This is a genomic window from Blautia sp. HCP3S3_D9, from assembly GCF_052063845.1.
Classification (GTDB): Bacteria; Bacillota; Clostridia; order Lachnospirales; family Lachnospiraceae; genus Blautia_A.
On record NZ_JBQHWS010000001.1, the window covers coordinates 115,344 to 169,921 of the forward strand.

Sequence of the window (54,578 nt, forward strand, 5' to 3'; positions counted from 1 at the left end):
TATCCCGACATACCTTTGCGACCCGGTTGTTGTAACAATTGACAACTACAAAGAAATGCTGATTGATTCCGGATATTACACAGAGGATCAGATTCAGTAATAAGAATGAACAAACTGTACAGGCGGGCGCAGTTCCCGCCTGTATTAATCAGTAATAAGTATTTATTTAACAGGAAAAATGATCTTAGAGAAAATCTATCTTGGAGGAAATTTCCGTTTCTTTCCAAGACGTACTTAAATGCTTTGTTATGGAAAAGGAGGGAAATAGAAATTGGCTAAGATACTTTTGGAAATGAAGAATATCACCAAAACTTTCCCGGGTGTTAAGGCACTGGACAACGTAAATCTTCAGGTAGAAGAAGGCGAGATCCACGCATTGGTAGGTGAGAACGGTGCCGGAAAATCTACCCTGATGAATGTATTAAGTGGTATTTATCCGTATGGAAGTTATGACGGCAACATTATTTATAATGGAGAAATCTGTAAATTCAATACAATCAAAGACAGTGAAGAAAAAGGAATTGTAATCATTCACCAGGAACTCGCGCTGATCCCATATATGACTATTGGCGAGAATATGTACCTGGGTAATGAAAGAGGTAAATCCTTCTCCATCAACTGGAATGAAACTTATGGAGAAGCAGATAAATATTTGAAAATAGTAGGACTGGAGGAATCCTCCAGAACTTTGATCAAGGATATTGGTGTAGGTAAGCAGCAGCTGGTAGAAATTGCGAAAGCACTGGCAAAACATGCGAAACTTCTGATCCTGGATGAGCCGACCGCATCTCTGAATGAAGATGACTCTCAGGCATTGCTGGATCTGCTGCTGAAATTTAAAGAACAGGGAATGACATCTATCATCATTTCCCACAAATTAAATGAAATTTCTTATGTTGCGGATAAGATCACAGTTATCCGTGATGGTTCTACCATCGAGACTCTGGACAAGAAAGTAGATGACTTCTCAGAGCAGCGTATCATTCAGGGTATGGTTGGCCGTGAGATGACAGACCGATTCCCGAAACGTCCGAATGTAAAAGTCGGAGATGTTTCCATGGAAGTTAAGAACTGGACTGTTTATCATCCACTGTACTCAGAACGTAAAGTAGTAGACAATGTATCATTTAAGATTCATAAAGGCGAAGTAGTTGGTATTTCCGGACTGATGGGTGCAGGACGTACAGAGCTTGCCATGAGTATCTTCGGAAAGAGCTATGGAACCAAGATTTCCGGTCAGATCTTTATGAATGGAAAAGAAGTGAAGCTGAATACTGTACAGGAAGCAATTGATAATAAACTTGCTTATGTTACAGAGGACAGAAAAGGAAACGGACTGATCCTTTCCAAATCCATCAAAATGAATACTTCTCTGGCAAACATGAAGGGTATCAGTAATGGACAGGTGATCGATGCAGATAAAGAATATGCGATAGCCGAAGAGTACAGAAAGAAACTGAAAACAAAATGTCCATCTGTTGAACAGAATGTAGGTAACTTAAGTGGTGGTAACCAGCAGAAAGTCCTTCTTGCGAAATGGATGTTCGCAGAACCGGATATTCTGATCCTGGATGAGCCTACCCGTGGTATCGACGTAGGTGCAAAGTACGAAATTTACTGTATTATCAACGATCTGGTTGCGGCAGGTAAATCCGTCATCATGATTTCTTCTGAACTTCCGGAAGTACTGGGAATGTCAGACAGAATCTATATCATGAATGAAGGTAAGTTCGTAGGTGAAGTCAGCAAAGAAGAGGCAACATCCGAACTGATCATGTCCAAGATCGTAAAATCAGGAAAAGGAGCGTAAAGAAGATGGAGAAAAAGCTTAGTTTTTCAGAAGTATTAAAGAAATATACCATGGTGATCGTTTTGGTTCTGGTAGTCATCATGTTTACAGCAAACACCAAAGGTGTTATGCTTCTGCCACAGAACGTAAATAACCTTGTAGCTCAGAACGCATATGTATTTATCCTTGCAACTGGTATGTTGTTCTGTATCTTAACCGGTGGTAACATCGACCTTTCTGTTGGTTCTGTTGTATGTTTCGTTGCAGCAGTCGGCGGTAAGATGATGGTTCTCAATAGCATGAATCCATATCTTACAATGCTTGTTATGCTGATCACAGGTATTGCGATCGGTGCATGGCAGGGATTCTGGATCGCTTATGTACGAATCCCACCGTTTATCGTAACTCTGGCAGGTATGCTTGCATTCCGTGGTTTATCAAACGTAGTTCTTCAGGGACAGACACTGGCTCCAATGCCTGATTCTTACCTGGCACTGTTTAACAACTACATTCCTGATTTCTTTGGCAAAGAAGGATTTAATGTTACATGTTTCGCAGTTGGTATCATCGTTTGTGTAGTTTATGTTTTACTTTTACTCAAAAACCGTGCAGACCGTGCGAAAAAAGGCTACAGTGTAGAAGCTTTCGGCGGTGCAGCAATTAAGATGGTTCTGATCTGTGCAGTTATTCTTGCATTTATGTTCCGTCTTGCACAGTACAAAGGTATTCCGAACTCTCTGGTTTGGGTAGCAGTTATTATCGCAATCTATACATACATTGCTTCTAAGACAACTACTGGACGTTATTTCTATGCAGTTGGTGGTAATGAGAAAGCAACTAAACTTTCCGGTATCAATACAAACAGAGTTTATTTCCTGGCTTACTTAAATATGGGTCTTCTGGCAGCTATCGCCGGTATGGTTACTATGGCTCGTCTGAATTCCGCTAACCCACAGGCTGGTACAAACTTCGAGATGGATGCGATCGGTTCCTGTTTCATTGGTGGTGCTTCTGCTTATGGTGGAACTGGTACTGTTCCTGGAGTTATTATTGGTGCTCTTTTGATGGGTGTTCTGAACTTAGGTATGAGTATTATGGGTATTGACCAGAATATTCAGAAGGTTGTTAAGGGTCTTGTTCTTCTGGCAGCGGTTATCTTCGATGTTGTAAGTAAGAGAAAATCCTTTATCGTAAAATAAAAATTTTGTATTCCTCCTTGAAATGGAAAATTTTGACAGGGCTTGCAGAAAAAGTGCAGGCTCTGTTTTTTTGAATTAAGGGACGCATATAAAAATATTCTCTTTCTCGTGCGGTTTCGGACACTAAGATATTCTAAGCTGCCAAAAATCTGCTAAAAGCATGAGTAAAATGACACAAACTCGCCTACGGCTCAGACAGTGTGTCATTTTACTCATAACGCAGATTTTTGCCGACTAAGAATATCTAAGTATCCTGCAAATGCAAGAGAAAGAGAATATTTTTATATGCTGTTTATTAAACAGTGTAAATTCTTTTTTATTTGTGTAAATTTACTTGGAAATGTTGGGGGATGGAAGTATAATGTGAGGGAAAGATTTTACGATATGAGGAGAATTTAATTATGAAGTATAATTCAGTATTAGATTTACATACACATACAATAGCCAGCGGTCATGCATATTGCTCATTGAGAGAGATGGCGAAGGCTGCTTCAGATAAAGGACTGGAACTTCTTGGGATTACGGAGCATGCGCCGAGTATGCCGGGGACCTGTCATAAGTTTTATTTTCATAATCTTAAGGTTGTGCCGAGAAAGATGTACGGGATTCAGTTGCTGCTTGGATCGGAGGTAAATATTCTGGATGCGCAGGGAACAGTGGACTTGGGACAGCATACGCTTTCAACTATGGATGTGGTAATTGCAAGTCTGCATACTCCGTGTATGAAGCCGGCGTCTAAGCTGGAGAATACGGAAGCCTATCTGAATACGATGAAGAATCCATATGTGAATATCATTGGCCATCCGGATGACGGCAGATATGAGATTGATTATGAGGCGTTGGTTCAGGGAGCGAAGGAGCATGGCAAGGTTCTGGAACTGAACAATCATTCCATGGATCCTGACTGTACCCGTGAGAATGCAGTAGAGAATGATACAGTGATGCTGAAGCTCTGCATGAAATATCAGGTTCCGGTTGTGATGGACAGTGATGCACATTTTGACTTGCTGATCGGGGAATTTGATATGGCGAGAGAGCTTCTTACGAAGCTGGATTTTCCGGAGGAACTGGTACTGAACCGTTCAGTGGATGCGATCAGGAAATATGTGAACCGTAAGTTCTAGTGAGGATTTTTGATGCGTAAAAGAGAAAAAACAAATCCGAAAAGCATAAAACGCGGGACAGTAGTCGTATTTCTTATTACGCTTGTTATTGTTATGGGAGTTACCTGGCTGCTCAATGAGAACCAGGTGAAGCGTGAGAAGCTTAAAGCGACTTATACAGCAGAGTCAACAGTAAGCCGTGTAGAGTCCCAGCTGAGCAAATATCTGGCAGAGTCAGATCTGGTGAAACGTGTCCTTGAGAAAGGGTACGATATAGATAGTGAGCAGTTCGATACGCTTGCAGGTCTGATGCAGGAGAATGAAGAGGTGATAGAGGCCAGGGAACTGGCGAAGGATGGTGTTGTAAGTCAGATTTATCCGATGGAAGGCAATGAAGCTGCCATGGGACTGGATATGCTGCGGCATCCGGACCGAAAGAAAGAAGCAAATCTGGCAAAGGAGAGCGGTAAATATACCATAGCCGGACCGTATGAGCTGATGCAGGGCGGAACGGGGGCACTGCTTTTTGACCCGGTTTATGTGACAGATGATGATGGAGAAAAGAAGTTCTGGGGATTTTCCATTCTGGTTATGAACTGGGATAATTTTATCCAACAGGTAGAACTGGATAAGCTGGAAGACGCAGGATATGCTTATCAGATTTGGAAGAAAGACCTGTATACAGGTGAGAAAATCGTGATCGATGAGAGCAAAAGTCAGAGATTTGGAAGTTCGCTGGAAGTGGCGTGCTCAGTACCAAATGATACCTGGTATTTCGAAATCGTACCGGTAAATGGCTGGATTTCGGCTGCTCAGAGTATATTTGCGGTTATTATTGCTTTTGCAGTGGCGATACTGATGTTTGTCGGCTACTGGCAGTACAGTATGAGACAGTATAAAGATGTGCTTCATGAAGAAGAACTGGAGAAGTCAGTAAGGGAAGCACAGATGGCAAATGAGGCGAAAACACGTTTCCTTTTCAACATGAGCCACGATATCCGTACACCGATGAATGCGATCATAGGATTTGCGGATCTGCTGGAGAAACATCTGGATGACAGAGATAAGGCTGAGAATTATATAGGCAAGATCAAACATTCCAGTTCATTTTTGCTATCTCTGATCAATTATGTTCTGGAGATGGCAAGGATTGAGAGTGGAAAGGCGACGCTGAGGACAGAGGTAGGAAATATTGAGGAACTGACGACTGCCCTGAGTGATGTCTTTGAGCCGTCCATCGAGGAGAAGAATCTGGATTACGTATGTGAAACAGACATTGAGCACACGTATGTGCATTGTGACAGAACGAAACTCAGGGAAATCCTGCTGAATGTGATCAGTAATTCCATCAAGTATACGCCGGAGGGTGGAAAGGTTACTGTCAGAATTACGGAAGAGGGGATTTCCGAGAGGGCAGCAGAGAAACTTGCAGAGGATCACAGGGCTTATGCAAATGAAGGTGTTGCTCATTTTAAATTTGTAATAGAAGATACAGGTATCGGTATGAGTGAGGAATATCTGCCGCATATTTTTGAGGAATTTACCCGTGAGCATACCAGTACAGAGAGTAAGGTAGTCGGAACTGGTCTGGGACTTCCAATCGTGAAAGCTCTGGTTGATCTGATGGGTGGCACCATTGAGGTTACCAGCAAGACAGGAGTAGGGACAAAGACCGTGATCCTTCTGCCATTTGCTATTGCCGGAGAAGAACAGCAGGGGACAGAAGAGAAACAGGAGAACATCAGTGAACTACATCATTTGAAAGGACGACGGGTTCTGCTGGCAGAGGATAATGAACTGAATGCAGAGATCACAGTTACTTTGCTGGAAGAGGAAGGCATGAAAGTGGAATGGGCACAGGATGGTGTCAAATGTCTGGAACTTTTGCAGAAGATGCCTAAGGATTACTATGATCTGATCCTGATGGATATTCAGATGCCGAATATGAACGGCTATGAGGCTACGAGAAGAATCCGTGCTCTGTCCGGTACACGCAGTGCGATCCCAATCGTAGCAATGACTGCCAATGCTTTTGAGGAAGACAAAAAGAATGCATATCAGGCAGGAATGAATGGATATCTGTCGAAACCGATTGATCCGCAGAAGGTATTTGCGACTCTTGGAGAGGTTCTTTTGGCAAAATCCGAAAATCTCTGATTTCTTTACAGTTAAACGCTTGCTTCTTATGTTTTAACGTGGTAAAATATCACTGTTGGAAACAAAATACGGACATTATAAAGACATATGTCCGTCCAGTGAAGAATTGAAGAACAGAGTTCTAAAGGAGCAGGAAAATGAGTAAAAAGATCAGAACAGAGGCTGTGGATCAGCTTTTTGAAGCGATCCTTTGCCTGAAGGATAAAGAAGAATGCTATACTTTCTTTGAGGATGTATGCACAATCAATGAACTTCTTTCCTTATCACAGCGTTTTGAGGTTGCCAAGATGCTGATGGACAAGAGAACCTATCTGGACATTTCTGAGAAGACCGGAGCTTCCACTGCAACGATCAGTCGTGTGAATCGTTCATTAAATTATGGAAACGATGGTTATGAGATGGTATTCTCCAGGATGGAAGAGAAGGAAGCTAAGAGCGAATAAGATACAGATGATGAAAGGACAGGTGAGATTCACCTGTCCTTTTTTAATAACCTTACGTAACATCATAATATATGACAGAAAATCAATTGTAAGAAAGAATAGGGAATGATATAATCTGCCATGACAGAAAAATTGTTTTTATTTGTGCCATGCAGGCGCGAAAACAGAAAGTATATGACTGAATTCGTAAACTATACAGGTATATACAGTGTTACACTAAAAGAACAGTATAAGATAAAACAGGAGGAACAATATGCAGGCATTTGATTATTCGAAGGTAAAAGATCCGCAGTATTTCTGCGAGAACCGAATGGAAGCTCATTCAGATCACGTAAATTATAGAGATGTAAAAGAAATGCGGACTGCTATGCAGGAAGGAGCAGATACTTCTTTCCGACAGAGTCTGAATGGTTTATGGAAATTCCATTATGCCCGTAATTACAGAAGTACAATCCAGGGATTTGAGAAAGAGGATTACTGTTGTTATGACTGGGATGACATTCATGTACCGGCACATATTCAGATGGAAGGATATGATGCACCTCAGTATGCAAATGTCCAGTATCCGTGGGAAGGACATGAGGAAATTAACCCAGGTGAGATTCCGGATCGTTTTAATCCGGTGGCAAGTTATGTGAAATATTTTACAGTGTCGGAACAGATGAAAGGAAAACGACTGTTTATCTCTTTCCAGGGAGCAGAGAGCGGACTTGCGTTGTGGCTGAACGGAACATTCATTGGTTACAGCGAAGACTCTTTTACACCATCAGAGTTCGAATTAACTGATTATGTAAAAGAAGGTCAGAACAAGCTTGCAGCACAGGTATTCAAATGGACTTCCAGCAGCTGGTGTGAAGATCAGGACTTCTTCCGTTTCTCCGGAATTTACAGAGACGTATATCTCTACACAGTACCGGATACTCATGCCTATGATCTTCAGATCCGGGCCATTCCGGAAGAGAATCTGGATGTGGCAGATCTGGAAGTGAAAGTGAAAACATGGGGAAAGGGAAGTATCGTTTTCAGACTTGAAAAAGATGGAGAATGTGTACTGGAAGAAAGAAAAGTACTCATGGAAACTGGCTCTGAAACAGAAAATACGTCAGAGAATGTTCAGGAAGTTTATGTGCAGAAAACAAGATGCAGTAAAACGGTAGAACATAATTTTGCATGGAAAATTAATGATCCGAAATTATGGAGTGCAGAGGATCCGCAGCTCTATGATTTTACAATTGAACTTTATGACGAAGCAGGAACTCTTCAGGAAGTGATTCCGCAGAAAGTAGGTTTCCGCCGTTTCGAGATGAAGAACGGAATTATGACTTTGAATGGAAAACGTATCGTGTTCAAGGGAGTAAACCGTCATGAATTCAGCTCTGTCAGCGGCAGACATGTTTCAGAAGAGGAACTTCGTAAAGACCTCCGCACGATGAAACAGAACAACATCAATGCAATCCGTACCTGTCATTATCCGGATGCTTCGCTGATCTATCAGCTCTGCGATGAATATGGCATTTATATGATTGATGAGACAAATCTGGAATCTCATGGTTCCTGGGATGTGGCAGAGATCACAAAGGATTATACATACATTGTCCCGCACAACAAACCAGAGTGGCTTGATATGATGCTTGACCGTGCAAACTCCATGTATCAGAGAGACAAGAATCATCCGGCAATCCTGATCTGGTCCTGTGGAAACGAATCTTTTGGAGGCAAAGACATTTATGAAATGTCTCAGCTTTTCCGTAAGAACGACCCGACTCGTCTGGTACATTATGAGGGACTTTTCCATGATCGCAGCTATAATGATACCAGCGATATGGAAAGCCAGATGTATCCGTCAGTAGAAGCGATTAAGGAATTCCTTGCAAAAGATGACAGCAAGCCGTTTATCTGCTGTGAATATACTCACGCGATGGGAAATTCCTGCGGTGCCATGCACAAATATACAGATCTGACAGACATGGAACCGAAATATCAGGGCGGATTTATCTGGGATTATATTGACCAGTCTATTTACAAAAAAGACCGCTATGGAAAAGAATTCCAGGCATATGGCGGCGATTTTGGAGAACGCCCGACAGACTATAACTTCAGTGGTAATGGAATTGCATATGGCGGTGACCGCGAAGCTTCTCCGAAGATGCAGGAAGTGAAATTTAACTATCAGAATATCACAGCAGAGGTAACTGCTGATACTGTAAAAGTTATTAACAAGAACCTTTTTGTGAACACAGATACTTTCGATTGTAAAGTAACACTTGCAAAGAACGGAAAAGTAATCCGCACAGAGACTCTGGAAACAGCAGTAGAGCCGTTAAGTGAAAAAGAATACAAACTTCCATTTGGAAAAGCAGAAGTAGCGGGGGAATATGCAGTCACCGTTTCTTTTCATTTGAAAGAGGAAAAAGTATGGGCACCTGCAGGTCATGAGATTGCATTTGGACAGTATGTATATCAGGTTGAAGAAACTGTTGCAGCAAAACTTCCTCAGAAGCCACAGATCATCCGAAGCACACACAATATCGGTGTCCGCGGAGAGCATTTTGAGGTGATGTTTTCCGTTCTCAATGGCGGTCTTGTTTCCTACAAATACGCAGGCAAAGAGATGCTCGAAACTATCCCGAAACCAAACTTCTGGCGTGCACCTACAGACAATGACTGTGGAAATCTCATGCAGATGCGCTACGCACAGTGGAAAATTGCCAGTATGTATTTAAGCCACAAAGAATACAGAAAAGGTGCATATGGTCCATCCAATTTACCACAGGCAGAAGAAACAGAAACTTCTGTAAAAATAACATTCACCTATCTGATGCCAACCACACCAGCCAGTGAATGCCAGCTCACCTACGAAGTATTCGGAGATGGAAAAGTAAAAACAACGTTAACTTATGATCCTGTAAAAGAACTCGGTGATATGCCGGAATTTGGCGTAATCTTCAAATTCAACGCAGACTATGACCATGTACAGTGGTACGGACGGGGCGAAGCCGAAACCTATGCAGACCGCAAAAAAGGTGCAAAACTCGGCATTTACCAGAACCTTGTTGAGGATAACGTGGCAAAATACATGGTTCCGCAGGAATGCGGTGCAAAAGAAGAAGTACGCTGGGCGTCCATCACAGACCGTAAAGGCAGAGGAATCCTCTTTGAGATGGACAAAGAACCAATGATGTTCTCTGCACTTCCATATACTCCGCACGAGATGGAAAACGCCATGCACCCATACGAACTCCCGCAGATCCACTACACTGTGATCCGTGTAGCCAAAGGCCAGATGGGAATCGGCGGCGACGACAGCTGGGGCGCATACACCCATCCGGAATATCTGCTGAATGCAGAAGGAAAGATGGAATTTTCCTTTAGTTTTAAAGGAATATAATAAAATGTGATTAATGAAAAGTCGTTTTCAGTTAAAAAACTGGGAATGGCTTTTTCTTTTTTTATAAAAAGATTATAAACTTATAGGAAATACTGGAAAAACAGACCATATTGTGCTAATATCAACTTAAGCATTTTATTTCTATTATCTGTTCAGGTATAAAAGCCTGTCTATATGCATTTCTGCCATTCAGGCAATCAGCAGGAAATCTCAATGCTTACTATCACAATTAAAAAGCAGGGAGATTTCAGAGAGCAGATTTGCATAGTGATTTCTCCCGGTTCGCAGGAGGAATCATCATATGGGAAAAAAGGATACTCTTACGAAAGATTACATGAAGAATGCACAGGTATTCGCAGATGCATTCAATCATTTGATTTACCAGGGAAAAAAGAAAATAAATCCCGAGATGCTACATACAGTAGATACGACAGCATTATCTGTGCTGTATGGGAAAGATGAAAAAAGAAAGATTCCGTATCCAGTCCAGAAATACAGAGATGAATTAAAACTTCTTCACACAATGGAAGACGGTCAGGCGGTTTATGTTTTGCTGGGAGTGGAGAATCAGTCAGAGGTGCATTATGCAATGCCTGTAAAAGACATGGTATACGATGCACTGGAATATGCTTCACAGATAGATGAGACTGCCAGAAAACATCGAAGAGAAGGCACGAAAGGGACAGTAGGGGAATATCTGTCAGGATTCTATAAAGATGATATATTGATTCCGGTTGTCACATTGGTGATTTATTTTGGTGCTGATGAGTGGGACGGTCCAAGAAGGTTGCATGAGATGTTTGAAGTTACAGATGAGAAGTTATTGTCTATGGTACCGGATTATAAGATTAATCTAATCGTACCAGCAGAGATGAACGATGAAGATTTTGAACATTTTACGACAGATTTAAGAGAAGTTTTATTATTTTTAAAATATTTGAGAGATAAAAAGAAACTTCAGGAGATTATAGAAAATAATCCAGGATTTCATGAGATGGAAACCAAGACAGTGATGATGTTAAAAGAGGTTACAAATGTGAATTTAAATGTGGATGAAAGAAAGGAGAAGCAGAATATGCGAACAGCTATTGATGACATAAGAGAAGAGGCGGAATTGCTGGGGGAGGCAAGAGGAGAAACAAAAGGACAGAAAAGTTTAATTGACAGAGCGTTAAGAAATGGAAAAAGTGAACAGGAAATAGCCGCTTTTTTCAATATGCCGCTAGAAGAGATGCAGAAGCTTCAGGAAGCTAATGAAACAGAGTAAATGTTTAGGATGATGAATTCTCTTGGGAATCAAAGTTTCAATAACTATCCACCGTAATAAAAGAAAATACAAAGAACTTTTATTGAAAATAAATCCTCTGGGATGTATGATTACAGGGAACAGTTATAGTTACTGAGCATGAAATGGACAGTAAATAATGATATCATACATAAGGAGGATTTATTTGTGTATCAGGCAGACGAAAAACGTTATGAAACAATGAAATACCACCGCTGTGGTGCCAGTGGGCTGATGCTGCCGGAGTTATCTCTGGGGTTATGGCATAATTTCGGAGATACCGGTGTTTATGAGAATATGAAACAGATGTGCTTCACAGCATTTGATAATGGAATCACTCATTTTGACCTTGCAAACAACTATGGTCCACAGCCTGGAAGTGCTGAGGAAAATTTTGGAAAAATCCTGAGAGAGGAATTTTCTGCATACAGAGATGAGCTGATCGTCAGCACAAAGGCAGGCTATGATATGTGGCCGGGACCTTACGGAAACTGGGGCAGTCGAAAGTATCTGATCGCCAGTCTTGACCAGAGCCTGAAACGTCTTGGTCTGGATTATGTAGATATCTTCTATCATCACAGAATGGATCCGGAGACTCCTCTGGAGGAGACCATGGAGGCTCTGGCACAGATTGTCAGAAGCGGAAAGGCATTGTATGTTGGAATTTCCAACTATGATGGTGAGACAATGAAACGCGCCGCAGATATTCTGGAGGAACTGCACTGTCCGTTTATCATTAATCAGAATTCGTATAATATTTTTAACAGAACGATTGAGAAAAATGGTCTGAAACAGGCAGCAGCAGAGAGGAGAAAGGGAATTATTTCTTTCAGTCCTCTGGCGCAGGGAATGCTCACAGACCGATACCTGAATGGAATCCCAAAAGACAGCCGTGTCAACACAGACGGACGTTTTCTCCATGCAGACCAGTTCAGTGAGGAACGTCTTAACAGTATCCGCAGCCTGAATGCAATTGCAGCAGAGAGAGGCGAAAGTCTTGCTCAGATGGCACTGAAATGGATTCTCCGCGACGGAATCGTAACCAGCGTTCTCATCGGGGCATCCCGTCCACAGCAGATCCTTGAGAATCTGAAAGTGCTGGACAGTGCATCCTTCAGTGAAGAGGAATTAAAGAAGATAGATGAGTGTTCACTGGCCTTATGATATAGCCGGGAGTTAATGGTTGTTTATAAAACAGGAGAGCAGACTATATATTATGGAAGATTCATATGTCTTACAATTACAGGAACCAAAATTCAGAGAATTTTATCTAAGCTACAGCGGCTACGCACAATGCGGGCCGCTGCATTGCTATGGCCCGGCATCCCGTCCACATTATCTGATCCATTTTGTAGTGAAAGGAAAAGGAATGTATCAGGTGTCCGGACAAAAACATTATCTCACTGCCGGACAGGGGTTTCTGATCGAGCCGGGCACACAGACTTTCTATCAGGCAGATAAAGATGATCCCTGGAGTTATCTTTGGATTGGAGTAGGCGGCACCAATGCAGGAAAATATATTCGGGATATCGGATTAAACAGCGAGCAGTTGATCTTCCGTTCGGAAAGTGGAGAAGAGTTAAAGAAAATTGTGCTGGATATTCTGAAACATACAGAAAGTACCACCTCAAATCTGTATTATCTGCAGGGACGATTATATGATTTCTTTTCAGTTCTTACAAAAGATGTGGTGATTGATACTTATCTGGGTAATTCAAAAGAAAAGAAATATAGAAGCGAAAGCAAGTATGGAGCATATATCAAAGAAGCTATGGCATTTATAAAAAATGAATATGCCTGTGGAATCGGAGTACAGGAACTGGCAGAGCATTTAAATGTTAACCGCAGTTATCTGTACACGATCTTTATGAATGAACTTCATATTTCACCAAAGGACTTTCTGCAGAAATACCGTATTACAAGGGCAAGGGAATTGCTGGCTCTTACGGAATTGTCTGTAGAATCAATTGGAAAATCCTGTGGCTATGGAAATGCAGAACGATTTGCCAGGGCATTCAAACATGAAACAGGACTGACACCAACGCAGTTTCGCAGGCAGGACAGAAGTAAAAACCGCAGAAACCTGGAAGTGTCAGAGGATGGGCTGGAACAGCTGATCAACAGTTAACATTTTAAAGGTTCAGACAAACATAATGCCATAACGCCTCAGAATAACTTTCTCTATAATAATGTATATGATATCAGCACAGCCGCGGAGCAATCCGTGATATCAAGTTAGGGTCAAAAAACCTTTTGCCCCTAACTTCATGTATATTGAATTTATTATAGAAAGGGGACAGTTATGAGTATTATTTTTCATGAAAGTTCAAAGACATTCCATTTATACAACAATGAAATCAGTTATATTATGTGTGTGCTTCCAAATGGACATCTTGGAAATCTCTATTTTGGGAAAAGAATCCATGACAGAGAAGATTTTTCACATCTTCTTGAGATGAAGCAGAGACCAATGACAGCCTGTGTTTATGAGGGAAACCGCAAATTTTCGCTGGAGCATCTGAAACTGGAATATCCGGTGTATGGCAGTTCTGATTACCGTTATCCGGCAGTGGAGATCCTTCAGGAAAACGGAAGCAGGATTTCTGATTTTACTTATGTAAGTTATACAATTGCAGCTGGAAAACCAAAACTTCAGGGACTTCCGGCTACGTATACTGAGAAAGACGAAGAAGCCCAGACCTTATGTGTAAAATTGAAAGATGAAGTAACAGGAATTGTATTGGAATTGCTTTATACTATTTTTACACAGAGGGGAATCATCACCAGAAGTGCCAGATTTACAAACGAGGGTACATCATCAGTACATCTGTTAAATGCAATGAGCCTCAGCCTTGATCTGCCGGACAAGGATTATGTGTGGATGCAGTTTTCAGGTGCATGGTCCAGAGAACGTCATGTGAAAGAACGCAGATTAGAGCAGGGAATCCAGTCTGTGGGAAGCATCAGAGGAAATTCTTCCCATGAACATAATCCCTTTATTGTGCTCCGACGTCCGTCAGCAACAGAAAATGCAGGAGAAGTGATGGGATTCAGTCTGATCTACAGCGGAAATCACAGAATGCAGACAGAAGTGGATACTCATGATACAACCCGCATCACTGTAGGAATCAATCCCCAGAATTTTGACTGGAAGCTGGACTGTGGTGAGAGCTTTCAGACTCCGGAAGCAGTAGTAGTATTTTCTGATAAGGGTCTGAATGGAATGAGCCAGACCTTCCATAAATTATATCAGAAGAGACTGGCAAGAGGTTACTGGAGAGACCGTCCCAGGCCAATCCTTAACAATAACTGGGAAGCTACTTATTTTGATTTTACAGAGGACCGTCTGGTGGAAATTGCTGCAAAGGCAAAGGAATGTGGTGTTGAATTATTTGTGCTGGATGACGGATGGTTCGGTACACGAAGCAACGATTATGCAGGACTTGGTGACTGGGTGGCAAACAGAGAGCGTCTTCCGCAGGGAATCAAGGGAATCGCAGACAGGATTGAAGAGATGGGTATGAAATTTGGTCTGTGGTTTGAGCCGGAGATGGTGAATAAGGATTCCGATCTTTACCGTGCACATCCGGACTGGATCCTGCAGACACCCCAGAGGCATTCCTGTCATGGCAGAAATCAGTATGTGCTGGACTTCTCCAGAAAAGAAGTGGTGGACTGTATTTATGAGATGATGTACAAAATCCTCTCAGAAGCAAAGGTTTCCTACATCAAATGGGATATGAACAGAAGTATTACAGAATGTTATTCGGCTGCACTTCCAGCAGACCGTCAGGGAGAAGTGTTCCACAGATATATTCTCGGAGTTTATGATCTGTATGAGCGGTTAAATACTGCATTTCCGCAGATTCTCTTTGAGTCCTGCGCAAGCGGTGGCGGACGTTTTGATCCGGGAATCCTTTATTATGCACCACAGGGATGGACCAGTGATGATACAGATGCGGCAGAGCGTGTGAAAATCCAGTACGGCACAAGCATGTGTTATCCCGTAAGCTCCATGGGAAGTCATGTTTCTGTAGTACCAAACCATCAGTTAAACCGCAAAACTCCGTTACATACAAGAGCAAATGTAGCTTATTTTGGAACTTTCGGATATGAGCTGGATCTGAATAAACTGTCTGATGAGGAAATCAGAGAAGTAAAACAGCAGATCACTTTTATGAAAGAATACAGAGAACTGATCCAGTTTGGAACTTTTTACAGACTGAAAAGTCCTTTTGAGGGCAATGAAACAGCGTGGATGACAGTCAGTGAGGACAAAAAGACAGCGCTGGTATTCTGGTACAGAGAAAGAAATGTAGTAAACGCAGATTTTACCAGAGTACGGCTTCAGGGACTGGATCCGGATCTTATCTACAGAAATGAGTATAATGGAACAGAAAACTACGGGGATGAGCTGATGAATCTGGGACTGCTCACCACAGACTGTACAGCAGGTGAACCTACAAGTGAAGACGAACCATGCACAGACTATGAGTCCAGAATTTATGTTTTAACTGCAAAATAATAACCGAATCAGGTAAGCTCCTTATGGAGGTTGCGAAAAGCAATAGACAGAAATAAAAAATCAACAAAAAGCAGGCAGAACGATCACACGGGATCGTCTACCTGCTTTTCGCTAAATTTATCCATCATTTCTTTATGAGTCTTATAATTCTTCGGACTCATTCCAAACTTCTTCTTAAAAGCTTTTGAAAAAACAAGCTGGTCTTCATAGCCCACATTATTAGCAATCTCTTTAACAGACAGACTGGTACTGACCAGAAGACTGGCTGCTTTATGCATCTTATAATCAATGAGGAAGGTCTGTGCGGACATTCCAAGCTCTTTCTGAAAGGAACTGTTCAGATAGGCACGGCTGATTCCGATATTATCTGCAATATCAGAAATCCCGATTCCCTTTTGATACATGTCTTTAATATATTCAATGGCAAGCTCTACGTAAACACTGGTGCTGTAGGCATATTTGGCACTTTTTCTGTTCTGTGCAGACTGTTTTTCATGAAAGTCGGCAAGCTCGGCTAACAACAGGATCAGATAAGCCTGGCGCCTTAGATCATTGGCTTTGGAAAGCTGCTTATGATTCAGCATATAATCGATGTGTTTCAGGATTATTTTCTGATCCGGTGCAGGAAGTACTAATTGATTTTTGGAAAATCCACATTCTTTTACCATTGAGTGAGCTCGGATTCCGCGAAAACCAATCCAGGCATAAGACCAGGGATTGGTTTCATCAGCACCGTATGTGACTGGTTCATTTGGATAAATTACAAACATCTGTCCGGGAGTAAGGCTCCAGGTCTGACCTCCGGCAGAATAGAATCCGGTACCGTCCAGCACAAAATGGATGATGAACTCATCTCTTGGCATGGAACAGATATGTCCGGGCGGGCAGTGTTCTTTGCCCGTATGGATCAGACTGATATCAAGGGAGCCTTCTTTCAGGTTTTCAAGACAGCGGAAAGTAGCGCTGTCCGTATATTTTACATTTGGCATTTGCGCAATTCCTTTTTCTATTTTCTTTGACTGCGGGTATTAATTGATATAAAGACATATGGAATGATATCCTGTAAATACGCATAAATTCAAGTCACTGTTGACATTTTACCATAAATTCAGCGATTTTTCCATAACGATTATGACATAAATTTATTTCATTAGTCTATTGAAAAAAAATAGACAAAAACATATAATAAGAATCACAAGGAACACGTCGAAACGACGAATAAAGGAGGATGTATATGAGAAAAAACATGAAAAAACTCACAGTCGCAACAGTGATCGGTGCTATGACAGTTACTGCACTTGCACCAGTAAGCGCACAGGCGAAAGACAAAACTCTGACAGTTGCAATCTGGGATAACGGACAGAAAGCCGGACTTCAGGAAATCATGGATGAGTTTACAAAAGAGACCGGAATCAAAACTGAACTTCAGGTAGTAGAGTGGAGCAGCTACTGGACACTTCTTGAAGCAGGTGCATCAGGCGGAGACATGCCGGACGTATTCTGGATGCATTCCAATGAAGCTGTAAGATATATGTCCAATGATATCTTACTTGATCTGACAGACAAGATTGCAGACAGCGACAAACTGGAAATGGACAAATTCCCGAAAGATATCAAAGAAATGTATCAGTGGGACGGAAAAACATACGCAGTACCGAAGGACATCGATACAATTGCTATGTGGTACAACAAAGATATGTTTGATGAAGCAGGAATCGATTATCCGGACGGAAGCTGGACATGGGATGAATTCTATGACATTGCAGAAAAACTTACAAAAGAAGACGGAAGCCAGTACGGTTTTGCAGCAAACCCGTCTAATGAGCAGGATACATGGATGAATATTGTTTACTCCATGGGTGGAACTATACTGACAGATGACAACAAATCCGGTTTTGATGATCCAAACACTATCAAAGCAATGGAATTCGTTGACAAATGCGTTAAAAATGTAATGCCTCCTGCATCTACAATGTCCGAAACAGGTACAGACGTACTCTTCGGATCTGGCAAGGTAGCTATGATTTCTCAGGGATCCTGGATGGTATCTGCTTTCAAAGACAACGATTACATCAAAGAGCACTGTGATGTGGCAAGACTTCCGAAAGATGCTGAAACAGGAGAGAGCGTATCTCTTTACAATGGTCTTGGATGGGCAGCATCTGCAAACACAGATATGCCGGACGAAGCTTTCCAGCTTATTGAGTGGTTCGGTTCCAAAGATATGCAGAAGAAACAGGCTGACCTTGGTGTAACAATGGCAGCTTACGAAGGAATGTCCGATGGATGGGTTAACAGTGTTGATTGCTTTAACTTACAGCCATACATGGATGCAATGGACAATATCGTATTCAGACCACACACAAATGCAACACTTGCATGGTGGAACCCAATGTGCGAAGAACTGAAGAAACCATGGAATGATGAGGAAAGCATGGATGATGCATGCAAGAATATCGTTACTATTATGAACGATGCCATTGCAGAAGAGTCCTATTAATTAATGTTTAACAAAACCATTTATAAAAAATAAGAAACGGAAAAGCTGCCGCAGAAAAGATTCCGATCATGTGATAACCACAGGAGTCACAAAGGGTATGCTCATATGCGGCAGTTTTCCATTCAAATCAGCAACAAAATTCTATGATAAGAAGGAGTGAGAACCGTGGCAAATCCCAAAAAAGGTACCAGTCAGGCGCGGAATGAATTCATCTGGGGATGGGCGTTCATTCTTCCTACAATGCTTGGTCTGATCATCTTAAATATCTATCCGATTTTTAAGACCATTTATGAGAGCTTTTTCAAGACCGGAGATTTCGGTAAGGGAAATATCTTCATTGGTTTTGATAACTACGTAAAGCTGTTCCACGATGCGGAAGTCTGGCAGGCATTATTAAATACATTTAAATATGCCATTGTGGAAGTTCCGTTTTCTATTGCTATCGCACTTGTACTGGCAGTTTTATTAAACCGTAAAATGAAAGGCCGTGCTGTTTACAGGACTATTTTCTTCCTGCCTATGGTTGCTGCTCCGGCTGCAATCGCCATGGTATGGAGATGGCTGTTCAACTCAGAGTTTGGTCTTCTCAATCACATTTTTCATACAAAGATCAACTGGATTTCTGATCCGAGGATCGCAGTTTATGCGATCGCAGTGATCGGTGTATGGTCTATCATCGGCTACAATATGGTTCTTTTCCTGTCCGGTCTGCAGGAAATCCCAAGAGATTATTATGAAGCAGCAAGCATTGACGGAGCAACTGGTGTGAAACAGTTCTTCCATATTACAATCCCGCTGCTTTCACCGACCATCTTCTTTGTAATGGTTACCCGTGTTATCGGTGCCATGCAGGTATTCGACCTGATCTTCATGGTTATGGACAGAAATAATCCTGCACTTTACAAAACACAGTCACTTGTTTACCTGTTCTACCAGAATTCCTTTGTACAGAATAACAAAGGTTATGGTTCAACAATCGTCGTACTTCTTCTGGTTGTAATTATGATCATGACAGTATTCCAGAACATTGCTCAGAAGAAGTGGGTTCACTATAACTAAGGAGGGATAATTATGGCAGCAAGAGATAAAGCAAACAGAGTTCTGATCCATGTTATCCTGATACTGGTATCTATTACCATGCTGGTTCCTTTCTTATGGATGATCCTGACAGCTTTCAAAACCATGACAGAGGCAACTTCTGTCAACCCGTTCGTAATTCTCCCGTCTACATGGAGATGGGACAGCTTTAAAGAAGTTATTGAAAATATGGATTTCTTACATCTGTATATCAATACATTGCTTCTGATCCTGGGCCGTGTTGTATGCGCGGTTCTGACAGCAACACTGGCAGGCTATGCATTTGGACGTCTGAACTTCAGAGGTAAAAACCTGATGTTCTCTCTGGTACTTTTCCAGATGATGGTTCCTGGACAGATCTTCATTATCCCACAGTACTTAATGGTAAGTAAAATGGGAATGCTCAATACCATTTTTGCCCTGGTATTTCCCGGTATTGTTACTGCATTTGGTACATTTCTCCTCAAACAGGCTTATATGGGACTTCCGAAAGATCTGGAAGAGGCAGCACGTCTTGACGGATGTAACATCGGTCAGACCTTCCTGTTCATCATGGCTCCTCTGACACGTTCTTCCATGGTGGCACTGGGAATCTTCACAGCAGTATTTGCATACAAAGACCTGATGTGGCCTTTGATCTGTAACAAGGATGTAATGCCTCTGTCAGCAGCACTTGCAAAAATGCAGGGACAGTACACCAACAATTATCCGCAGCTGATGGCAGCATCTCTGCTTGCATGTATCCCGATGATCGTACTGTATCTGATCTTCCAGAAGCAGTTCATCGAAGGTATTGCAACATCCGGTGGTAAGCTGTAAATAAGTAAAAAAGTTTTGATAAAACAAAATGGTTCCTGTGGCGGAAATGATTCACATGAACTGTACAGGCAGGCTTTTGTTATAAAAATGGAAAGTGAAACATAACAAAAGCTTGCCTGAAACTGGATAAGGGAAACTTTGCTGCAGACATTACATATTATATGCTGATATTTATAGAATGAAGTTGTAAATGTGAAGGTCAGGATAAAGCTGGAAACAGAAATAAAATTAAGAATAAGATTAATAAGAATAAGATGATAAGGAAGGGGTAACAAAAAATGAAACCAGGAAGTCTTTATGACAGGATATTTGGATTTTTAGGTCAGTTAATTGCATTAAATTTACTATGGATCGTGTGCTCTCTTCCTGTGATTACAGCAGGGGCATCTACCACTGCTTTGTATTATTGTACATTAAAACTCCATAAGGATGGAGATATCCGGGTATTTCATGACTTTTTTAAGAGCTTTAAGCAGAATTTCAAACAGTCAACTATTATCTGGATTCTGATGGCAGCAGTTGCAGTGTTTCTTTATATGGAAAAAGAATCTCTGGTGACTATGCCGGGTTCCATGTCACAGATTTTTAATTATGTGATCCTGGCGGTATGTATTCCGCTGATCGCTGTTGCACTGTATATATTTCCTACAGTAGCGGCATTTGAAAACAAAACAATGACTTTGATCACAAACGCATTTTATTTTGCGGTTAAACATATAGGATATGTAATAGCAGTGGCAGTGATCACGATCCTGCCAATGACTATGACACTTGTAGATGCATATCTTTTTCCGGTCTATTTGCTGATCTGGCTGATGATGGGATTTTCCCTGACTGCCTATGCGGATTCCTGGTTTATGTGGAAGCTGTTCAAACCGTACTTTAAAGAGGACGAAGAGGAACATCATTATGTGGATTCGGAACCGGATCAGTATGCTTTTTGAAAAAACTCTTTTACTTTAACTGCAAATATCACACTGAATAAAAAAGATATGCAGTTATGGAAAAGCAAAGATTTGTAAGAGTTTATCCGACTGATAGTAATGAAAAGATAGATGCAGCATCTATAAAATAGAAAGAACAAAGAAATGAGAGGTACAGAGTATGGAATGGATTAAGTATCATGAGGCAGAGAAAGTATTCGAGCTGAAAACAGAAAACAGCACCTATCAGATGCAGGTAAGAGAGTATGATACTCTGGTTCATCTGTATTATGGAAGCCCGGTAGGAGATTCCCTGATCACAGACAGAATCGTGGGTGTAGACAGAGGGTTCTCCGGAAACCCATATGAAGCAGGAAAAGATAAAACATTTTCCCTGGATACTCTGCCACAGGAATACACAGCATATGGAAATGGCGATTACCGCATCAATGGTCTGGAAACGGAACAGGCAGACGGCAGCGATACTGCAAATCTGAAATTTGAGTCTTATGAAATCCGTAAAGGAAAATACAGTCTGAAGGGTCTTCCTGCAATGTTTGCGAAGGAAGACGAAGCAGAGACATTGGAGATTGTTCTGGCAGACCGCGTAAGCGGACTGAAAGCACATCTTCTTTATGGGGTATTTCCACATCTGGATGTGATCACCAGAGCCGTTCGTCTGGAACAGACAGGTGAAAAGCCTGTTACAGTGAAAAAAGCAATGTCCATGGAAATGGATTTTGAATACAGAGAAATGGACGCAGTTCACTTCTACGGCAGACACAACATGGAACGTCAGATGGAAAGAATTCACCTGAGTCATGGAAACTGGTCAGTGGGAAGCATCCGTGGTGCATCCAGTCACCATCATAATCCATTTGTGATCCTCTGCGACAGAGATACAGAAGAGACACATGGAAGCTGTTATGGTTATGCACTGGCATACAGCGGAAACTTTGCATTTGAGTCAGAGGTAGATCAGGTAGGTCATACCCGTGTAACAATGGGAATTCATCCATATCATTTCTCATGGACTCTGGAAAAGGGAGATACATTTGAGACTCCGGAAGTGATCATGGCATATTCAGAAGAGGGATTTGGAAAACTTTCCAGAATCTATCATGATGCATACAGAAATAACCTGATCCGCAGTAAATACGTAGAACAGCCGAGACCAATTTTGGTAAACAACTGGGAAGCAACCTATTTTGATTTCGATGCAGATAAACTGTACCACATTGCAGAAGAAGCAAAGAATATCGGTCTGGATATGTTTGTTCTGGATGACGGATGGTTTGGCAAGCGAGACAATGACTGGTGTGCACTTGGTGACTGGGAAGTAAATGAAGAGAAGATCAAAGGTGGACTTCCGGCACTGGCAGGGAGAATCCATGGTCTTGGCCTGAAATTCGGTCTGTGGGTAGAACCGGAGATGATTTCAGAGGACAGTGATCTCTACAGAGAACATCCGGACTGGGCTCTGAAGATTCCGGGACGTGCCATGAACAGAAGCAGACATCAGCTGAACCTGGACATTACCAGAAAAGAAGTCCGTGACCATATCATGAATCAGATTTTCAAAGTTCTGGATGCATGCAAGGCTGATTATGTGAAATGGGATATGAACCGTAGTGTAGATAACGTATTCTCTGCGGCACTGCCGAAAGAACGTCAGGGAGAGGTTTATCACAGATATGTACTTGCAGTTTATGAAATGATGGAAAGCCTTGTACAGAGATATCCAGATCTCCTGTTTGAATCCTGTTCAGGCGGCGGCGGAAGGTTTGATGCGGGAATGCTTTATTACTCTCCACAGATCTGGTGCAGTGATAACACAGATGCCATTGACAGACTGAAGATTCAGTACGGTACTTCTTTTGGATATCCGGTAAGCGCAATGGGCGCCCATGTCAGTGTATGCCCGAATCACCAGTCCGGCAGAATTACACCATTTGAGACAAGAGGAACGGTTGCATCTGCCGGTACATTCGGCTACGAACTGGATCTGATGAAGATGTCCGAAGAAGATAAAAAGACAGCCAGAGAACAGATCCTGAAATACAAAGAGATTGAACATCTGGTACAGTCAGGAGATTACTATCGTCTGGTAAATCTATTCGAAAACAACAATCATGTACTCTGGCAGTTTGTATCTAAGGATAAGAAAGAGACTGTTGTATGCGGAGTAAGACTCCACAGTGAAGCAAATCCATATATTTACCTTTTCCGTCCACAGGGACTGGATGCAGATCTCCACTATGAAGACACTGCAACCGGAAAAGTATACACAGGCGCAGCACTGATGAAAGCAGGCCTGCCATTACCACTGACAACAGGCGATTACCAGCCAATCAGATTTACATTTAAGGCAGTGGAGAAATAATTTAACCAAATCAAGTAAGTTCCCTGCTTCAATTGCGAATATCCGCTTGACCTATAGCAATCCTCTTAAATGCATTATTTTAGAGGATCGCTATAAATCAGGTAGCTCGTTGCTTTTATTGCGAATAACAGATTGAATTTTATAAAGAGATGAAAAAGGAGACTGCAGAAAAATATGTAGTCTCCTTTTAGTAATTCAGTATCTGTCTGTTTGATTACTATTTTTTCTTTTTAGAATCATGCTCCGTTGATGGATGCATCCCGTCGATCAGGTGCTCGATCATCATCTTCTTCACATAAACATCAAAACTCAGCAGACAGATAAAGGAAAATCTCTTCAGATTCTCCTGATCTTCATCATCTGCATCTCCGAAAGTATCCTGCGCTGTTTTGTATTTGCGGAGCAGGTCTTTCTTGAGAGATTCGATCTGTTCTTTCTCCATGCTGAAAACTTCATTATAAATATAAGTCATATCTTTCTCAGTCATGGACTTGAAATATTTCTGCGCGATCGGCGTGAGCAGAGTCTGAATATCATTGATGGAAAGAATATTCTTGAAATAATAAATAAAGATCAGCATCAGGATATGCTCACGGGAATAACGCTTCTTCTCCGGCGGAGGGAGAAGTTTATTCTTGGCATAATTATTGATCATGGTCTTAGTGAGGATCTTGTCCTCATCATAACGTTTGGTAGATGCGAGCTGCTCTTCCATAAATGTAGTCACCTGATCCATGTATAATTCAATATTTGGAATATCTTCCGGTTTAATATAATCAATTCTGGACACACTTTCCAGAATACTGTTTATCATATCTTTTTCATCGATTGTCATCTTTAATCACCTCTGTCCCCTATTATATAGTTTTAAATACTACTTGTAAATGTTTTTTTACTGAATTGTCGAGGAAATTGCCGGTTACTGTTTGTATGCTTTTATTCTGCGGGGGGATGCATATGTAAAAATAAATTTCTAAAAGTAACCTGTTGTAGGGGAACAGGTTTTTGTGTATAATTGTGAAGATATGGGTCTGTCAGGTGGAAAATATTTGTTTCAGGTTATGACGGATCGATATGTAATGTAAGAATACTTCTACATTTACTATGAAAAAACTCAAACACACAGAGGTATGTTTTGAACCATGTGATTGTGACAATTTCATAGAATGTAAATATGTTATTTTGCGGAATTGCCAACAGTAACTCGACAAGAGATAGGAGAGAAAATGAACGACATTTACAGTACATTAAATCCCCCACAGCAGGAAGCTGTCTACCACACAGACGGCCCATTGCTGATCCTGGCGGGAGCGGGTTCGGGAAAGACGCGAGTGCTGACCCACCGTATTGCTTACCTGATAGATGAAAAGGGTGTAAATCCCTGGAATATCCTGGCTATCACTTTCACAAACAAAGCAGCCAGTGAGATGAGAGAACGAGTAGATAAGATCGTAGGCTTCGGCTCAGAGAGTATCTGGGTGTCCACCTTCCATTCCACCTGCGTGCGAATCCTGCGCAGACACATTGACCGTCTGGGATTCGACACCAGATTTGCCATCTACGATACAGAAGATCAGAAAACTCTGATGAAAGAAATCTGCAGAAAGCTGAACATTGATACTAAGATCTACAAGGAACGTTCCCTTCTTGCGCAGATTTCTCATGCAAAAGACGAACTGATCACACCGGATGAAATGGAACTGAATGCAGGCGGTGACTTTAATAAGAAGAAAGTCGCGGCAGTATACCGTGAATACCAGGCATCCCTGCGTAAAAACAATGCGCTGGACTTCGATGATCTGATCGTAAAGACAGTGGAACTTTTCCAGAACTGCGGAGATGTTCTTGAGAACTATCAGGAACGCTTCAAATATATTATGGTAGATGAGTATCAGGACACCAACACTGCACAATTCAAGTTTGTAAGTCTGCTGGCTTCCAAAGATGAGAATCTCTGCGTTGTCGGTGATGATGACCAGTCTATCTACAAGTTCCGTGGTGCAAATATCGGAAACATTCTCGGATTTGAGCACGTGTTCCCGGATGCAAAAGTAATCCGTCTGGAACAGAATTACCGTTCCACCAAGAACATCCTGAGTGCAGCCAACGAAGTGATCGTAAACAATGCATCCCGTAAATCTAAGACACTCTGGACAGAGAACCCGGAAGGCGACCTGATCCATTTCCGTCAGTTTATGAATGGATACGAAGAAGCAGAATATGTAGTAGGTGAGATTTCCAGAGCACACAGAGAGAACGGCGCGAAGTACAAAGACTGTGCAGTCCTGTACAGAACCAATGCTCAGTCCCGACTCTTTGAAGAGAAGTGCCTGCTTGCGAACATTCCTTACAAGATTGTAGGGGGCGTAAACTTCTATGCACGTAAAGAAATCAAAGACCTGTTATGTTATCTGAAAACTATCGACAATTCCAGAGATGACCTTGCAGTCCGCAGGATTATTAATGTGCCGAAGCGAGGAATCGGAGCTACAACCCTTGGCAGAATTCAAGATTATGCAGATAAGATGAGCGTCAGTTTCTATGATGCTCTGCGTGTGGCAGAAGAGGTTCCATCTATTGGAAGAAGCCTTTCCAAGATTGATGGATTTGTGACCTTTATTCAGAGTTTAAAGAGTAAAGCGGAATCCTACACAGTCCGTGAACTTCTGGAAGAAGTAATCGAACTTACAGGATATGTGGCAGAACTGAAAGCGGAAGATACCGAAGAATCACAGGCAAGGATCGAGAATATCGATGAACTTATTTCCAAGGCAGAATCTTATCAGGAAGCCATGGAAGAACAGGGACAGCCGGCTACACTTTCAGGATTTCTGGAAGAGATTGCGCTGATCGCAGACATTGACAGTGTTGACCCGGATCAGGATTATGTGCTTCTTATGACTTTACATAGTGCCAAAGGTCTGGAGTTCCCGAGAGTTTTTCTGGTTGGAATGGAAGACGGAATTTTCCCGTCTTATATGTCCATTGTATCAGACGACAGATCCGATCTGGAAGAAGAAAGACGCCTTTGTTATGTAGGAATCACAAGAGCCATGGAGGATCTGACTCTGACAAGCGCCAGACAGCGAATGATCCGGGGGGATGTGCAGTACAACAAAGTTTCCAGATTTGTCCGCGAAATCCCGCGTGAACTTGTAGATATGGGACAGACAGCAACACCGGAAAAGAAGAAACAGATCGCAGATATGATCCAGGCAGACAGCAGCCTTGCCAAGATGAAAATGGCACTGGCAGCGAAGCCATTCAAGCCAAGGGAATTCAAAGTCACCAAGGCAGCGTCCTTAGACTATGAAGTGGGAGATACGGTACGTCACATTAAATTTGGCGTGGGAATCGTCAAAGACATTGTAGACGGCGGAAGAGATTACGAAGTCACGGTTGATTTTGATAAAGTGGGAGTCAAAAAGATGTTTGCAGGTTTTGCGAAATTGAAGAAACTGTGATAATGAAATCAGGTAGTTTGGACCTGAACATTGTATAAAACAGGATTTGGGCATTCTATATTCAGTGATATGTCCGGGAACGTCTGACGGTCCGGCAGGATATAAGACCAGCAGGGTTTTGAGAAAGCGGACAATCTGAAACACAGGTTGTAACAGATCCGGGAGAGGAAAAAAATTATGAGTAAAAACACAAAAGACGCAGTAGAAGATAAGGATTATTCCCTTGAGCGTGTACCAGCCACAGCAAGAAAAGGTTTCTGGCCGATGTTCTTTATTATGCTTGGGTTCACATTCTTTTCAGCCAGCATGAGTGTCGGTGCAAAGCTGGGAATCGGACTGAACCTGCAGGGATTTATCTGGGCAGTACTGATCGGAAGTATTGTGCTGGGTGCCTATACGGGGGTACTTGGCTACATCGGAAGTCACACCGGTATGTCACTGGATCTGCTTGCACAGCATTCTTTCGGTAAAAAAGGTTCTTACCTGCCATCCGCACTGATCAGTTTCACACAGATCGGATGGTTCGGTGTAGGTGCAGCCATGTTTGCCATTCCGGCAGCAGAAGTGCTCCATGTATCACCGGTAGTCCTGGTAGTGATCGCGGGTGTGTGCATGACACTTTCTGCATACCGCGGAATTGAAGGACTGGAAATCGTAAGTTATATTTCCGTACCGTTAATTGCAGTCCTTGGTATTTATTCCATGAGCCTTGCAATTGGACAGGGCGGCGGTCTGGAAGCAGTATTTGCCAAGAGTCAGGGAACACTGACCATTGCAGGCGGAGCTGGTCTGGTTATCGGTTCCTTTGTCAGCGGCGGAACAGCAACACCAAACTTCACCCGTTATGCAAAGACAAACAAGATTGCCATTATTACAACTGTGATCGCATTCTTTGTAGGAAACTCCCTGATGTTTGCATTTGGTGCTACAGGCGGTGCTTTTACAGGAAAAGACGATATTTTCTACGTTATGATCGCACAGGGGCTGACAGTTCCGGCACTGATCGCACTGGGAGCAAACATCTGGACCACCAATGACAATGCACTTTACACATCCGGACTTGGGCTTTCCAACATCACAAAAATCCGCAAGAAACCAATGGTGGTGATCGCTGGCGTGATCGGAACCGTGCTTTCTATCTGGCTTTACAACAATTTTGTAGGATGGCTCAACTTCCTGAATGCAGCTCTCCCGCCGGTAGGTGCACTGATCTCTCTGGATTTCTTTTTACACAAATCCGACTATGAGTCAGGCGCAGAAGCAAAGAAAGAAGTGAAATGGGGCTCCGTTATTGGTGTAATCTGCGGTGCACTTGCAGGAAACCTGATCCCTGGAGGAATCGCTTCTATCAATGCCATGGTTGTATCAGTCATCTGTTATTTTGTGATCGGAGCGATTGCAAAAGACGGAGAAGTAAGTGATAAAGTTTTTTCGTAAGATAAATCTTGTACAAAGCGATCCATTGTGTATTCCCTGCAGGAAACGCAGTAGTAGCAGCTACAGAAGTAGAAGAGATCGTAGATGCTCAGTGGAGAGATCTGGGAATGCCTGAAACATTATGGCACTGTCGCGTAAAAGAATTCGGACCTCTGATCGTATCCATCGATACAGAAGGACGTAACCTTTTCGAAGAAAACAAAGTGATCTTCAATGAAAGAAAAGAAAAAGCCATTGAAGAGATCTGTAAACACGTAAGCTTCATTAAATAAGTAACTCCAGTTCCTTTTAGAAATGCCGGAACTTCCGGCAGATGAGACGGATATTGCTCGTCTGTTTCATACTATACAAAAGAAAAGTATAACCTCAAAAATATACTGCCATCTGAAGAGCCATGCAAAGAAGTAATGATAACTTCCGGCATGGCTCTTCTTTTGTAGATTTGTTTTGAATATAAAACAATTTTGGACGTTTATGTTTAGATTTCAGGTAGAATATTTTTTATAATTGTAGTAAAGTAGGAATCAGGTGGATATTGTTGTTGTATAGTTGAGGGAATATAGATGATTTTGGATGTCTGACAGAGCAATATCAGCACAATGGAGAAAGTATAAGAAATATGAAGAACTATCGAAAGAAATTATTATGTGCAGGTTTGAGCGCAGTTTTGCTGTTAAGCGGATGCGGCATGAGTAGTGAACTGGCATCTGTTTCAGATTCCAGTCATGATGAACCAACTCTTGTAACCGTATGGAATTATTACAATGGCCAGCAGCTCAAAGCTTTTGACAAGCTGGTCAGTGAATTTAATGATACAGTAGGAAACGAAAAAGGAATCCTGGTAGAGAGCCACAGTCTCGGAACAGTCTATGATCTGGAGCAGAGTGTACTCGATACCGTAAATCATAAAGTCGGAGCAAATGAGTTTCCAAACATTTTCGCCGCTTATGTAGACACTGTCTATGCAGTAGATAAGCTGGGTTATGTTGCAGATCTGAAGCCATACCTGTCTCAGGAAGAAATTGATAAATTTGTAAACAGCTACATAGAAGAGGGTGAACTTTCCGGCGATGGAAGCATCAAGATCTTCCCGGTGGCAAAATCTACAGAGATTTTCATGCTGAACAAGACCGACTGGGATAAATTTGCAGAAGCAACAGGTGCAGACATCAATGATCTGAAAACAATTGAGGGCCTGACAAAAACTGCTCAGGATTACTATGAATGGACAGACAGTCAGACGCCCGAAGCCAACGACGGAAAAGCATTTTTCGGCAGAGACGCCATGGCAAATTATTTCCTCATAGGCGCCCGACAGCTTGGTACAGAGATTTTTTCTGTAGAAGATGGAAAAGCAAAGCTGAATTTTGACAAAGATGTGATCCGAAAGATCTGGGATAACTATTATGTTCCATTTGTAAAGGGCTATTTCGCAGCATCGGGTAAATTCCGAAGTGACGATATCAAGACTGGCAATATCATTGCATTTACAGGAGCATCCTCAGGAGCTACATTCCTGCCGGATCAGGTAACTGTCGATGACACGGAGCGTTATCCGATCGAGATGGAAGCAATGGAATGCCCGGAATTTGAAGGCGGTGAGCACTATGCCGTGCAGCAGGGTGCAGGAATGGTGGTCACGAAGACAGAAGATGAGCCGGAAGAACAGATAGAAGCATCCGTAGAATTCCTCAAATGGTTTACTCAGGATGAACGAAACATTCAGTTTTCCCTGGATTCCGGATATATGCCTGTTACAAAAGAAGCCAATAATCTGGAAACAATTGAAAAGGACACATCACTGAATGAAACAGACCGTACTTTTTCCATTGTGAAAGCTGCGATCGATACAGTGAATCATAACACTTTATATACAACGAAAGCCTTTGAAAATGGTAAAAATGCAAGAAGTATTCTGGAATATTCCATGTCTGATAAAGCTGCAGAAGACAGAAAAACTGTTGTAGAGAATTTGCAGAAAGGACAGACATTGGAACAGGCATCCGCAGAATTTACAGGTGATGAATACTTTGAGAAATGGTACCAGGAGACAAAAGAAGCCTTGGAGAAGCTAATTAAATGAAAACAAAAAACAGACCTTTATATCTGAAATTGTTAGTTCCTATGCTGGTGCTGATCTTAGTGGAAATTTCACTGCTGGCAGGTTCTGTTTTCGGCGGCGGCCTGATCCGGTACATGGAAAACAATGAGATAGAAGTTCTTCATGAGAGAGTTTTAAACAGACAGAGATACCTGCAGAATGAAATGCTTACCAGATGGTCAAAAGTAGACAGCACGGTCATCAAGATCAATCAGATCACAGAAGATCTGCTGCAGTCCGGACGGATCTCCATAGATACTCTGGATGACAGCTCAAAGGATTGCTTTGCGCTTCTGGATGTTGTTTCAGATCCTCTGCTGAATATGCTGCGAAGCAATAAGGTCACCGGTGCATTTATTGCCGTCAATACAGACAATCTGGAGGAACTTTCAGAAAAAGGAATATACAAAAACAAGCCCGGAATCTATGTCCGGGATTATGACCCGAAATCCAGTTATTCGGACAGGAATACGGACCTCCTGCTGGAATATGCACCAACAGAAATCGTCAAGAACATGAATGTCAGTCTGGACAGTGGATGGAAACCGCAGTTCGCATTTGAGGATATGCAGCAGTACGGAGCATACCTGTATGAGCCGTATCAGGCAGCGCTTGGCATGGACGAGAGAACAGAACTGGAAGCTTCTGACATGGGATACTGGAGCGAACCTTATCAGCTTTTTGCCAATGATCAGGAAGTGATTTCCTATTCTGTACCGCTGATACTGGAAGATGGAACTGTTTATGGTGTACTTGGAGTTGAACTGTCACTGAGTTATCTGGAAGATATGCTTCCGTCAGAAGAACTGAAAGACAAAGACGCAGGTTCTTATCTTCTTGGAATTGAGAAGGACAGCGATACAGAGATTACAAATGTTCTGATCAGCGGAGCTGATTACAGCATGGTCAATGGAGATAAGAAAGTTACAGAAATTTATACAGAGAAGAACAGACAGCTCATACAGAATGATATGGATGAAGATATCTATTGCGATGTAGAATATCTGACTTTATACAATACCAATACACCGTTCGAGCAGCAACGCTGGGTATTAACAGGAATCGTAAGGGGAAAGAATCTCTTCCGTTTCTCCAGTACAGTAGAGAAAACACTGATTCGTGGAACTCTTGCAACACTGATCGCAGGTATTGTGGGCGGTATTCTGATCAGTCTGTATATTTCCAGACCAGTAACTGCACTGACAAAGAGTGTGCGAAAGATGAAGCCGTTCAGCAGGATAGAATTCTCCAGGACAGGAATCCGCGAAATTGACCTGATGGCATCGGAGCTGGAACACCTCAACAGAGAAACGTTGTATGCGGCAGAGAGATTTTCGTATATTGTGAATGCGGCGAATCTGCATCTGGCAGTTTTTGAGATAAACAGTGAAGAAGACAGTGTGTTTATTACAGGCAGTTTCTTTGATATGCTGGGACTTGAACAACAGAGTGTGACTTCCCTGACGGAAAAAGAATTCAGGGATATCCTGGATTCACTGGATAAATATAAGCAGCATTCGGCAGGCAGAGAGGATGAGATACTGTATAAAATTCCAGTCAAAAATACAACCGTGGAAGTTTCGAAAGCAGATACTGAGTCTGGAGAACAGGATACAAATACATATATTAAGGTTGATGATTTCAGTAAAACTGGCAGTGATATCAGTCAGGAAAGTCTGAAAGTTACAGAAGATGACAACACAGAAACATGGAAATATATCAGGATAACTCTGAAATATAATGATGTAAGGTGTATTGGAATGGTAGAGGATATTACTGATACGGCCATTGAGAAAGAAAACATTGAATATGAGCGGGATCACGATTTGCTGACAGGGCTTCTCAATCGCAGGGCATTCAACCGGATCATGACAGAAATGTTTGATCATGAAAAGACAGTGTTAAAGACAGCTGCATTGGTCATGATCGACCTGGATGAACTGAAGCATGTAAACGATACATATGGTCATGATTATGGAGACAAATACATCAGGACTGCTGCAGAATGTTTCGGGAAATATACTCCGGAATCTACGATGATCTGCAGACGTTCCGGTGATGAATTCAACATCTTCTTTTATGGATATCAGAACAAAGACGAGATCAGGGAATGCATCCGAAATTTGAAGGAGGGAATCAGAAAGGTTTCTATTCACCTCCCGGATCATACAGAACTTCCGATCCGAATGTCTGCCGGAATTGCCTGGTATCCGGATGACAGCAGAATTTATCAGGAACTTAAGACATATTCTGATTTTGCAATGTATCAGATCAAACATACAAGCAAGAACCAGTTCGGGGAATTTGATAAGGATGCTTACCTGAAAGATAAGTATAAATAAAAATGATAACAAAACAGAAAACGGAATAAAGTAAAAAATGCTTCAGATGGAAGGAAAATTCTATCTGGAGCATTTTTTATGTCACTGAAGCGTCCAGCCGCAGGCAGAGAATCCTGCAAGCAGACTTTTTGTGTTTTTCAGAAAAAATTTCAAAAAAGAAGAACAGAAAAAATAATTTGAAAAAATTTTAAAAATCTTAAAACTTTTTCGAACTTCACATATATATTCTGTCCAGAACATATGGAAATATTGGTCAGATGTTCGATAAGATTGAAGCGGAAGAAGGATATACGATTGTAAAAGAGATATTAGATGAACGTCTGCAGGCATTGAAAAACCAAAGTCTGCTGGTGGAAGATCTTACAGAAATGGAATCATACGATACCTGGATCATGGCAGAAAAGTGCAGTGCCAGAACAGAAGCAATTAATCAGAAAAAGACAGAAAGATACCAGAAACTTTATCAGGCAAAAAGTCGTCTGCTGGAAGCAATGGGTATTGAAGATGTAACGGCAGTGCTGGGAAATCCGGATCAGGACGCAGATACGGACGAAGATTGGAATATGGATGAAGAGGAGGATATAGAATCGGATTATTCAGGAAGTTGCTCCCTGTATAATGATAAAGGAGAAGTAGCATTAGAAATAAAGGATGTGCATGTCAATGATCTGAATGGTTATATCTGTGGAAATGAACATGTTGGCTGGACGAATCTCCGGACAGGAGAAGAGATGTATCTGTCTCTGACAGATAAAATTACGATTCAGCAGTTGGATATAGCTTCATAAATTAACTAGAGCGTGCTGATTGCGGTATATTTTGCCTGAATTCGGTTGTCGTAGCACGCTACGACGCCTCATCCGAACAAAATCTCCCACAAATTGTGACGCATATCTTGCAGAAAGCCTTTTTCAAACACGCTCTAGTACAGCGAAAATTAAGAAAAAACTCTGGCAGTCTGAAAAAATTTCAGGATGACCAGAGTTTTTTGAAATATCTTCGTTATTGTACCTGCCTAATAGCATTAGGCAGTGTTATATAGCATTCTATATAATAGTAGCATTTAAAGGTTGGATAAGAGTCCAGGCAATTCCAGAAGTTTATCAAACTTATAATCAGGAATAACATCTGAAGCTTTTTCATGGTTAGGATTAAACCAGATTGTGCGGATCCCAGCATTGATCCCACCCTGAATATCCGAGGTCAGACTGTCACCGATGATAACAGCAGTTTCTCTATGAAAATCCGGGATTTTCGAGAAGCAGCAGTTGAAATATTCCACACTTGGCTTATTATATCCAAGTTCCTCCGAGATAAAAACATCCTCGAAATATGTGGAAATCCCGGAGCTTTTGAGTCTGCCTTTCTGCACACTCAAGGTACCGTTCGTAACCAGATACATCTGGTATTTTCCATAAAGTGTTTCAAGTAGCTCTTCTGCACCGTTTATAAAATAGTGTCCGTGTGCAAGCAGCGTTTCATACATCAGAGCTGCTTCCTCAGCCGGAGCATCAGTCCCAAGTTCTGTAAACAGGATTTGAAATCTCCGCAATTTCACCTGTTCTCTGGAAATCTTTCCCTGTTCCAGCAGCTTCCACTGCGCCAGATTCAATTCGCTGTAACGCTTCAAAATTGCATCTTCCGGGACAATATGAAAATGTTTCAGAGTCTTACTGACTGCAATCTTTTCTGCCTGGTTGAAATCAAGCAGTGTATTATCAAGATCAAATAAAAGTGTATCTACCATAAAATTCTGTACCTTTCTTTCTGTGGATAATGGAATATTGTTATCTGCTGTTCGATTCGAATCTTAAAGCGTGTTTGAAAAATCATTCCTGCAATCTGCACGCCCCACTTTGCGGAAAGCCCTTTTCAAATATGCTATAGCAGAAACTTCTGGCTTTATATGAGTATTATTATAAAGAAAAAATCCTTAAAAGTATAGAAGCAAATCCAAAAACAAATTTAATTTAGATATTTATGGTAAAATCACAGAGAAAGTGGTATAATAATTTCATTAAACAGCAGACGGCAAAAGTGTTAACAGCTATTCTATCTATAACGGTAGCGTCAGCTGGCAGACTATTGAGAGGATGGTGCGATTATGAACATTAAAATCGAAGAATTATTAGCAGCATTAAACAAAAAAGAAGAAGAGAAAGAAAAAAATACAGTCCTCTGGGTACTGGCAATCATTGGCGCAGTTGCAGCAGTAGCAGGTATCGCATTTGCTGTATATCACTTCTTTGCACCAGATTATCTGGAAGATTTCGAAGAGGATTTTGACGACGACTTCGATGACTATTTCGAAGACGAAGAAGAATAATTACCGGTTCTGTTATAAACAGACAGCGGAGTTTTATCCGTATGAAAAGCGTAATTATGAAAATGAACGAATAGCTCCGGCCTATACCCGGGGCTATTTTTGCGAAAGCAAATTGAATTAAATCAGGCCGTGAAGAGGATGCTTTGTTTCATCCGCTTATGCTTATTTATATTGAGAATTTTAAGTAAATGATACAGCTTGTATCGAACTTTTGAAAATAGAGAGAAATACAGGAGGATATATGAAAAAAGGTGAAATTTACGAAGGAGTAATTGAAAAAGTAGATTTTCCAAATAAAGGAATCGTAATGGTAAACGACCAGAAAGTCACAGTAAAGAACGGCATGCCGGGACAGAAAGTCCGTTTCATGATCAACAAGAAACGCTCCGGCCGCGCAGAGGGACGGCTTCTGGAAGTTCTGGAGAAATCTCCGCTTGAAACAAGAGAAACAGTCTGCAGCATTTTCCCGGAATGCGGGGGGTGTATGTATCAGACTATGTCCTATAAGAACCAGCTTGCAATGAAAGAGCGCCAGGTCCGTGACCTGTTGGAAGGCGCATTAAACGGTGCAGACTACCAGTGGGAAGGAATCCACGGAAGCCCGATCGAATTCAGATACCGCAACAAAATGGAATTCTCCTTTGGAGATGCATACAAAGATGGTCCGCTCACACTTGGCCTGCATAAGAAAGGCAGCACCTATGACGTACTTACCGCAAATGACTGCAAACTTGTACATGAAGATATGACAAAAATCCTGACCTGCGTCCATGAATTTTTCCTGAAACGAAATGTTTCCTATTATAAAAAGATGCAGCACACAGGCTATCTGCGACACCTGCTTCTCCGCCGTGGCGTAACCACAGGAGAAATCCTGGTACATGTGATCACTACCAGTCAGGAAGAACATGACCTGCAGCCACTGAAAGAAGAACTTCTGGCACTTCCGCTTGAGGGAAAAATCGTCGGAATCATGCACATCATTAACGACTCTCTTTCTGATGTGGTACAGAGCGATGAAACCCGCATTCTTTACGGACAGGATTACTTCTATGAAACTCTTCTGGGACTGCGATTCAAGATCAGCACATTCTCATTCTTCCAGCCTAACTCACTGGCAGCAGAAGTGCTCTATTCCGTAGTCCGCAAGTATATCGGAGACACTAAAGATAAAGTAGTCTTTGACCTCTACAGTGGAACCGGAACTATTGCTCAGCTCGCAGCATCCGTAGCAGATGAAGTGATCGGTGTGGAAATTGTAGAAGAAGCAGTGGAATCAGCCAAACAGAATGCAGCGCTGAACAACTTAACCAACTGCAAATTCATAGCCGGAGACGTCCTCAAAGTCCTCGATGACCTCACCGAGAAACCAGATGTAATCATCCTCGACCCACCAAGAGACGGTATCCATCCAAAGGCTCTGCCGAAGATTCTCTCCTACGGCGTAGACCACATCGTCTACATCTCCTGCAAAGCCACCAGCCTCGCACGCGATCTTCCTGCATTCCTCGCAGCAGGATACGAACTTGAAAAGGCATGCAGCGTAGATCAGTTCTGCGAAACTGTTCATGTGGAGACGGTATGTTGTCTACATCGGGTGAATTCGTAGAAGTCCTTTGTTTTAGGCACTTTGCGAGATATATGAGTTTCGCACCTACAGGTAAACAGGGACGAAAAAAGCAGATTATGGACGGAATCGAGGTATCGGTAGTTCTGCATCTGGTATGAGTGGACACATGAAAAAGAAAATTTCATTTTTATTTGAATATCGTTAAAACAGTCAAAAGGACGCTTGTTTTTCAGAATTTCTGAGAGGTAAGAGTCCTTTTCTTTTATTCAGATTAAATGGAGGATAATTGAGATGACAAAGAAAAGAGTAATGTGTTCATCAAAGGATTACGAGTCGGGTGCAGGTATTGTTCTGGTAAAGGTTTCAGAACTTCATGATTTTAAAGACCATCCTTTTAAGGTGGAGCAAAATCAGGAATTGTTTGAATTACGCCAAAGCATGGAAAAGGAAGGGGTTTTGGTTCCGCTGTTAATCCGCCATAATACGGATGGTGACGGTTATGAAATTATCGCAGGACACAGAAGAAAGGCGGCAGCCATATGGGCAGGTATGGAAGAAGTGCCAGCCATTATCCGTGATTTGGACGATGACCAGTCAATCATTGCGATGGTAGACAGTAATCTCCAAAGAGAAAAAATTCTGCCGAGTGAAAAGGCATTTGCCTATAAGATGCGACTAGAAGCAATGAAACATCAAGGCAGAGTAGATGATATGACTTCGGACCCATTGGGACCGAAGTATATGGAAAACAATCGCAGCAATGAACAGCTTGCCCGGATGGTGGGGGAAAGTGTGACACAGATTAAAAGATATATCCGTCTGACAAAATTGATTCCAAAGATTTTGGATATGGTTGACCGGGAGCTGCTTGCAATTCGTTCAGCGGTGGAAATTTCCTTCCTGACGGAAGCAGAACAGTATGAACTTCATGCTGTGATGGAACTGGAACAGTGTGTCCCAAACATTTCGCAGGCGAACCGGTTAAAGCGGATGAGCCAACAAAAATGTCTTGATATGGATATGATTTACGAAATTTTGGAGGAAATCAAGCCGAACCAGAGGGAACAAATCAAAATCCCACTTGAGCGGATCGGAAAGTATTTCCCGGCAGATTATACGCCGGCTCAACAGGCAGACTTGATTGAAAAGTTACTCAAAGGGTGGGCACAGAAGAATAGGAAAAGTAATGTGCATTAGGTATTATAGAGAAAGACTTTTTCCAATTTTTGGGAGAAAGTTAACGTCAGACGATGGTGACGCAATATATGATTACGAAATGGAGTGTGAAGAAGCTATGATCTGGTGATTGAGCAGGTGATCCGTACAGGAACTGCCGATATTGGAGAAAAATATCTCTCTGTGATTCGTAAAGCTGCCGGAGAGTATACAAAAGAGATTTTCCATAAGTTGAGAGAACGGGAATACAACCCGAAACTGATGCGTCTGTATGTGGTCGGTGGAGGCGGCTGCATGATTCAGAACTTTGGTGACTATGATAAAGACCGAGTGACCATCGTGCGTGATATTTGTGCTACAGCCAAAGGCTATGAAGCCATGACAGCAAGAAAAATTCAGAAAAACGGAGGGGTGCTTGTATGAGAAAAGAACGGAAAATCATTAATACAAATATTCGCTTGAACCTCTGTGATGAACAGGACAGACAGGCATGGGAATATTTGCAGACAATGGACAGGCAGAAGTATAAGTCCTATACCAGAGCGGTTGTGGTGGCTTTGAATGATTACTTCTCCAGAATATATCGAAAGGAAGCTGATCCGTATCTGGAAACCAGAGAAAAGGAAGATGCGTTTCTGGAAAGAGTGGAAACAGCTATCCGGGATGGTGTGAAGGAATCCGCCCCGATGGCTATGGCGAAGAATCTTCTGGAAATGCTTGTACCGTTTGTGAAGGAATCGGTAGGAGATAATAATTTGCCGAATATGGCAACGACGATGGAGAAACCAGATAATGAGGCTACAGATAATACGCTGGACTGGGAACAGGAGGCAGATATGGATGCGGCATTGGATTTTGCAGACAGTTTTTAGCTAATTACAAAATGTCAGTAACAGGAGAACCGACTGACAGTACAAAAAAGAAACCATACCGTTACGATACGGATGAATGACAAAGAATATACCCTGCTCCGACAGAAGATGAAAGAATCTGGACAGACACAGCAGGCAGTGGTACTTGCTGCGATTGAAAATGTGGAGATAGTATCATCAGAGGTTATGGAAGAATTGAAAGTATTAAATCAGAGACTGGAAGAAACAAACCGGCAGCTTCGAGGTGCTACAACCAATCTCAACCAGATTGCGCATCATATGAATGCAGGAGGTTTTTATCCCAGAGCAGATGTTTTTAACAGTCTCAACGAAAATATATCAGGATATCGGAAGGAGTGTGAAAAGATATGGCGATCAATAAGACAATTAATAAGCGGACAAATTCCCATGGGGCAATGAGAAACTGTATTGAATATGTCCTCCGGGAAGGAAAAACAGATCAGCATCTTGTCCATATCATCGGTCCATATCCTTACGAAGAAGTGAATTATGATCTGGTGTACCAGTCATTTCTGGAAGAAAAACGATTGTGGGGAAAGGATTCGGGAAGGATGTATGCCCATAATGTGATTTCCTGGCATAAGGATGAAAAGATTACACCGGAACAGGCATTGGAATTTGGCATTGCATTTGCGGAGAAATGGTTTTCTGGTTTCCAGACGGTGGTCAGTGTCCATAAGGATAAAGACCATATCCACTGTCACTTGGTTACAAATTCTGTGAGCTATGAAAACGGGAAAAAATTGCATAATTCGAGAAAAGATCTGGAACGGATGCGGGAGCTTCGAGAAAATCTTCAGAAGATCTCATCCGAAAATCAGGAGCTACAAGACGAGCTTCAGAAGCTAACCGAGGAAAATCAGAAACTGCAAACCGAATTGTCCAGAACGCAGAATATCAATCTGTCGCTGCAGAGAAGCAACGACGATCTGCGGAACAGGAACGGGCTGCTGAGCAGGAAAGAGCAAGAGCAGTTCGAAGAAAAAATAAGAGACGTACAGGACCGGAAATCTAAACTGGAGAAAATGGTAGTACAGTCTTCTGTGGAGGCTGTTGAAGAGGCACTGAAAAAGCAACAGGAAGCAGAAAAGCGGATGTGTTCATTGGAATTACTGATGAAAATGGAAAGAAGAGATGCTGCCTGTCAACTTGAAAAAACAAAAAGACAAATGAAAAAGAAAACCATGGAGATAGAAAAACAGCGAGATTTCGGGTGGTTAGGTTTATTAATTTGTTGCTTACTATTCATTATATTTGTTTTCATTTGGTAACGAGTTTATGGAAAAGCCAGTGCTTTAGAATGGTCGGTATAGTGGCGTGAGTATTTTATCCAACAGAATCAAGTGCGGATGCTGCGGAGGATGCAAGAAAAATACCGTCCGATATTCGGCACATTATTCTCCAATATAGACTTGATACAGTGCGGTTATTACGGGAATATGTCACTGTGAAAGGAGGCGGTTTCATGCCAAGAATCAGACAAATCACACCGGGTGTGACGCAGCTCAAGCGTAAGATGCGAGTTGCTGCGTATGCCCGTGTCTCCGAGGATTGTGAGGTGCTGCTGCATTCCCTGTCAGCGCAGGTCAGCTACTACAGCACCCTCATTCAGAATAACCCCGAATGGGAATACGCAGGGGTCTATGTTGACCAGGGTATTACCGGAACGAGTACAGCACACAGTGATGGTTTCAATCGCCTGGTGGCAGACTGCGATGCAGGAAAAATTGACATGGTGCTGGTTAAGAGCATCAGCCGATTTGCCAGGGACACGGTTGATTGCCTGAACACGACCAGGCATCTGAAAGACCTGGGAATAGCGGTTTACTTTGAACGGGAGAAGATCAACTCCCTTTCAGAAGACGGAGAATTGATGCTTACGCTGCTTGCATCCTTTGCACAGGAAGAAAGCCGGAGCATTTCAGAGAATATCAAATGGGCTACCAGAAAGCGGTTTGAGCAAGGTATCCCAAACGGCCACAAAGCATCCTACGGATATGAATGGGACGGAGAGATGTTCCGCATCATCCCCGAACAGGGCGAGGTGGTGAAGGAAATCTACAGAAGGTACCTTGCCGGGGAATCAGCCTATGGCATTGCAAAGACCCTTGCAGAGCGAGGCGTGACCGGGCAGATGGGAATGCCGATCGAGCAGACAACCATCAAGGAGATACTTTCAAGCCAGTCCTACACTGGAACGATGGTCCTTCAGAAGAACTTCTTCACCGAAGGTCACATCCGCAGAAGGAACAAAGGTGAACTTCCCATGTACCTGGTGGATGAGATGTTCGAGCCTTTGGTCTCGGAGGAAGATTACCAGAAGGCATTGGAAATCCGGCAGCAGAGAGCGGAGCAGTTTCCGAACAATCAGGACAACCTTACACCTTTCTCCGGCAAAGTGAAGTGTGGATACTGCGGATGCGGTGTTAGCCGGAGAACCAGCGGAGGAAGAAAGCGGTGGGTCTGCAACACCAGAGAACGGAAAGGAATGAAGCAATGCGAGTGCCGACCGATTTGGGAGACGGAACTCACACCGGCTGCGGAGACAGTGCTCGGCGGCTACTTTTATGATAGTGCTTTCTCAAAAGAGATACAGCAAGTGACTCTATATTCCGACCGTATTGAGTTTTCCCTGCTGAATGGGAACAGGAAATCCATCATCCGGCAGTTTAGCGGCCGCCGGGGCCAGAATGCTTTCACCAATAAGGTCTGGTGCGCGTCATGCGGATGTAAATGCGAAAGGGACAATTATGGGAAAAAGAAAACAAAGATTTGGTGCTGTTCCCAGCCGAGGACACAGTGCCAAATGAAACGCCTGACGGAGAGCGAACTGTTTGAGGCGGCAGAAAGCCTTCTCGGAGAGAACTTCCAGGCGAAAGTATCCGCAGACATTGACCGGGTGATCATTTCTGACACCCAGGTAGGTTTTGAATATAAGGATGGGACGGTAAAGACATGGCAAAGAAAGTAAGAAAAATACATGCTACCCTCAACCAGTTCACATCGGAGCCGGTGGCAGTCAGAAGGAAAAAGAAGGTAGCCGGATATGCACGAGTATCCACGGATCGTGAGGAACAGGCAACCAGCTACGAGGCGCAGATGACCTACTACAAGACCTACATTGAAGGTCATGAGGATTGGGAGTTTGTGGGGATGTATTCGGATGAGGGTATCACCGCCACGAACACCAAAAAGCGTGACGGATTCAATCAGATGGTGGACGATGCCCTTGACGGAAAGATTGACCTTATCATTACCAAGTCGGTCAGCCGATTTGCACGAAACACGGTGGACAGCCTGACCACCATCCGTAAGCTGAAGGATAAAGGCATTGAGGTCTATTTCGAGAAGGAGAACATCTGGACGCTGGATGCCAAGGGCGAGTTGATGATAACCATCATGAGTTCCCTGGCACAGGAGGAAAGCCGGAGCATTTCTGAGAATACCACCTGGGGCAAGCGAAAGCAGTTTGCTGATGGCAAGGGCAGCGTTGCCTTCAGCTGGTTTCTTGGGTACGACAAGGATTTCAAGATAAACGAGGAACAGGCAGCCACGGTTCGGCTGGTTTATCGGCTTTCCTTCTACGCTATCACAAAGGAACTGGAAAGCCGGGGTATCAAGTCACCGTCCGGCAAGGACAGATGGCACATCAGCACGGTGAAATCGATCCTTACCAACGAGAAGTACCGTGGGGATGCGCTCCTGCAGAAGCAGTACACCACGGACTTCCTGCAGAAGAAGAGAAAGACTAACAACGGCGAAATCCCCCAGTATTATGTGGAGGAACACCATGAAGCTATCATTCCCCCTGCCCAGTTTGATTTTGTGCAGGCAGAACTTGCCCGCCGGGAGCAGAACGGTCGGTACAGCGGAGTGAGCATTTTCTCAAACAAAATCAAGTGTGGGTGCTGTGGTGGATGGTACGGTTCTAAGGTGTGGCATTCCACCGACAAGTACCGGAAGGTCATCTACCGCTGCAATCGGAAGTACGGCAAAGACACCCCGCCCTGCAACACACCGTATTTGAGCGAGGTAGAAATCAAGAAGCTGTTCCTCAAGGCACTGAATGCCTTGGTTGATGCGAAAGAGGAAAACATAGAGAATTTGCAGGAATTGATTGAAACGGTCTGTCAGATGAACTCCCTTGGCGCAGAGCAGGAACGCCTGAAACAGGAACTGAGAATTATCGCAGAGAACCTTTCGAACCTCATCCAGAAGAATGCAAGTGTAGCCCTGGATCAGACGGAGCAGGCAGAGAAAGAAAAGAAACTCCGCACCTTGTATGCTGAAAAGCACAGCCGATTTCAGGAACTGGAGGCACTCATCCAGGAAAAGAATGACACGAAGGAGATACTCACGAACTTCATCACTAAGCTGGAAGATTTGACAGGAGAACAGACAGAGTTTCGCTGAGAACTGCGGGGCGGTTTGGCGGATCACATCCGCATTGATGAGAAAGGCAGCACGGTAGTCTTCCGGGGTGGGATTGAGATTACTATTTAATGAGATTACAATTTAATATGAAGAAACACGATTCGAAAGGGGCATCTGGCAGTTTTGCTGGATGCCTTTTTCTCGTATCGTTCATATTGAACAACAAGGATGAAAGATTGCTGTGATTCGTTTTCATGACATATTGATTTCCTAACGGATATTAGGTATAATATCCCTAACGACTATTAGGAATACAAAGATTGGAGAAACGAAATGAAAAAGATAAAAACAAAGGACAGAATTCTTTTCGCAGCGCTTGATTTGTTTTCTGAAAAGGGATATGACCAGACATCCATTGATTTAGTTGCAGAAGCTGTGGGAATAAAAGGTCCATCCATATACGCACATTATAAGGGAAAGGAAGATATTCTCGATTCCCTGATTGCCATGATGGAACATAAATATGACGAGAATTTCGGAAATAGCTCTCATTTGGATAAGATTCCGGAATCACTGGATGAATTCAAGGAAGATTGTCTGAGACGAGTTGGATTCACAATGAAGGATCCGCAGATACAAAAGGTCAGAAGATTTTGTACAAAGGAGCAGTATAGAAATGAAAAGATTGCGGCACTTACATCAAAGCACCAGCTGACCGGAAATCAGGAAATGTATGCTCTGATGTTAGAAAAAATGATGGAAAAGAATTTGATTCGCAGGTTTGATGCCAATCTGCTTGCGCTGGAAATCGTAGCACCGGTAACAGTGATGATAGAGATTGCAGACCGGGAGCCTGACAGGACGGACGAAATGTGGACGCAGATAGGTGTGCATCTGTCACATTTTATTGAAATTTATGGGATGAAGTAAGTTGATCGTACAAACCATCACCAGTGAACAGATGAATGACAGAAAATTACGGAATGTGTAAAAGCAAATATAGGCATTGTGCAGAGAAAATGAAAAGATATATTGCATTGTTATATTGGAACGCATTATAGGAGGTACAAAACAGTGAATTGGACGATTTATGGAATGGAATGTGTTGGGGCGCTGATCCTGTTCACCTGCATGATCATGATCCCGCTGTGCAAAAATCCGGTTTGGTGGATCCACGATTACCCCAAGGACATTCAGGAGAAATATTTTGAAACCCATGAGCGCATTCCCACCGAGGTGCTCAGTGCCCCGGTGTTCTTGAAAAAGGGCTTTGCAGTGTTGCTGGCTTTATCCATTCTGACGGCATTGGCGCTTGCGGCAGGAGCGACGGATTTCAAGACCGGCTTCCTGTACGCATACGGTCTATGGCTGCTGGTGGACTGGTACGACTGCTTTTTCCTGGACTGGGTGCTGTTTGCCAACGTCAAGCGCATCCGTTTGCCGGGAACGGAGCACATGGACAAGGCGTATCACCAGAAGAAGTATCATGTAGTGCGCTCGGTGATCGGCATGGCGCTTGGTCTCGTTCCCTGCTTGCTGTGCGCCCTGATTGTGGCGGTGCTGGGATAGAGAACGAACAGGGCTTTCTGTTTGTCGGATGAGATTGGAGAAATAGCTTTGATGTTTTGTACGGGAGGTGACAATATGGGACAGATAGCAAATCGGATGTTAATTGAAGCCATTTTTAAGGCAAAGGAAAAGCTAAAAGAAAAAAGAAAAACGAAAATCGAAAACAGTCAGAAAATGATGGAAAACAGAAGAAATAGATTGTCAAAATCAAAGGAAAAATGATTGTGAATAAGCTGTGGAGTAGAAAGGAAACGTTTATTATGACACCACTTTATGCAATTTCAGCAGTATGTTTTTGGGTAACCGCACTGTAAAAAAGCAATTTCCCATTTAAGGAAGGAGATGCGTTCATGATTGGAATCTATTTTAGCGGAACTGGAAATACAAAACATTGTGTCGAAAAGTTAGTCAAACTGTTGGACGCGTCTGCTCAGAGTTTTCCGTTAGAACATACAGAGATGATTCAAATATTGACAAAGCATGACATCATTGTGCTGGGCTACCCGACGCAGTTTTCCAATGCCCCTATCATAGTGCGTGATTTTATTAAAAATCATTCTTCTCTATGGAATGGGAAAAAGGTCTTTTGCGTCAATACGATGGGGCTTTTCAGCGGTGATGGAACAGGATGTACGGCTCGAATTTTAAGAAAACGCGGGGCGACAATACTCGGCGGTTTGCAGATCAAAATGCCGGATTCCGTCTGCGACAGCAAACTGCTGAAGAAAACGCCAGAGGAAAACCGGGAGATCGTCCGTCAGGCCGACCAAAAGATAGAAGTTGCCGCACGGCAGATCAAGCAAGGAAACTACCCCCAGGACGGGCTGTCCTTCTTTTCCCACCTGAAGGGACTTTTTGGACAGCGGCTGTGGTTTTACGGCAAGACGGCGGGATACACAGACAAGCTGAAAATCAGCGAAAAATGCGTGGGCTGCGGGCTGTGCGTCTCTTTATGCCCCACGAAAAATCTCTCCCTGCGAGACGGGAAAGCCACCGCGGAAGACCGGTGTACCATGTGTTACCGCTGTATCAGCCGCTGCCCCCAAAAGGCCATCACGCTGCTCGGGGACGAGGTAATAGAGCAGTGCCGGTTTGAAAAATACGGCTCTGAGGAGTGAAAGTGCATGAGGGCGGAAAGCGGCTTATGGATAGAAAAATTGGGATGTCGATGCGTTTTCGGATGAGGGCAATGAAAAGCCGGTGTGTTTGCAATTTCAAGAGACGAGTGGCTCACCGGAGAATCAAAATTTGCGAGGATATGAAAATGGAGTATAGAACACTATCCGTGGATGAAGCAGAACAATTCTGGAGTTTGATGAACCAATTGGATTACTATATGGCAAGGGTAAGATAAATTCTCGTTTACACGACAATGACTTACGATATAAGCAGGTACAGAATAAAATGATAAATGCGCCCCGATGGGCAAGGAAGGAGTATATGAAAATGATCGTTTCGGAAAAAGAGCTTTGTAAATCGAACGAAGCGGACTCGTCTTCCTCGGAAAGACTTGGAAAGGCGATAATCGCGCTTCTTGTTATTGCGGCTGTGCTGATTGCAGCCCTTGCGGGAGCGTGGACCATGTTCGGCACCCAGCTCACGGCGGCCATGACCATCGAGAAGCTGGATGATCATCTGTGGAGTATGGAATATAAGGGAGACTATGGCTTCGATGTCTTTCTGGAGCAGGGCGGGGCAAAAAGCGACGCCGAGATGGGAGACTACATCGCCTCATTCCTCTCTCACGGCTTCTGGAAGCCGGACACCTCCACCGCTGGGGGAAACTACGGCTGCTCCACCGTCGCGGTGACAAGTCCCGACGGTGCGGCCCTCTTTGGCCGCAACTTCGACTGGGAAGAATGTGACAAAATGCTGGTACATACCATCCCCAAGAATGGCTATGAGTCCATCGCCACCTGCAATTTGGACTTCCTGGGCTTTGGGGAGGACTGGAAGCCCGATGGAAGCATGGGCGATAAGTTCATGGCACTGGCTTCCGTCTACGCTATCCTGGACGGCATGAACGAAAAGGGCCTGTGCGTGGCTGATCTCATGGTGAGCCACGAGGAGGGTGTCGACCAGAATACCGATAAGCCCGACATTACCATTGTCTCCGGTCTGCGGCTGCTGCTGGACAAGGCGGCGAATGTAGCGGAAGCGTTGGAATTGCTTTCGCAGTATGATATGCACTTTTCCCTGGGCCGCGCCCAGCACTTCTCCCTCTCCGACGCTGCCGGGCGGAGCGTGGCGGTGGAATGGAAAAACGGCGAGATTGTAGTGACCGACACCCCAGTGGTGACCAACTTCTATCTCCACGGGGACGACGGCACCTCCGGCAGCGGCCAGTCCTATGTGCGTTTTAACACTCTCACCCAGCGGCGGGATGCGGCAAAGGGCGTGATGACCGCCGAGGAAGTCCGCACCTCGCTGGCGGCTGTGGCGCAGAGCAACTTCCCCGGCGAGAACGGCGGGGAGAAGACCTGCTGGAGCTGCGTCTATGACCAGCGGGAATTGACCGCCACCTTCTACGACACCGAGGATTGGGCGCAGCCCTATGCCCTCTCCTTGGGAGAAAAGGATTGGTGCAAAAAGGGAGAGTGAGGAAGTATGAACGAGAGAACATATACGACACCATTGGGCAAAATCCATTATTGGGTGCATCTGATTTCACCGGACGCAATAACGTTGGTGTTCCTGCCCGGTCTGACAGCGGATCACCGGTTGTTTGACAAACAAATCGTGTATTTTGAGGGGAAATACAATGTCCTTGTGTGGGACGCCCCCGGCCACGCCGCCTCCTGGCCCTTTGCCTTTGCCTTCGATTTGATGGACAAGGCAAGGTGGCTGGACGGAATTCTGGAACAGGAAGGGATCACAAAACCCGTTATCGTAGGGCAGTCTATGGGCGGCTATGTGGGACAGGCGTATGCGCAAACTCACCCCGAAAAGCTGAAGGGCTTTGTGTCCATCGACTCCGCGCCGCTGCAACGAAAGTATATGACAAAGGCGGAGCTTTGGCTGCTGAAAAGAATGGAGCCGGTCTACCGCCACTATCCGTGGAAGGCCCTCTTAAAGTCCGGGACAAAGGGCGTCGCCCTGTCGGAATACGGAAGGAACCTGATGCGGGACATGATGCTGGTGTATGACGGCGACCAGGAGCGCTACGCAAAGCTTTCTGGCCACGGTTTCCGGATCCTGGCCGAGGCGGTGGAAAAGGATCTGCCCTATGAAATCCAATGCCCCGCCCTGCTCATCTGCGGCGAACAGGACAAGGCGGGATCTTGTGTTCGATACAACAAGGCGTGGCATAAAAATTCTGGCATACCGCTGGAATGGATCAAAGACGCCGGACACAACTCCAACACCGACCAGCCGGAAATCGTAAACCGGCTGATCGAACAGCTGGCTCAGCGGGCGAAGTGTCTGGAGGCTTAGTGTAAAAAATATTTTTTTCACAGACGAACTTGTTCGTCTTGCAGATATTGTGCCTGCGACCCAAAGTTTGCAGGTTGTGGGAAGGGCGTGGTTATTTTTATGAAATCAGTGAGTACAAAGAGAAGGTGCAAGCGTATGTGGAGTTACATAGCAGGGGGAGTTTTACTTGTCCTTGTAATTTATTTTATTGTTCAGGGAATACGGTGCAACATGGCGGTAAAGGAGAGCAAAAGCCGTCTTGCCACCTACAATGCCCAGACGATAGCATTAAGTTATGGCGATATGACTTATGTTGATTCGGGCAAGGGCGAGGTGATTTTATCCGTCCACGGCATTTTCGGCGGCTATGACCAGTCTTATGACACCTGTAAGGACTTTTGCTCCGACTATCGGATCATCGCTCCCTCACGGTTCGGATACCTGGGAAGCGACGTTTCCGGCGACGGAACGCCCGCCAGGCAGGCGGCGGCCTATGTGGAGCTGCTGGACAAGCTGGGCATTGACAAGGTGTATCTATTGGCGACGTCTGCCGGAGGCAGCATTGCAATCCGATTTGCCTTAGACTATCCCGAGCGTACTAAAGGCTTGATTTTATACTGCTCCGCCATGCCGCTTATGGAGAAGCCGGAGAAATATGCCGAATATGCCGGGCCGCCTGCGTTCCTGTGTAATGATTACGCTATGTTCCTGTTAAGCCCTTTGTTTGAGCCGATTATGGGGATGGAGCCGTCCACCATTTACAGTATGCTGCCCGTAAACGACAGAAAGGACGGCGTGGTGTTGGACGCTTCCGTTATCAATCCCGATATGGCAAGGAACTTTGGGGATTACCCGATTGAGGATTTGCAGGTTCCCACGCTGATTTTCCATGCAAAAGACGATAAGCTGGCAAGCTACGCCGACACCAAGAGAGCGGTGTCAAGATTCCCGAACTGCACGTTCATTTCCTTTGAAAGCGGCGGGCATTTGCTGACAGGGCACGGAGAAGAAATCAAAAAGGCTGTTTCTGATTTCGTGGAAAACAGAACACGTTGACAGAATCCATTTTCGGTGTATGACCGTGACAGGAGGATCGAAATGATACAGGAAAGAATTATCCTTAAAACAGCTATAGCAATGCTTGTGCTGTTGCTGTTCTTTTTCGCCCAGGGCGCAATCGTTGTTATCACGGGGATAGATGGCATTCCCTCTGCGCTTATCAGGGGCGCTGTTATTTGGGGACTTGTAATTATCACATTAGCGTATTACATCATCAGATTCAAGGGGATCTCCAAACTCGGATTTCATGGCGCAGAAAAAGGTGCAGCAAAGAGAATGCTATATTTTGTGCCGCTTTTGCTCATTGCCTTTTCCCATTTTGCAGCGGGAATAAACCTTAATGGCGGTGCGGCATTTATTTTAGCAAACTTTTTTTTGACGCTTGGTATCGGGATGGCGGAGGAGATCTTCTTCCGGGGAATTATCTGCGGCTTGTGGCTGAAGCACGGCACCATAAAGGCAATGATAATCTCCTCCGTCCTTTTCGGGCTGAGCCATATTCTGAATATTGCAGGCGGCGCGGAGTTTTTTGAAACTATCCTACAGATTTGTTTCGCGCTGGTCTACGGAATGATACTTGCCTTGATTTTCGCGGAGGGGCGCAGCCTTCTCCCCTGCGTACTGCTCCACGCCCTGCACGACTTCTGTTCCTTCATCAGTGGGGATAGCTACGCGCAGTATGAAATTATTTTGGGCGCGGTACAATTTATCGTACTGTTGGTATATTTTATCTATCTGCTCCGAATGACTGCTCACAAAAGCGAGAGGGAACAGGCTATGAAAGGCAGATGAAAAACGATGAAAAAGTATAAAATCATGTACTATTCTGGAGCGGCAATCAGCCTGTTGGTGGGGCTGTGGCACTTTACCGTGCCGTGGATGTTTGGCTGGGCGTCATATATACCGTATGAAACGTTGGTGGTTCCCATCAATTATGTAAACCTGTGCTTTTCATTTTTGCTGTCGGGGCTAAGCCTTACAGTCATTCTGTGGGGCAAAAAGGTATTTGCGAAGAATCCGGAAGCGTTCTATATTTATGTTTTTTTGCTTGTGCTTTGGATTTTCCGTGTGGCTGTGGCAATGATTTATCCCTGCCCGCCGGAATCAAATGTGTGGATGTCCTACGGGCAGCTCGGCGGCTCTGTTCTGGTATGTCTTCTGCTGCTTGTACCGTTTATCCGAGTGGCCTGCACAAGGAAGAATAGAAAAAAGTAATGGCTAAAACAAAATTCATTAGAGGAGTTGCATTATGGAATATCCGGTGGAAGAAATTCTCTCTTATCCCCTGCCTGCCCTTTTTGTGCTGGCAGTGTTTTACGGCATATATTTTGCCAAGATGCTGGCGCAGAAGCGCCGCGGCATCCGGACGCGGCAAATCGGACAGCGGAAAGAAAAGTCCATTCACACAGTGGAACTGCTGATGAGCATTGCTACGCTGGGCGTTGTGATTGCACAGCTTGTGTCCATAGCGTTTGGCTGGAGCTGCCTTGCGGCAAAGGCGCGCTTTACCGGCTTTGTCACCGGAATGCTCGGTGATTTGATTTTTCTCCTTTCCGTTCTCAGTATGAAGGATAGCTGGAGGGCGGGCATCCCGGATCAGGATCGCACAGAGCTGGTCACATCCGGCATCTATCAGTTCAGCCGCAATCCGGCCTTTCTCGGCTTTGACCTCATGTATATCGGTGTGATGCTGATGTACTGCAATTTGCTGACCGTGCCGCTTACGGTGTTTGCCATTGTGATGCTGCATTTACAAATTTCGCAGGAGGAACGGTATCTGGAGGAAACATTCGGCGCGGCGTACCGGGAATACAAGCGGCATACATTCCGCTATCTTGGGCGGCGATAAAGGATGGTGTATAACCATATTGATTGGACAGATTTTGTTGTAGAGTAAAGGCAACACCTCACAAAGCCGTCAGGCGGTCTTTGCGCAGTGGTGTCTTAAAAGAAAAAGGGAGTGAAAATTTATGCGTGACTTTATGATGGCGGCGCTGCCGCTGGTGGTGGCCGGGATCGCTTGGCTGTGTTCTTCGCCGGACGGGCAGAAAAGAAAAAGAAGCAGGAAAAGAAAAACGACTATGAGGCCATGGGGATGAGCCTGGGGATGTGCTTCGGGGCCGCCGTTGGCGCCATTTTCCCGGAGTACATCGGCATCACCCTGTCTATGGGGATGCTCGTCGGACTGCTGGTCGGTATGTGCGTAAAAAAACTGTGAGGAGGATACCAATGAATTTTTGCAAAAAGGAGGATTGGAGGGCGGCCGTATGGGTTCTTTGCTGAAATCAACGAGGAATACGAGAGCGCTGCCTACGGGAACCTTGCGGTATATCAGAAGCGATTATCCGGGGAACCTTTCGGATGAAGAAGTCAGTTGGCTGCGAAAAAATGGCGTTACTACAATCATTGACCTGCGGGAAAAGACGGAATATGCGCAAAAGCCGTGCAGACTGGAGACGGAAAGCGGGTTTACCTACTATCATCTGCCTGTTACCGGGGGCGGAGGCGTACCAGAATCTCCGGAGTCTGTTGCCGATGCTTATTTGAAGATGATAGATGGACAGATGGAGCGGATTATTTGCGTCATTTTGAAGGCGGAAAGCAATGTGCTGTACTTTTGCGGCGCAGGAAAAGACAGAACCGGCGTGGTTTCCGCGATCCTGCTGAAACAGCTCGGATTCAGCGACAGCGTGATCATCGAGGATTACATGAAAACGAAGGACAACCTGTTGGACTTCCTGAAAGCGTTCGCTGCGGAGCATCCGGAGGTAAACATTCATACCATTCTCCCAAGAGAGGAGAATATAAAAAAGGTTTTGGCTGCCCTTTCCCAAATCGAGGAGAAAGCGCAAAGCGTTTTTACCGGAGAAGCGGATATATAGAAACGAAATATCGGATCAAACCTGGAGGTATATAAGTGAGTATGGAGAAAAATGCACCGTTTATGATTACGCAGGCGCGGCCGGAGGACGCCGCCGCCCTGCTGGACTATTTGAAATGCGTCGGCGGAGAGACGGACAATCTCAGCTTCGGCCCGGAGGGCGTACCGCTGGATGTAGAGGCGGAAACGCAGTATCTGGCCGCGCAGGTCGCTTCAAAGGACAATGTGCAGTATCTTGCCTGGGCGGACGGTCAAATCATCGGAGATGCCAGTTTGAACCGCAAGCCGAGGCGCATGAGCCATCGGGGCGAGTTCGGGATCAGCGTGCGAAAAGCCTATTGGGGCTACGGGGCCGCCTCCGCGCTCATGGAAGCCGTTCTTGCGTTTGCTGTGGAAAACGGCTTTGAGCAGATCAATCTGGAGGTCCGAAGCGACAATCTCCGCGCCATCCGGCTCTATGAGAAGTTCGGCTTCCGCAAGCTGTGTACCTTCCCGGCCTTCTTTAAGCTGAACGGGCAGTACATTGACTTTGATCTGATGAACCGGGACATGCGCTAAGCAGTCATGAGTAAGATTTTTTGAAAGAGGAGAAAATGAAATGAAAAAAATATTGAATAAACTTTTCATCATAGCAAGTTTAGGTTTGATCGCAGCGGGTGTGATCTTTCTGTGCGTCAGCATTTTTGACAGAAATGAGACCACGACACCATTGGCAATCGCATTGGCGTGCATATTGCTGTCAAACCTTTTTAATGTGATTCGGATGAATATGGATAAGAAATAGCAACTTGATCATGTTCAATCAAACCAAATCTGAACCCTGAAAGGAAACCATTATGAAACAGCAAAAATTTTTCGTTATTGTTATGACCGTCTGTGCTCTCCTGCTATCTCTGGCCGGGTGCGCGTCCAGCTCCGCCTTTGACGGAAGCAGCGCAAAGAACGCGGATTCATACCACTTGGATGTCAAAATCATGAACGGCACGGACACCCACACCCTGGAGCTGAAGCAGGGTGATACGCTCAAAATTTTATTCGAGACGGTGAAAGGGTCGCTGGAGATGAAGATTACGTCACCGGACGGAACATCGCTCTATCAGGGGGACGGAACCGTGACGGAATTTACCGTGGAGGCTCCTGTGGACGGTCCCTACGCAATCGTCGTCGCAGGGCAGAATGCAAAGGGCAGGATCCACGTTGATGTGGACAAAGTGCCTGCGAGCACGGAACCGGCGGAGACACCGGAGCCGTCGAATTCCACTGTGGAAGAAGAAATCCTTCCCGCTGAGGCTCCTACCAGGGAAACGACGGACACCTCCGTTTCCATCGCGCCACCGGTGCAGGAGCATAATAATCCGGATGCCGTGACAGCGGACGATCTGGTTGGCCCGAGGCATCTGGTGGAAGATGAAAAAGACAATGCCACCGCTATGGAGGCGATCCCCGGCGCTATGGAGTTCGGCAGCAGCATGGAGATCACAAGCGATGGCCATATCTCATGGTATATCGGAGCGGACGGCGGAACCGGTACATATTCGCTGAGTGGCGATATTCTCTCCGCCGACATGACCAATGACTTTGACCAAAGCTCCATGAAAATGGAGCTTACAGCTGAGAAAACGGATGACGGGACTTTTCTGTACACAGAATATAAGGGGCTCTTGCTTTGCTGGTCGCAGGGCGAGGGCGAAACAAGAAAGGGTGGAGACGATGAAGCTGAGTCGGGTTATCCGGGAGCGGATGTGGTAGAGCTTGTGAATCTCCGCGGCGACACGACAACGGTATATAAATTAGCGGACGGCACCTATATGGATCGCATTGAACGCCGTTTTACCTATAACGGTACGGATACATGGACCGACGAGGACGGGGTGGAGTGGAAATTGTAAGTTTTGAAAATGTAAATATCACATATCCTGAACATATACATATTGAGCCGTGTGTGATATCAGGTGTCAGATTTTTCGAAATTATAAGCGTGAAAAGATGAGAGGAGTTGGTTGACGGATGAAAAAAGATCATGCAAAAAAGCGATATATTGGAAAGATAATCGTGGCGTTTCTATTTGGAGCTGCAATCATGGCATTCATAAGATATATATCTTATGGGGGCATGAACTCCGGAACACAGGTAAATAATGAAGAATTTCTGAAAGTTGCAGAGGAAATCGATGATATTGCGATACCGGAAAATGTAAAGATATTTGCTCTTGGAGAGGCGACCCACGGAAATAAAGAATTTCAGGAATTAAAGCTTGATTTGTTTAGAAACACCAGTTTACAACTTTTATAAATGAGTGCCCCTTTGCTGAATAAGCCGCTTCAGGGCTTTTACAACAGCATTTGATTTTATACTGTTTTCGATGTTTTGTACGAAAGCAG

Annotated in this window: 50 protein-coding genes and 3 pseudogenes (1 of these 53 only partly in view); 48 read left to right on the forward strand and 5 right to left on the reverse strand. The window is 43.9% G+C overall.

What is annotated here, in order from left to right:
- The 11 genes from chvE to ACTNES_RS00590 form a co-directional block, all read left to right on the forward strand.
- Positions 1-100: the 3' end of a multiple monosaccharide ABC transporter substrate-binding protein gene (chvE, locus tag ACTNES_RS00540; protein ID WP_441038280.1), read on the forward strand. Its footprint begins 917 nt before the window's first position; 100 of the gene's 1,017 nt are visible here — the last part of the coding sequence; its start codon lies off the left edge, out of view; its stop codon occupies positions 98-100.
- Positions 101-271: 171 nt separating this feature from the next.
- Entirely contained in the window at positions 272-1,810 is a 1,539-nt protein-coding gene (gene mmsA, locus ACTNES_RS00545; protein ID WP_291806191.1) for a multiple monosaccharide ABC transporter ATP-binding protein, read from the forward strand.
- A 5-nt stretch (positions 1,811-1,815) separates the two neighbouring features.
- Complete coding sequence (mmsB, locus tag ACTNES_RS00550; RefSeq protein ID WP_291817430.1) at positions 1,816-2,988, forward strand: multiple monosaccharide ABC transporter permease; 1,173 nt, start codon at positions 1,816-1,818, stop codon at positions 2,986-2,988.
- A 401-nt stretch (positions 2,989-3,389) separates the two neighbouring features.
- Complete coding sequence (locus ACTNES_RS00555; protein ID WP_441038247.1) at positions 3,390-4,112, forward strand: phosphatase; 723 nt, start codon at positions 3,390-3,392, stop codon at positions 4,110-4,112.
- Between the two features lie 12 nt (positions 4,113-4,124).
- Positions 4,125-6,248, forward strand: a complete 2,124-nt coding sequence (locus ACTNES_RS00560; RefSeq protein ID WP_320812869.1) for a response regulator — start codon at positions 4,125-4,127, stop codon at positions 6,246-6,248.
- Positions 6,249-6,385: 137 nt separating this feature from the next.
- The gene (locus tag ACTNES_RS00565; protein WP_291806183.1) at positions 6,386-6,691 is read left to right on the forward strand and encodes a YerC/YecD family TrpR-related protein; all 306 of its coding nucleotides are present in this window, start codon (positions 6,386-6,388) and stop codon (positions 6,689-6,691) included.
- A 253-nt stretch (positions 6,692-6,944) separates the two neighbouring features.
- Complete coding sequence (locus ACTNES_RS00570) at positions 6,945-10,079, forward strand: glycoside hydrolase family 2 TIM barrel-domain containing protein (protein ID WP_441038248.1); 3,135 nt, start codon at positions 6,945-6,947, stop codon at positions 10,077-10,079.
- 301 nt (positions 10,080-10,380) lie between these two features.
- Positions 10,381-11,346, forward strand: a complete 966-nt coding sequence (locus ACTNES_RS00575; protein ID WP_291817420.1) for an Rpn family recombination-promoting nuclease/putative transposase — start codon at positions 10,381-10,383, stop codon at positions 11,344-11,346.
- Between the two features lie 186 nt (positions 11,347-11,532).
- Positions 11,533-12,528: an L-glyceraldehyde 3-phosphate reductase gene (gene mgrA / locus ACTNES_RS00580; RefSeq protein WP_173742225.1), complete on the forward strand. Its 996-nt coding sequence runs from the start codon at positions 11,533-11,535 to the stop codon at positions 12,526-12,528.
- 52 nt (positions 12,529-12,580) lie between these two features.
- Positions 12,581-13,492: an AraC family transcriptional regulator gene (locus tag ACTNES_RS00585; RefSeq protein WP_291817416.1), complete on the forward strand. Its 912-nt coding sequence runs from the start codon at positions 12,581-12,583 to the stop codon at positions 13,490-13,492.
- A gap of 174 nt (positions 13,493-13,666) precedes the next feature.
- Positions 13,667-15,889, forward strand: coding sequence for an alpha-galactosidase (locus ACTNES_RS00590; protein WP_441038249.1), 2,223 nt, complete (start codon positions 13,667-13,669; stop codon positions 15,887-15,889).
- An 83-nt stretch (positions 15,890-15,972) separates the two neighbouring features.
- Here ACTNES_RS00590 and ACTNES_RS00595 read toward each other — a convergent pair whose 3' ends face one another.
- Positions 15,973-16,878: an AraC family transcriptional regulator gene (locus ACTNES_RS00595; protein ID WP_441038250.1), complete on the reverse strand. Its 906-nt coding sequence runs from the start codon at positions 16,876-16,878 to the stop codon at positions 15,973-15,975.
- A gap of 245 nt (positions 16,879-17,123) precedes the next feature.
- Between ACTNES_RS00595 and ACTNES_RS00600 the strand changes: the two genes are divergently transcribed.
- The 5 genes from ACTNES_RS00600 to ACTNES_RS00620 all read left to right on the forward strand — a co-directional run bounded on the left by ACTNES_RS00600 (position 17,124) and on the right by ACTNES_RS00620 (position 23,591).
- Positions 17,124-18,389: an ABC transporter substrate-binding protein gene (locus ACTNES_RS00600; RefSeq protein WP_441038251.1), complete on the forward strand. Its 1,266-nt coding sequence runs from the start codon at positions 17,124-17,126 to the stop codon at positions 18,387-18,389.
- A gap of 165 nt (positions 18,390-18,554) precedes the next feature.
- The gene (locus ACTNES_RS00605; protein WP_227194799.1) at positions 18,555-19,448 is read left to right on the forward strand and encodes a carbohydrate ABC transporter permease; all 894 of its coding nucleotides are present in this window, start codon (positions 18,555-18,557) and stop codon (positions 19,446-19,448) included.
- A gap of 12 nt (positions 19,449-19,460) precedes the next feature.
- Positions 19,461-20,285 (forward strand): carbohydrate ABC transporter permease, encoded by an 825-nt coding sequence (locus ACTNES_RS00610; protein WP_019162740.1) that lies wholly within the window; start codon positions 19,461-19,463, stop codon positions 20,283-20,285.
- A gap of 278 nt (positions 20,286-20,563) precedes the next feature.
- Entirely contained in the window at positions 20,564-21,229 is a 666-nt protein-coding gene (locus ACTNES_RS00615) for a YesL family protein (RefSeq protein ID WP_441038252.1), read from the forward strand.
- A gap of 160 nt (positions 21,230-21,389) precedes the next feature.
- Positions 21,390-23,591, forward strand: a complete 2,202-nt coding sequence (locus tag ACTNES_RS00620; RefSeq protein WP_441038253.1) for an alpha-galactosidase — start codon at positions 21,390-21,392, stop codon at positions 23,589-23,591.
- A 217-nt stretch (positions 23,592-23,808) separates the two neighbouring features.
- Here ACTNES_RS00620 and ACTNES_RS00625 read toward each other — a convergent pair whose 3' ends face one another.
- On the reverse strand, positions 23,809-24,426 hold the full coding sequence (locus ACTNES_RS00625; protein WP_216460241.1) for a DUF1836 domain-containing protein: 618 nt from the start codon (positions 24,424-24,426) through the stop codon (positions 23,809-23,811).
- A gap of 391 nt (positions 24,427-24,817) precedes the next feature.
- Between ACTNES_RS00625 and pcrA the strand changes: the two genes are divergently transcribed.
- From pcrA to ACTNES_RS00655, 6 genes and pseudogenes are all read left to right on the forward strand, one after another.
- Positions 24,818-27,055 carry a DNA helicase PcrA gene (gene pcrA / locus ACTNES_RS00630; RefSeq protein ID WP_441038254.1) on the forward strand — a complete coding sequence of 746 codons (2,238 nt, stop codon included), beginning with the start codon at positions 24,818-24,820 and terminating at the stop codon, positions 27,053-27,055.
- Positions 27,056-27,232: 177 nt separating this feature from the next.
- Positions 27,233-28,492, forward strand: a complete 1,260-nt coding sequence (codB, locus tag ACTNES_RS00635) for a cytosine permease (RefSeq protein ID WP_291812131.1) — start codon at positions 27,233-27,235, stop codon at positions 28,490-28,492.
- Positions 28,493-28,503: 11 nt separating this feature from the next.
- Positions 28,504-28,764: pseudogene (locus tag ACTNES_RS00640) on the forward strand (fumarate hydratase C-terminal domain-containing protein); the annotation flags it as partial.
- 347 nt (positions 28,765-29,111) lie between these two features.
- A complete protein-coding gene (locus tag ACTNES_RS00645; protein WP_441038255.1) occupies positions 29,112-30,575 on the forward strand; it encodes an extracellular solute-binding protein in 1,464 nt (487 codons plus the stop codon).
- Positions 30,572-32,935 (forward strand): sensor domain-containing diguanylate cyclase, encoded by a 2,364-nt coding sequence (locus ACTNES_RS00650; protein WP_441038256.1) that lies wholly within the window; start codon positions 30,572-30,574, stop codon positions 32,933-32,935. The genes ACTNES_RS00645 and ACTNES_RS00650 overlap by 4 nt, the downstream gene beginning before the upstream one ends.
- A 257-nt stretch (positions 32,936-33,192) precedes the next feature.
- Entirely contained in the window at positions 33,193-33,723 is a 531-nt protein-coding gene (locus ACTNES_RS00655; protein ID WP_441038257.1) for a hypothetical protein, read from the forward strand.
- Positions 33,724-33,781: 58 nt separating this feature from the next.
- Here the strand turns inward: ACTNES_RS00655 and ACTNES_RS00660 are convergent, their stop codons facing one another.
- Positions 33,782-33,850 (reverse strand): DUF6783 domain-containing protein, encoded by a 69-nt coding sequence (locus tag ACTNES_RS00660; protein ID WP_320813490.1) that lies wholly within the window; start codon positions 33,848-33,850, stop codon positions 33,782-33,784.
- On the opposite strand from ACTNES_RS00660, the pseudogene ACTNES_RS00665 reads away from it, so the two are divergent.
- Positions 33,833-33,913 (forward strand): annotated as a pseudogene (locus tag ACTNES_RS00665) (hypothetical protein); the annotation flags it as partial. The gene ACTNES_RS00660 and the pseudogene ACTNES_RS00665 overlap by 18 nt on opposite strands.
- Before the next feature lie 85 nt (positions 33,914-33,998).
- Here the strand turns inward: ACTNES_RS00665 and ACTNES_RS00670 are convergent.
- Entirely contained in the window at positions 33,999-34,682 is a 684-nt protein-coding gene (locus tag ACTNES_RS00670) for a YjjG family noncanonical pyrimidine nucleotidase (RefSeq protein WP_291817052.1), read from the reverse strand.
- Positions 34,676-34,789, reverse strand: a pseudogene (locus ACTNES_RS00675) (DUF6783 domain-containing protein); the annotation flags it as partial. The pseudogene ACTNES_RS00675 and the gene ACTNES_RS00670, both read right to left, overlap by 7 nt.
- 250 nt (positions 34,790-35,039) lie before the next feature.
- Here ACTNES_RS00675 and ACTNES_RS00680 point away from each other — a divergent pair.
- The 25 genes from ACTNES_RS00680 (at position 35,040) to ACTNES_RS00800 (ending at position 54,489) form a co-directional block, all read left to right on the forward strand.
- Positions 35,040-35,261, forward strand: a complete 222-nt coding sequence (locus ACTNES_RS00680; protein WP_117674416.1) for a hypothetical protein — start codon at positions 35,040-35,042, stop codon at positions 35,259-35,261.
- A gap of 241 nt (positions 35,262-35,502) precedes the next feature.
- Positions 35,503-36,870 (forward strand): 23S rRNA (uracil(1939)-C(5))-methyltransferase RlmD, encoded by a 1,368-nt coding sequence (gene rlmD, locus ACTNES_RS00685; protein WP_441038258.1) that lies wholly within the window; start codon positions 35,503-35,505, stop codon positions 36,868-36,870.
- Between the two features lie 252 nt (positions 36,871-37,122).
- Positions 37,123-38,028: a ParB/RepB/Spo0J family partition protein gene (locus ACTNES_RS00690; protein WP_291805706.1), complete on the forward strand. Its 906-nt coding sequence runs from the start codon at positions 37,123-37,125 to the stop codon at positions 38,026-38,028.
- Positions 38,029-38,133: 105 nt separating this feature from the next.
- Positions 38,134-38,430, forward strand: a complete 297-nt coding sequence (locus ACTNES_RS00695; protein ID WP_441038259.1) for a hypothetical protein — start codon at positions 38,134-38,136, stop codon at positions 38,428-38,430.
- A complete protein-coding gene (locus tag ACTNES_RS00700; RefSeq protein ID WP_441038260.1) occupies positions 38,427-38,879 on the forward strand; it encodes a hypothetical protein in 453 nt (150 codons plus the stop codon). Before ACTNES_RS00695 ends, ACTNES_RS00700 begins: the two co-directional genes overlap by 4 nt.
- Before the next feature lie 33 nt (positions 38,880-38,912).
- Positions 38,913-39,299: a plasmid mobilization protein gene (locus ACTNES_RS00705; protein WP_441038281.1), complete on the forward strand. Its 387-nt coding sequence runs from the start codon at positions 38,913-38,915 to the stop codon at positions 39,297-39,299.
- Positions 39,248-40,171, forward strand: coding sequence for a relaxase/mobilization nuclease domain-containing protein (locus ACTNES_RS00710; RefSeq protein WP_441038261.1), 924 nt, complete (start codon positions 39,248-39,250; stop codon positions 40,169-40,171). Before ACTNES_RS00705 ends, ACTNES_RS00710 begins: the two co-directional genes overlap by 52 nt.
- 194 nt (positions 40,172-40,365) lie before the next feature.
- Positions 40,366-41,871 carry a recombinase family protein gene (locus ACTNES_RS00715; protein WP_441038262.1) on the forward strand — a complete coding sequence of 502 codons (1,506 nt, stop codon included), beginning with the start codon at positions 40,366-40,368 and terminating at the stop codon, positions 41,869-41,871.
- Positions 41,856-43,313 (forward strand): recombinase family protein, encoded by a 1,458-nt coding sequence (locus tag ACTNES_RS00720; protein WP_441038263.1) that lies wholly within the window; start codon positions 41,856-41,858, stop codon positions 43,311-43,313. Before ACTNES_RS00715 ends, ACTNES_RS00720 begins: the two co-directional genes overlap by 16 nt.
- A 294-nt stretch (positions 43,314-43,607) precedes the next feature.
- On the forward strand, positions 43,608-44,204 hold the full coding sequence (locus tag ACTNES_RS00725; protein WP_441038264.1) for a TetR/AcrR family transcriptional regulator: 597 nt from the start codon (positions 43,608-43,610) through the stop codon (positions 44,202-44,204).
- 144 nt (positions 44,205-44,348) lie between these two features.
- Positions 44,349-44,843: a hypothetical protein gene (locus ACTNES_RS00730; RefSeq protein ID WP_441038265.1), complete on the forward strand. Its 495-nt coding sequence runs from the start codon at positions 44,349-44,351 to the stop codon at positions 44,841-44,843.
- A gap of 75 nt (positions 44,844-44,918) precedes the next feature.
- The gene (locus tag ACTNES_RS00735) at positions 44,919-45,065 is read left to right on the forward strand and encodes a hypothetical protein (RefSeq protein ID WP_441033182.1); all 147 of its coding nucleotides are present in this window, start codon (positions 44,919-44,921) and stop codon (positions 45,063-45,065) included.
- A gap of 128 nt (positions 45,066-45,193) precedes the next feature.
- Positions 45,194-45,961 (forward strand): EFR1 family ferrodoxin, encoded by a 768-nt coding sequence (locus ACTNES_RS00740; RefSeq protein ID WP_441038266.1) that lies wholly within the window; start codon positions 45,194-45,196, stop codon positions 45,959-45,961.
- Between the two features lie 322 nt (positions 45,962-46,283).
- Positions 46,284-47,444, forward strand: coding sequence for a linear amide C-N hydrolase (locus tag ACTNES_RS00745; RefSeq protein WP_441038267.1), 1,161 nt, complete (start codon positions 46,284-46,286; stop codon positions 47,442-47,444).
- A gap of 6 nt (positions 47,445-47,450) precedes the next feature.
- Positions 47,451-48,278: an alpha/beta fold hydrolase gene (locus tag ACTNES_RS00750; RefSeq protein WP_441038268.1), complete on the forward strand. Its 828-nt coding sequence runs from the start codon at positions 47,451-47,453 to the stop codon at positions 48,276-48,278.
- Positions 48,279-48,488: 210 nt separating this feature from the next.
- Positions 48,489-49,313 carry an alpha/beta fold hydrolase gene (locus ACTNES_RS00755; protein WP_441038269.1) on the forward strand — a complete coding sequence of 275 codons (825 nt, stop codon included), beginning with the start codon at positions 48,489-48,491 and terminating at the stop codon, positions 49,311-49,313.
- Between the two features lie 42 nt (positions 49,314-49,355).
- Entirely contained in the window at positions 49,356-50,108 is a 753-nt protein-coding gene (locus ACTNES_RS00760; RefSeq protein WP_441038270.1) for a lysostaphin resistance A-like protein, read from the forward strand.
- 6 nt (positions 50,109-50,114) lie between these two features.
- Entirely contained in the window at positions 50,115-50,531 is a 417-nt protein-coding gene (locus ACTNES_RS00765; protein ID WP_441038271.1) for a hypothetical protein, read from the forward strand.
- Between the two features lie 34 nt (positions 50,532-50,565).
- Positions 50,566-51,165 (forward strand): methyltransferase family protein, encoded by a 600-nt coding sequence (locus ACTNES_RS00770; protein ID WP_441038272.1) that lies wholly within the window; start codon positions 50,566-50,568, stop codon positions 51,163-51,165.
- Between the two features lie 171 nt (positions 51,166-51,336).
- Positions 51,337-51,534 carry a hypothetical protein gene (locus tag ACTNES_RS00775; protein WP_441038273.1) on the forward strand — a complete coding sequence of 66 codons (198 nt, stop codon included), beginning with the start codon at positions 51,337-51,339 and terminating at the stop codon, positions 51,532-51,534.
- A gap of 19 nt (positions 51,535-51,553) precedes the next feature.
- Positions 51,554-52,198 (forward strand): tyrosine-protein phosphatase, encoded by a 645-nt coding sequence (locus tag ACTNES_RS00780; protein ID WP_441038274.1) that lies wholly within the window; start codon positions 51,554-51,556, stop codon positions 52,196-52,198.
- Between the two features lie 41 nt (positions 52,199-52,239).
- Positions 52,240-52,755 carry a GNAT family N-acetyltransferase gene (locus tag ACTNES_RS00785; protein ID WP_427819996.1) on the forward strand — a complete coding sequence of 172 codons (516 nt, stop codon included), beginning with the start codon at positions 52,240-52,242 and terminating at the stop codon, positions 52,753-52,755.
- 40 nt (positions 52,756-52,795) lie between these two features.
- A complete protein-coding gene (locus ACTNES_RS00790) occupies positions 52,796-52,981 on the forward strand; it encodes a hypothetical protein (protein WP_441036637.1) in 186 nt (61 codons plus the stop codon).
- Between the two features lie 52 nt (positions 52,982-53,033).
- Entirely contained in the window at positions 53,034-54,086 is a 1,053-nt protein-coding gene (locus ACTNES_RS00795) for a hypothetical protein (RefSeq protein WP_441038275.1), read from the forward strand.
- Between the two features lie 118 nt (positions 54,087-54,204).
- Entirely contained in the window at positions 54,205-54,489 is a 285-nt protein-coding gene (locus ACTNES_RS00800) for a hypothetical protein (RefSeq protein WP_441038276.1), read from the forward strand.
- Positions 54,490-54,578: the final 89 nt, after the last annotated feature.

Bases quoted from the DNA above. Each gene is read 5' to 3' on its own strand.
- ACTNES_RS00615 (WP_441038252.1), top strand. From the start codon at position 20,564: ATGAAACCAGGAAGTCTTTATGACAGGATATTTGGATTTTTAGGTCAG.
- ACTNES_RS00800 (WP_441038276.1), top strand. From the start codon at position 54,205: ATGAAAAAAGATCATGCAAAAAAGCGATATATTGGAAAGATAATCGTG.
- ACTNES_RS00650 (WP_441038256.1), top strand. From the start codon at position 30,572: ATGAAAACAAAAAACAGACCTTTATATCTGAAATTGTTAGTTCCTATG.
- ACTNES_RS00670 (WP_291817052.1), bottom strand. From the start codon at position 34,682: ATGGTAGATACACTTTTATTTGATCTTGATAATACACTGCTTGATTTC.
- ACTNES_RS00560 (WP_320812869.1), top strand. From the start codon at position 4,125: ATGCGTAAAAGAGAAAAAACAAATCCGAAAAGCATAAAACGCGGGACA.
- ACTNES_RS00565 (WP_291806183.1), top strand. From the start codon at position 6,386: ATGAGTAAAAAGATCAGAACAGAGGCTGTGGATCAGCTTTTTGAAGCG.
- ACTNES_RS00585 (WP_291817416.1), top strand. From the start codon at position 12,581: ATGGAAGATTCATATGTCTTACAATTACAGGAACCAAAATTCAGAGAA.
- ACTNES_RS00570 (WP_441038248.1), top strand. From the start codon at position 6,945: ATGCAGGCATTTGATTATTCGAAGGTAAAAGATCCGCAGTATTTCTGC.
- ACTNES_RS00795 (WP_441038275.1), top strand. From the start codon at position 53,034: ATGAAACAGCAAAAATTTTTCGTTATTGTTATGACCGTCTGTGCTCTC.
- ACTNES_RS00690 (WP_291805706.1), top strand. From the start codon at position 37,123: ATGACAAAGAAAAGAGTAATGTGTTCATCAAAGGATTACGAGTCGGGT.
- ACTNES_RS00725 (WP_441038264.1), top strand. From the start codon at position 43,608: ATGAAAAAGATAAAAACAAAGGACAGAATTCTTTTCGCAGCGCTTGAT.
- ACTNES_RS00790 (WP_441036637.1), top strand. From the start codon at position 52,796: ATGAAAAAAATATTGAATAAACTTTTCATCATAGCAAGTTTAGGTTTG.
- ACTNES_RS00625 (WP_216460241.1), bottom strand. From the start codon at position 24,426: ATGACAATCGATGAAAAAGATATGATAAACAGTATTCTGGAAAGTGTG.
- ACTNES_RS00575 (WP_291817420.1), top strand. From the start codon at position 10,381: ATGGGAAAAAAGGATACTCTTACGAAAGATTACATGAAGAATGCACAG.
- ACTNES_RS00715 (WP_441038262.1), top strand. From the start codon at position 40,366: ATGCCAAGAATCAGACAAATCACACCGGGTGTGACGCAGCTCAAGCGT.
- pcrA (WP_441038254.1), top strand. From the start codon at position 24,818: ATGAACGACATTTACAGTACATTAAATCCCCCACAGCAGGAAGCTGTC.
- ACTNES_RS00755 (WP_441038269.1), top strand. From the start codon at position 48,489: ATGGCGGTAAAGGAGAGCAAAAGCCGTCTTGCCACCTACAATGCCCAG.
- ACTNES_RS00655 (WP_441038257.1), top strand. From the start codon at position 33,193: ATGTTCGATAAGATTGAAGCGGAAGAAGGATATACGATTGTAAAAGAG.
- ACTNES_RS00610 (WP_019162740.1), top strand. From the start codon at position 19,461: ATGGCAGCAAGAGATAAAGCAAACAGAGTTCTGATCCATGTTATCCTG.
- ACTNES_RS00765 (WP_441038271.1), top strand. From the start codon at position 50,115: ATGAAAAAGTATAAAATCATGTACTATTCTGGAGCGGCAATCAGCCTG.
- ACTNES_RS00760 (WP_441038270.1), top strand. From the start codon at position 49,356: ATGATACAGGAAAGAATTATCCTTAAAACAGCTATAGCAATGCTTGTG.
- ACTNES_RS00770 (WP_441038272.1), top strand. From the start codon at position 50,566: ATGGAATATCCGGTGGAAGAAATTCTCTCTTATCCCCTGCCTGCCCTT.
- ACTNES_RS00740 (WP_441038266.1), top strand. From the start codon at position 45,194: ATGATTGGAATCTATTTTAGCGGAACTGGAAATACAAAACATTGTGTC.
- ACTNES_RS00750 (WP_441038268.1), top strand. From the start codon at position 47,451: ATGAACGAGAGAACATATACGACACCATTGGGCAAAATCCATTATTGG.
- ACTNES_RS00555 (WP_441038247.1), top strand. From the start codon at position 3,390: ATGAAGTATAATTCAGTATTAGATTTACATACACATACAATAGCCAGC.
- mmsB (WP_291817430.1), top strand. From the start codon at position 1,816: ATGGAGAAAAAGCTTAGTTTTTCAGAAGTATTAAAGAAATATACCATG.
- ACTNES_RS00680 (WP_117674416.1), top strand. From the start codon at position 35,040: ATGAACATTAAAATCGAAGAATTATTAGCAGCATTAAACAAAAAAGAA.
- ACTNES_RS00700 (WP_441038260.1), top strand. From the start codon at position 38,427: ATGAGAAAAGAACGGAAAATCATTAATACAAATATTCGCTTGAACCTC.
- ACTNES_RS00600 (WP_441038251.1), top strand. From the start codon at position 17,124: ATGAGAAAAAACATGAAAAAACTCACAGTCGCAACAGTGATCGGTGCT.
- ACTNES_RS00595 (WP_441038250.1), bottom strand. From the start codon at position 16,878: ATGCCAAATGTAAAATATACGGACAGCGCTACTTTCCGCTGTCTTGAA.
- ACTNES_RS00720 (WP_441038263.1), top strand. From the start codon at position 41,856: ATGGCAAAGAAAGTAAGAAAAATACATGCTACCCTCAACCAGTTCACA.
- ACTNES_RS00590 (WP_441038249.1), top strand. From the start codon at position 13,667: ATGAGTATTATTTTTCATGAAAGTTCAAAGACATTCCATTTATACAAC.
- ACTNES_RS00710 (WP_441038261.1), top strand. From the start codon at position 39,248: ATGGCGATCAATAAGACAATTAATAAGCGGACAAATTCCCATGGGGCA.
- ACTNES_RS00620 (WP_441038253.1), top strand. From the start codon at position 21,390: ATGGAATGGATTAAGTATCATGAGGCAGAGAAAGTATTCGAGCTGAAA.
- ACTNES_RS00735 (WP_441033182.1), top strand. From the start codon at position 44,919: ATGGGACAGATAGCAAATCGGATGTTAATTGAAGCCATTTTTAAGGCA.
- ACTNES_RS00785 (WP_427819996.1), top strand. From the start codon at position 52,240: ATGGAGAAAAATGCACCGTTTATGATTACGCAGGCGCGGCCGGAGGAC.
- ACTNES_RS00745 (WP_441038267.1), top strand. From the start codon at position 46,284: ATGAAAATGATCGTTTCGGAAAAAGAGCTTTGTAAATCGAACGAAGCG.
- ACTNES_RS00645 (WP_441038255.1), top strand. From the start codon at position 29,112: ATGAAGAACTATCGAAAGAAATTATTATGTGCAGGTTTGAGCGCAGTT.
- codB (WP_291812131.1), top strand. From the start codon at position 27,233: ATGAGTAAAAACACAAAAGACGCAGTAGAAGATAAGGATTATTCCCTT.
- rlmD (WP_441038258.1), top strand. From the start codon at position 35,503: ATGAAAAAAGGTGAAATTTACGAAGGAGTAATTGAAAAAGTAGATTTT.